Genomic DNA, 55,893 nt, shown 5'->3' with positions numbered 1-55,893 from the left:
CGCTTTTCCACATCTCCATATCGCGATCACCGGCAGGCGACTGCCGGGAGGGGTGCTGCAGCAGGCGGGCTCCGACAGTTCGAAGTGCCTCATTCTATCGACCCTTGGGCTTCGTGAAGGACAAGATCACGTGACGACACGGCCTTCTCCGTTCGGACATCCGTTTCTTCTCGGCTTCGACGAGATCGAGCAGGCCCTCGACCGGGTGTCGAAGGCGGCCAATGACGGGTACCCGCCTTACAACATCGAGCGCGTTCAGCGCTCCGACGACGAACCCGAGCGACTTCGCATCACCCTCGCGGTGGCCGGCTTCACGCGGGACCAACTCGACGTGATGCTGGAAGAAAACCAGCTCGTGGTGCGGGGCCGCCAGGTCGACGACAAATCGCGCCAGTTCCTGCATCGCGGCATCGCTGCCCGCCAGTTCCAGCGCGCCTTCCTCCTCGCCGACGGCATGGAGGTGGTGGGCGCCGACTTGTCGAACGGACTTCTCTCCATCGACCTCACCCGCCCGGAGCCGGAACGGATCGTCCGGAAGATCGCCATCGCATCCCGCGACGACGTCTAGGAGTGCGACCTGTCCACCTGGTGACGGCCCGCGAATGGAGCCGCACTGGACCAAGCTCTGCCTCGAAAGGAGGGCATCATGACCGACTTCAACCCGAACCCGATCACCCCGGCCGATCTCGACCCCGCCGAATTCAACGCGGCCGACCTCGCGGCCCTCGGCGAAGGGCACCTCGCCTATGTCCGGCCGATCCGCTCCGACGAGGTCAAGCGGCTGTTTCCGCAGGCGCCGGACCTGACCCCGGGCATGGACCTCTTCGCCCTGCTCTCGGCCAGCGGCAGCCCGATCCTGCTGGCCGATTCGCGGGACGTGATCGTCGCCAACGCGGTGGCGAACGATCTGCACGCCGTGAGCCTGCACTGAAGGACGACCCCCCTCGCGGCTCAGCCGATCTCCGCCACCGCCGCGAGCATCCGTGCGAGATCCTGCGGCCGTGACAGGCGGTGGTCGCCATCCGCGATGAGGGTGAGGACGGTGCCGGGAGCCGGCAGCCGTTCCACCGTCGCGAGGGCATGGGTGTAGGGGACGTCCGGATCCCGCATGCCCTGCAGGATATGCACCGGGCAGCCCGGATCGATCGTCTCGCCGAGGATGAGATGCCGGCGCCCGTCCTCGATCAGCGCCATGGTGGTGGGCACCGGCTCCGGCCCGTATTCGGTGGGTCGCATCCACACCCCTTCCCGTTGCATCGTCTCGCGGATCTCGGGTGGGAAACGCTCCCACATCAGGGTCTCGGTGAAATCGAGGGCGGGAGCGATCAGTACCATGCCGGCCAGGGGGGCATCGCCCCGGAGCGTCCGGGCGCGCGCCGCAAGGCAGGAGATCCAGCCTCCCATCGATGAGCCGACGAGGATGGCCGGCCCCGTCACGGTGGCGTCGAGGACAGCCATGGCGTCTTCGAGCCAAGTCGAGATCGTCGATTCGGCGAACTCTCCTTCCGACTCGCCGTGGCCGGTATAGTCGAACCTGACGAGAGCGCGGCCATGGTCCCGCGCATAGGCGTCGAGGACCATCGCCTTGGTGGCGCCCATATCGGAGCGGAAGCCCCCGAGCCAGACCAGAGCGGGTCCGTCTCCCGCGCGGGTACGCACCGCGATGCGACGCGCGGCGTCTCCCTTGCCCACGGTGATGAAGGTCGGGGCCTGGGTGAGCGCAGAGTCCATGCGTAGTCCTTTTTATTTGGTAAAACCGACATTTGACTGTCATGCAGTCGCATTTCGTTTACCGAGCCGTAAAGCGTGTCCCCGATGCTGGAGACCATGATCGAGACACGAGACGAGTCCCGTCGCCCCTTCGAAGACCATCTTCCGTCGATCCGGCCGTCTCCGGAAGGATGTACCCGATGAGCGGCGAGGAGAGATTCGGGGCCGGATTCCCCAGCGAGGCGCAACCTCTGGCGGGCGCCACGGTGCTGCAGATCATTCCGGCCCTCGACGCCGGTGGGGCCGAGCGTACCACGGTGGATGTGGCCGCGGCCCTCGCCTCCGCGGGCGCACGGGCGCTCGTGGCGACGGAAGGCGGACGCCTGGTCGGCGAGATGCAGGCCAAGGGCGGTACCTGGCTTCCATTCCCCGCCGCCTCCAAGAACCCCCTCGCTATGGCGCTGAATGTCGGGCGCCTCGCGCGCCTTTGCCGGCGCGAGGGGGTCCAGATCGTCCATGCCCGCTCGCGCGCTCCGGCCTGGGTGGCCCTCGGCGCCGCCCGGCGGCTGAAGATTCCTTATGTGACCACCTATCACGGCAGTTATTCCGGCCGGACCAGCGTGAAGGTATTGTACAATTCGGTGATGGCGCGCGGCGATGTGGTCATCGCCAATTCCCACTACACCGCCGACCTCATCCGGATGCTTCATGCCGATCAGGCCGGCGACCGTGTCCGGGTCGTCCATCGCGGCACAGATCTCGCCCAGTTCTCGCCCAGCGCCGTGGCGCCCGCCCGCGTCGAGGCCCTGCGCCGGTCCTGGGGGGTGGCGCCGCACCAGCGCGTCGTCCTGCTCGCGGCCCGGCTCACCGCCTGGAAGGGTCAGCGCGTGCTGATCGAGGCGGCCGCATTCCTGCGCGACCGGGGCATCGCCGATGTCGTCTTCGTCCTGGCCGGCGATCCGCAGGGCCGCTCCGCTTACGAGCGGGAACTCGACACATTGATCGAGGCGCGCGGGCTTCGCGACATCGTCCTGCGGGTCGGCCATTGCACCGACATGCCGGCCGCCTTCCGGGCGGCTTCGGTGGTCGCCGTCCCGTCCGTGGAGCCCGAGGCCTTCGGGCGTTCGGCGGTGGAAGCTCAGGCTCTCGGAACTCCGGTGGTGGTCTCGGATCTAGGCGCGGTGCCGGAAACGGTGCTCGCCCCGCCGGAAGTGCCCGCGGCCCAGCGCACCGGCTGGCGGGTGCCACCCGGCGACGCCCCGGCTCTGGCCGAGGCTCTGCTCGAAGCGCTCACCCTCGGGGCCAGCGCGCGGGACGCCATGACCCGCCGGGGGCGCGCCCATGTGGAGGCGCATTTCTCTCTCGATGGCATGGTGGGCGCCACCCTCGACATCTATGCGGAACTTCTCGCCCGGCGCCCGCGCTGAGACTGTATGAGCCGGTTCGTGAACCAAACCCGCTCCTGCCTGTTGACACGGGACGCAGTTCGGACATGGTGTCCGTAACCGGATTGCCGGAGCGATTGGTGGCAGGTCTAGCCCTCCGGGCGATGTCCGCAGGCTGCCGTTTCGTCGTTCACTAGGAGATTGAAGCCATTCGTAGACCAATGAGAGCCATGCCGGCCCCGCAGAAGGACGGGCCGCGCGCCAATCGGGACATCCGTGGCGTCCGCGAAGTGCAGCTCATCGATGATACCGGGCAGAACCGCGGTGTCGTCGCCTTCTTCGACGCGCTCGCCCTTGCCGAAGAGGCGGGCCTCGATCTCGTGGAGATCGCGCCGAACTCCGTCCCTCCCGTCTGTAAGCTTCTCGATTACGGCCGCTTCCGCTTCAACGAACAGAAGAAGCAGAACGAGGCCCGCAAGAAGCAGAAGACGGTTGAGGTCAAGGAGATCAAGCTCCGCCCCGGTATCGACAAGCACGATTACGACACCAAGATGAAGGCGGTCATCCGCTTCTTCGAGGAGGGCGACAAGGTGAAGGTCACCCTGCGCTTCCGTGGCCGTGAGATGGCGCACCAGGATATCGGCCTGCGCCTGCTCGAGCGGGTGAAGAACGAGACCCAGGAAATCGCCAAGGTCGAGAGCGAGCCAATGCTAGAAGGCCGCCAGATGATCATGATCCTGGCGCCGCGCTGAGGTCGCTGTCGTCCCACCACGAGACATAGATCATTTAAAAGCCGCTTCCTTGGGGAGGCGGCTTTTTTTATCGCCCTACAGCCGGTCTCGAATGTCGTGTGATTCGAGGCAGCTTCGTGCTTGCCGCGAGGGGAGGGGGCAGCCTGGGAGCCGCCCCCAATTCCCAGTATTTACTTCACCACGGACACCTGAGCATCGCCCACCCGCCTCAGCACGTTCACCGTGACGTCGCTGCCGTAGCGCTGCACCCGCAGGTCGATCCGTGATTCGCCGAGCTTCAGGTTGAAGATCGAGACGCCTTCGAGGAAGTCCGGCAGGGTGGGGTTGCGCAGGCGAATGCGGTTGCGGTCGTGCTGGATCTCCAAACCGATGCAGGCGGAGAGGAAGGCGAACGGAGCCGCCGCCGCCCAGGCCTGGGGCGAGCAGGCCACAGGGTAGGAGACGGGGCCGCGCTGATTGCGGCGCATGAAGCCGCAGAACAGCTCCGGCAGGCGCTTCTGGTCCTGGTACAGGGCGGTGTCGAACATGCCCTGGAAGATACGGGACGCTTCCGGCTTCAGGTCGTAGCGCGCGAGGCCCATGGCCACCAGGGCGTTGTCGTGCGGCCAGATCGAGCCGTTATGATACGACATCGGGTTGTAGCGGGCCTCGCCGCGCGCGATCGTGCGTACGCCCCAGCCGTTGAACCCGTCCTTGGACAGCAGGTTGGCGGCGACGCTCGCGGCGCGCTCCGGCAGGGCGATGCCGGTGAAGAGGGCATGGCCGGCATTGGACGAGCGCACGGCGCATTGCTTCTTCGCCCCGTCCAGGGCCAGCGCGTAGGTGCCGATCTCCTCGCACCAGAAGGCCTTGTCGAAGTTTTCGCGAAGGGCCAACGCCTCCTTGCCGAGACGGGCGGCGAGGTCGCCGTGGCCAAGCAGGGTGGCGAGCTTGGCCATGCCGTTCTTGGCGGCATAGACGTAGCCCTGGACTTCGCACAGGGCGATCGGACCCTTGGCCAATTGCCCATCCGTATGGAAGATCGAATCGTGGCTGTCCTTCCAGCCCTGGTTCTCCAGGCCCTTGTCGGTGTCGCGGGCATATTCGACGAAGCCGTCGCCGTCCCGGTCGCCGTACTCGTTCATCCACGTGAGGGCGAGTTCCAGGGCTGGCCAGATGCGCTTGATCGTCTCGATGTCGCCGGTGACTGCGTAATACTCATAGGCCAGCATGACGAAGAGCGGCGTGCCGTCGATGGTGCCGTAATAGTGGCGGAACGGCACCTCGCCGAGCATCGCCATCTCGCCGCGCCGCGTCTCGTGCAGAACCTTGCCCGGCTGGGCGTCGGCTGCGGGATCCACGGCCTTTGCCTGTGTCGAGGCGAGGTAGCGCAGGACGCCCTTGGCAAAGTTCGGGTCGATCCAGAGCGCCATCATCGCGGTGATGATGCCGTCGCGGCCGAACACGGTGGAGTACCAGGGGATGCCGGCGAAGGGGTAGATGCCCTCGGGCGTGCGGCTCGCCAGCATGTAGAGGTCGGCGGTGGCGCGACAGGCCGCTTCGTTGAATTGATCGTTCGACGAGATGATCGTTGTGATCCCGGCGGTGAGCTGGCGCAGGTCCCGGCGCGCGTCGCGATAGGCGCGGGCGAAGATCACGCCCTCGCCGAGGCCCTTGGGATGGCGTGCGCCGGCGCTGCTTCCCGCCGCATGCGACAGGCCGGCGGCGGCGTCTTCGCCGACCTTCTCTGCAGCCGGAGCGCTGGTGAAGGCGCGGTGCGATTCGAAGACGACGCGGATGAACAGAGACGTCCGGCCGCCCGGAGGAAGCGAGACCTCGAACTCGGCGCGGCCCGGCTCGATATGGTGCGGCTTCGGACCGAAGTGGAGGCTCGTGGTGCGCACCACCTCGTCGAGACCTACATAGCGAAACTGGACTTCCGATTCGTTCGCCACCTGCACGCTGCGCTTGCCGCGGACCGGCCGGTCCATGCCGCGCACCTCGAACAGGTCGCGGTAATCGGCGTCGAAGGTCACGCCGATCTTGAGCTTCCAATGGCGCGAATCATAGTTGCGCAGGCCGATCCGGTCGTAGCAGGCCCCCTTGAATAGGAACTTCGTGCGTTCGATGGCGATCAGCTCGCGCGGGATCGTGGTCTCGTCATGGGCATCGATGCGGATGTCCGGCGTCGTCATGTCGACGCTCAGCGCGCCGTTGTCGTCCTGCATCACCGAGGAGAGCAGTAGGGGGCGCTGGTCCTCGATGGTGAAGCCGAGGCGCGACAGGTAGCGCGTATCCTGGAAATACAGGCCCTCCGGCCCGGGCAGCACGCCGATATCGCCGTAGCTGTCGAGGACGGCGAAGGCCTCGCCATATTTCAGCGATCGTAAGGGGCGCTCCACCAGCGAGGTCTGTGCCTCGATATGGTATTGCGGCAGCACCTCGTCGGCATCCTGGAAACCCTGTCCCAGCCCTTTCGTGCTGCCGGGACCGTCCTGTGTCGTCGCCGTGGAAGTGTTCGCCGCCATGCCTGAACGTCTCCGGGAAGTGGACTGTCGGACCCGCGGTATCGAAACCGGGCCTCTCCGGCCCGATGTCGCAGATCGTCTCGGTCGCGTCGACGGGCTCGATGAAGCGACGTTCGCTCTCTGGCCCGAAGCGCTGATCGTCTATCGCGAATCAAAAGGCCGCCAATCGCGAAAGGGCGATCCAGCGGCCTTCGATAACCGGTATCGGTGGATCTCACGAATGAGGGCCGTCGATTCGGGAAGAGGTTAGCAAGGCTGATGCCGTATGGCACCAGCCTTTCTGCAAGGATTTTCGGGCCGGCAGGATCTTCAGGCAGGCACGATCGTCAGGCCGGCATGGCGGCCGCGGAAAGAGACGGGCGGGCCGAGCCGTTCAGATCGCCGTAATGCGGGGTGAAGGCTCCCGCGCGTGGCATCGTGATGATGGTCTTCTCGTTCTCGATCAGTTGCTCGTAGACCGCCACATACTTCTTCACCATGCACTCCGCGGTGAACTGCGTCTCGAAGTGGCGGCGCACGCCGGCGCGGCTCATGCCCTTGACCTTGTGTACGGCCGCGATGGCATCGTCCATGGTGTCGCACAGGACGCCACTGACGCCGTCGGCGATGACCTCCGGCACGGAGCCGTTGCGGAATGCGATCACCGGCGTGCCGGCCGACATTGCCTCGATCATGACGAGGCCGAAGGGCTCCGGCCAATCGATCGGGAAAGCCAGGGCCAGGGCGTTGCCGAGGAAGTCCTTCTTCTGCTCTTCGTTGATCTCGCCGATGAACTCGACGAGCGGGTGGTGGATCATCGGCTCGATGACCTCGTCCCAGTAATCCTGATCGGCCTTGTCCACCTTGGCGGCGATCTTCAGCTTCACGCCGGACTGAATCGCCATCTGAATCGCGCGGTCGGGGCGCTTCTCGGGGGAGATGCGGCCGAGGAAGGCAAGGTAGCCGCCCTTGGCTTCCGGATAGTACGGGCAGTTCTCGGACGGCAGGCCGTGATGGATTGTCGCCTGCCAGTTCGAGTTCGACGGCATGGGCTCGCGCTGGTTGTCAGAGATCGACACCAGGGGCATACCCGTGAAGGTGCGGTAGACCGGCATGAAATCCGGCACGTCGAGACGGCCGTGCATGGTCGTGACGCACTTGTGGTAGAGATCTTCGAACATCGGATACTGTAGCAGGTCGATGTGGAAGTGCAGTACGTCGAACTCGTGCGCCCGCTTATGGACGGTATGCAGCATCGCCAGATGGCTCGCGGTGTGATCGCGGTATCCAAGGAGGCGAAGGCCCTCGGGCGTGCAGGCGGCGAGCTTGGCGGATGTCTCCGAGTCGCCGCTGGCGAACAGGGTCACATCGTGTCCCTGCCGGACGAGTTCCTCCGTGATCCACGATACGACGCGCTCGGTGCCGCCGTAGAACTTCGGAGGCACAGCCTCCGAGAGCGGAGCAATCTGGGCAATGCGCACGAAACGTCTCCTGTAAGGTCGAATATTGCGACGACCTAACGCCATCCGGCCTGAGTGGGACATGAACGGAACTCACGGCCAAGGTTCTGGTTCCGTGTGCTCCACGAGTGCCGTTCCTCGCTATCTCCCCCGCCCGGATGTCCCCGAAATCCTCGCTTCCATCTCCCCTCCACGGGGCAACAGAGCAGGGGCGGGGCCCTGCACGAAACCGGCCAGATCGGGCCTTGGCGGCGACCGCGGGACGGCCGCTCAGGGGACCTGCGCGGATCGGTCGTGTTGCCGGATACGATCCGCCCCATACTTCCTGAGCATGGCCGGATTTGTGCGACGCACGACGCCCTTGTTTCGCTCAAGGGGGTCGTCTAAGCCTCGCGCCTGCGCAGTCTGGCATTGGAGCAATTCCATACCGTTCGAGCGCTCGCGAGGCGCTTCGCCCGCCACGAACACGAGAGGTGTCGCATGACAAGCCTGCTGGCGGATTACCTGCCCCTCATCGTTTTCATCGGCGTGTCGTTGTTCATCGCTGTGGCGCTGCTCGTCGCACCGTTCCTGGTCGCTTATAACAGCCCGGACCCGGAGAAGCTTTCTGCTTACGAGTGCGGCTTCAATGCTTTCGACGACGCCCGCATGAAGTTCGACGTGCGGTTCTACCTCGTCGCTATCCTGTTCATCATCTTCGACCTCGAAGTCGCGTTCCTGTTCCCCTGGGCGATCACCTTCGGCGAACTCGGTTGGTTCGGCATGTGGTCGATGATGGCCTTCCTCGGCGTGCTCACGGTCGGGTTCGTCTACGAGTGGCGCAAGGGCGCCCTCGAATGGGACTAGCCGTCCCGTCGACCTGACAATCGCATTGCCCGAAGCCGGATCCCGAGAAACCGATGGCCTTCAGTCCCGACATGACCCGGATCCCCGCCGTCGCACCAGCGCCGAAGGGGATCATCGATCCGAATACCGGCCGGCCCATCGGCGCCGACGATCCGACCTTCCTGTCGATCAACAGCGAACTCGCCGACCGCGGCTTCCTCATCACCTCGACGGACGACCTCATCAATTGGGCCCGCACCGGGTCGCTGATGTGGATGACATTCGGCCTCGCCTGTTGCGCGGTCGAGATGATGCAGATGTCGATGCCGCGCTATGATTGCGAGCGCTTCGGCTTCGCGCCGCGTGGCTCGCCGCGCCAATCCGACGTGATGATCGTGGCGGGGACCCTGACCAACAAGATGGCTCCCGCTCTGCGCAAGGTCTACGATCAGATGCCGGAGCCGCGCTACGTCATCTCAATGGGCTCCTGCGCCAATGGCGGCGGCTATTACCACTATTCCTATTCGGTGGTGCGCGGCTGCGATCGGGTGGTGCCCGTGGACATCTACGTGCCCGGCTGCCCGCCCACGGCGGAGGCGCTGCTCTACGGCGTGCTCCTCCTGCAGAAGAAGATCCGCCGCACCGGCACGATCGAGCGCTGAGGGTCCGGCATGAGCAACGGCATCTCGATCCTCGCCCATACCGCGGCCCCGGCCGGCGGCTCGCTCCAGGCGCTCAGCGACCATGTCGGGTCGGCGCTGGGTCCGGCCATCGTCTCGCGGACCATCGCCTTCGGCGAACTCACGTTGAATGTGCAGGCGAGCGACATCGTCTATGCGCTGACCTATCTGCGCGACGACCCCGCTTGCGCCTTCCGCTGCTTCATCGACATCTGCGGCGCGGATTACCCGAACCGCGAAAAGCGCTTCGACGTCGTCTATCACCTGCTCTCCCTGCGCCATAACGCCCGCATCCGGGTGAAGGTACAGACCGACGACCAGACCCCGGTCCCCTCCGTCATCGACGTGTTCCCGGCCGCCAACTGGTTCGAGCGCGAGACCTACGACCTCTACGGCGTCCTCTTCTCCGGACATCCCGATCTCCGCCGCCTTCTGACGGATTACGGGTTCGAGGGGCATCCGCTGCGAAAGGACTTCCCGCTCACCGGCTTCGTCGAGGTCCGCTACGACCAGGACGAAGCCCGCGTGGTCTACGAGCCGGTGAAGCTGGCGCAGGAATTCCGGAACTTCGACTTCCTCTCGCCATGGGAGGGCACGGAATACGTACTCCCGGGCGACGAGAAGAAATCGGCTTGAACGGCGGAGCGAGGCCATGACCGAGCACAACATCCGCAACTTCGCGATCAATTTCGGGCCCCAGCACCCGGCGGCGCACGGCGTGCTGCGCCTCGTGCTGGAACTCGACGGCGAGATCGTCGAGCGGGTCGATCCGCATATCGGCCTCCTGCATCGGGGCACGGAGAAGCTGATCGAGCACAAGACCTACCTGCAGGCGACACCGTATTTCGACCGGCTCGACTACGTCTCGCCGATGAACCAGGAGCATGCCTTCTGTCTCGGCATCGAGAAGCTGCTCGGGCTCCAGGTGCCGCGCCGGGCCCAGCTCATCCGCGTGCTGTTCTGCGAGATCGGCCGCATCCTCTCCCATCTCCTCAACGTCACCACGCAGGCCATGGATGTGGGCGCGCTGACGCCTCCGCTCTGGGGCTTCGAGGAGCGTGAGAAGCTGATGATCTTCTATGAGCGCGCCTCGGGTGCGCGTCTCCACGCCAATTACTTCCGGCCCGGCGGCGTGCACCAGGACCTGCCGCCCGCGCTGATCGACGACATCGAGGCCTTCATCGACCCGTTCCTGCAGGTGGTGGACGACCTCGACAACCTCGTCATGGGCAACCGCATCTTCAAGCAGCGCAACGTCGACATCGGCATCGTCACCGTGGACGAGGCCATGGCCTGGGGCTTCTCCGGGGTAATGGTGCGCGGCTCCGGAATCCCGTGGGATCTGCGCAAGTCGCAGCCCTACGAGTGCTACGAGGAGATGGAGTTCGACGTTCCCGTCGGAAGGAACGGCGACACCTACGATCGTCAGGTCATCCGCATGGAAGAGATGCGCGAATCGGCCAAGATCATGCGGCAATGCTGCGTGAAGCTGCGCGAGCCCGCCGGGCAGGGGCCGATCGCGGCCACCGACGGCAAATTCGCGCCGCCGCCGCGCCGCGAGATGAAGCGCTCGATGGAAGCGCTGATTCATCACTTCAAGCTCTACACCGAAGGCTTCCACGTCCCGGCCGGCGAGGTCTACGCGGCGGTCGAGGCGCCCAAGGGCGAGTTCGGCGTCTATCTCGTCGCCGACGGCACCAACAAGCCCTACCGCTGCAAGATCCGCGCTCCGGGTTTCGCTCATCTCCAGGCCATGGACTGGATGTGCCGCGGCCACATGCTGGCCGACGTGTCCTGCGTGCTCGGCACGCTCGACATCGTGTTCGGCGAGGTGGACCGATGATGTCTCGCTTCGGTCTCAGTCTCGGCGTCGTTGTACTCACACTCTTCGGCGCGCATGGCCCTGCGTTGTCGCAAGGTGTGCTGGATGAGATTAGAGAATGGGACCGCACGGCGCCAACTCGCGACGCAAAACGTGAGTCTCCCGAACATCGCACGCTCGCTGCGCGGGCTCTTTGCTCAGGTGAGCAAGCTCCATGTGAGTCCCAGCTCTTGAAAAAGGGGTGGCGCATTGTCTCGTCAGGCGTCGAGCCACTCGGCGTAGACATGACATTCGAATTTAAGCTTCTGAAATTCAAAAACGTTCATTCGATTTGTACAGCGTTCGTTTCTTATGACGGCTCAACTCACGAGCGGCCGTGCCAGGAAATGGCAGCCCATCTGAATTCGGTGAAAGACTGACTATGGCGAACCGCAGGTTAGCCCCCGCTTCCGAGCAACCGGCCTCCTTCGCCTTCTCGTCCGAGAACGCGGAATGGGCCAAAGGGCAGATCGAGAAATATCCGGAAGGGCGTCAGGCTTCCGCCGTGATCCCGCTTCTGTGGAAGGCGCAGGAGCAGAATGGCGGCTGGCTGCCGCGCGCGGCCATCGAGGCGGTGGCCGCCGAACTCGGCATGCCGCATATCCGCGTGCTCGAAGTGGCGACCTTCTACACGATGTTCGCCCTGGAGCCGGTGGGCCGATTCTGGATCCAGCTCTGCGGTACGGTGCCGTGCGATTCGTGCGGTGCGCGCGAGCTGAAGGACTACCTTCAGGAGCGCCTCGGTGCGCCCGGCCATGTGAGCGCCGACGGCAACTTCTCCTGGCTCGAAGTCGAATGCCTCGGCGCCTGCTGCAATGCGCCGATGGCACAGATCAACCAGGATTACTACGAGGACCTGACCCCGGATCTCCTCGGCACGTTGATGGACGATCTGGCCGCCGGCCGCCCGGTGAAAATCGGCTCGCAGGTGGGACGCACCTCGTCCGAGCCGAAGGGCGGCGCCGACACCCTCACCGACGCGACCCTGTTCGACGGCTCACGCGTCGGCGCCTGGCGCAAGCGCTTCGAGGAGCATGCGGCCGACGACACCACGTCCGAGGGTAAGTCCGAAGCGGCGTCCTCCGAGCAGCGCGCCGCGACCGATCCAAAGCCGGCCAAGCCCGATGCCGGGCGTGCCGCCGCCTCGTCGGCCTCGGACGGCCCCGCCCAGCGCTCGGCCGGAGGCGAAGAGCCGGTCAAGGCCGGCGACACGTCGGATGCCGCGGATTCCAAGGATTCCAAGGCTCAGCCGGGTCATCCCGTGGCGGATGCCGGGGGCACTGTGGCGCGCGCCGAAGCCGCTGGTGCCGAGGCGGGAACGCAATCGGACCTCCCGCGAGACGAGCCGCCGCCGCAACCCCTCGCCTCCGGTGCCAGCGACGATCTGGGGCCGGACGACGCGACGTGGCCCAAGGCCGCCAAGCCGCTGAAGTCGCCCCCCAAGCCGGGCGCTTCGAAGACGGAGGGGAACTGACATGCTCTCCGATCAGGATCGCATCTTCACCAATCTGTACGGCCTGCATTCGCCGGGCTTGGACGAAGCCAAGAAGCGCGGCGCCTGGGACGGCACCAAGTTCCTTCTGGAAATGGGCCGCGACTGGATCATCGACGAGATGAAAGCGTCCGGCCTGCGCGGACGTGGCGGTGCCGGCTTCCCCACCGGCCTGAAATGGTCGTTCATGCCCAAGAAGTCCGATGGGCGTCCGCACTATCTCGTGGTCAATGCCGACGAATCGGAGCCGGGCACCTGCAAGGACCGGGAGATCATGCGGCACGATCCGCATCTCCTGATCGAGGGCTGCATGCTGGCCTCGTTCTCGATGGCGGCCCATGCCTGCTACATCTACATTCGCGGCGAGTACGTCGCCGAGAAGCACGCCCTGCAGAAGGCGGTGGACGAGGCCTATGCGGCCCGCCTCGTCGGTAAGGACAACGTCCACGGCTACCCGTTCGACATCTACGTCCATCACGGCGCCGGCGCTTATATCTGCGGCGAAGAGACCGCTCTTCTGGAGAGCCTCGAAGGCAAGAAGGGCATGCCGCGCCTGAAGCCGCCATTCCCTGCCAATATGGGCCTCTACGGCTGTCCCACCACGGTGAACAACGTCGAGTCCATCGCGGTGGCGGGCACCATCCTGCGCCGGGGCGGCGCGTGGTTCGCCGGGTTGGGTGGCAAGAACAACACCGGCACCAAGCTGTTCTGCGTGTCGGGACACGTCAACAAGCCCTGCAACGTCGAGGAAGAACTCGGCATCACCTTCCGTGAGCTCATCGACAAGCATTGCGGCGGTATGCGCGGCGGCTGGGATAACCTGCTGTGCTCCATCCCCGGCGGTTCCTCGGTGCCCTTGGTGCCGGCCGAGCAGATCATCGATGCCAAGATGGATTTCGACACCCTGCGCGGCCTCGGGTCCGGCCTCGGCACGGCGGCGGTGATCGTCCTCGACCGCTCCACCGACATCGTCTCGGCGATCGCCCGCATCGCCTATTTCTACAAGCACGAGAGCTGCGGCCAGTGCACGCCCTGCCGCGAGGGCACCGGCTGGATGTGGCGCGTGATGCTGCGCATGGCCGAGGGCCGCGCCCAGCGCCGCGAGATCGACATGCTGCTGGACGTGACGAAGCAGATCGAGGGCCACACGATCTGCGCGCTCGGCGATGCGGCGGCTTGGCCGATCCAGGGCCTCATCCGCCACTTCCGTCCCGAGATCGAAAAGCGCATCGACCGCTACAGCGCCAACCCGCACAGCGACCCTGTGCGGATGGCAGCGGAGTGATCGCCATGTCTTTCGGACCGATGTTCGACACCGAGAAGCACGCATGACCAAGCTCATCGTCGACGGCACCGAGGTCGATGTTCCGGCCGAGTACACCCTGCTGCAGGCCTGCGAAGTCGCGGGCGCGGAAATCCCGCGCTTCTGCTTCCACGAGCGGCTGTCCATCGCCGGCAATTGCCGCATGTGCCTCGTCGAGTTGAAGGGCGCGCCAAAACCCGTGGCCTCCTGCGCTTACGCGGTGAAGGATTGCCGCCCCGGCCCCAATGGCGAGCCGCCGGAGATCCTGACCCGGTCGGGAACCACGAAGAAGGCCCGTGAGGGGGTGATGGAGTTCCTCCTCATCAACCACCCGCTCGATTGCCCGATCTGCGACCAGGGCGGCCATTGCGACCTGCAGGATCAGGCGATGGCCTACGGTGTCGATTCGACTCGCTACGGCGAGAACAAGCGGGCGGTCGAGGAGAAGTACATCGGCCCGCTGGTGCGGACCGCCATGAACCGCTGCATCCATTGCACCCGTTGTGTCCGCTTCCTGGCGGAAGTCGCCGGCGTGCCGGATCTCGGCGCCATCGGCCGCGGCGAGGACATGGAGATCACGAGCTATCTCGAGAGCGCCATGGGCTCGGAACTCCAGGGCAACGTCGCCGACCTCTGCCCGGTGGGCGCCCTCGTCCATAAGCCGCAGAGCTACGAGGTGCGGCCCTGGGAGCTGTCGAAGACCGAATCCATCGACGTGATGGATGCCGTCGGCTGCGCCATCCGCGTCGATGCCCGCGGCCGCGAGGTCATGCAGATCGAGCCGCGCGTCAACGAGGACATCAACGAGGAGTGGATCTCCGACAAGACCCGCCACGCGGTGGACGGCCTGCGCGCCCAGCGCCTCGACCGGCCGTATCTGCGCGAGAACGGCCGCTTGCGGCCCGCCTCCTGGGGGGAGGCCTTCGCCGCCATCGCCGCGAAGACGAAAAGCGCCGATCCGAAGCGCGTCGGCGCCATCGTCGGCGATCTCGCCGCCGTGGAGGAGATCTATGCCCTGAAGACCCTGATGGGGTCGCTCGGCGTGACCAATCTCGATTGCCGTCAGGCCGGGGAGGCGATCGACCCCGCCTGGGGCCGGGCCGCCTACACCTTCAATCCCACCATCCCGGGGATCGAGGATGCGGACGCGATTCTCCTGGTCGGAACCAATCCGCGCCTCGAAGCCTCGCTCCTCAACGTGCGCATCCGCAAGCGCTGGCGGATGGCGCCGCTGGCGGTAGGCCTCATCGGTGAGGCCGTGGATCTCACCTATCCCCACACCTATCTCGGCGCCGGCCCCGAGACCCTGGCTGACATCGCCGCCGGCCATCACAGCTTCGCCGAAGTGCTGAAGGGTGCGAGCCGCTCCCTCGTCATCGTCGGCACCGGGGCGCTGTCCCGTCCGGACGGAGCCGCCATCCTCGCGGCGGCGGCCAAGCTCGCCAAGGACGTCGGCGCCGTGAGCCCGGAATGGAACGGTTTCGCCGTGCTCCAGACCGCCGCCGCCCGCGTCGGCGCCCTCGATCTCGGCTTCGTGCCGGGGGAGGGGGGGCTCGACTTCGCCGCGATGGCCGAGCCGGGCGCCCTGGACGTGCTGTTCAACCTCGGCGCCGACGAGATCGAGATCGGTGCCGGCGCCTTCGTGATCTACCAGGGCACCCACGGCGACCGTGGCGCCACCCGCGCCGACGTGATCCTGCCAGGCGCCGCCTATACCGAGAAGAACGCCACCTTCGTGAACCTCGAAGGCCGGGTGCAGATCACAAACCGCGCCGGCTTCCCGCCGGGCGACGCCCGCGAGGATTGGGCGATCCTGCGCGCCCTGTCCGACGTTCTCGGCAAGCGTCTGGCCTTCGATTCCCTCGGCGCCCTGCGGCGTGCGCTCTATGCGGAATATCCGCATTTCGCCGCCCTCGACGCGGTGGCGCCGGGCGACGTCGTCGCCACGGTGGAGACTTTGGCGGGTCTCGGCGGCGAGGCGAACCGCTCGGCTTTCGTGTCCGCGGTGCCGGATTTCTATCTCACCAACGCCATCGCCCGCGCCTCGCGGGTTCTGGCCGAATGTTCGAGCCTCGCGCGGACGCGCGGCCTCGAAGCGGCGGAATAGGGGCTGCCGACCATGCTGGAAATCGTCGGCACCGTCCTGCTTCTGGTGCTCAAGAGCTTTGTGCTCCTGGCGCTGCTTCTCGTCTTCATCGCCTACGCGCTGCTGGCCGATCGCAAGATCTGGGCGGCGGTGCAGCTGCGGCGCGGCCCCAACGTGGTCGGTCCCTGGGGCCTGCTGCAATCCTTCGCCGATCTTCTGAAGTTCGTACTGAAGGAGCCGGTGATCCCGGCCGGTGCCAACAAGGCGCTGTTCCTGCTGGCGCCCCTGGTCTTCGCCACCCTGGCCCTGGCGGGCTGGGCGGTGATCCCGCTGGCGGAAGGCTGGGCCATCGCCGATCTCAATGTCGGCATTACGTACATTTTTGCGATCTCCAGCTTGGGCGTCTACGGCGTGCTGATGGGCGGCTGGGCGTCGAACTCGAAATACGCGTTCCTCGGCGCCCTGCGCTCCGCCGCGCAGATGATCTCCTACGAAGTGTCCCTCGGCTTCGTCATCATCTGCGTCCTGCTCTGCGCCGGCTCGCTCAACCTCTCGCGCATCGTCATGGCGCAGGACACCGCGCTGGGCATCCTCGGCTGGTACTGGCTATGGCTGTTCCCGATGTTCGTGGTGTTCTTCATCTCGGCGCTCGCCGAGACCAACCGGCCCCCCTTCGATCTGCCGGAGGCCGAATCGGAGCTCGTGGCGGGCTACATGGTCGAGTATTCCTCGACGCCGTACCTGCTCTTCATGCTCGGCGAGTACGTGGCGATCATGACCATGTGTGCGCTCGGAACGGTGCTGTTCCTCGGCGGCTGGCTCTCGCCGATCCCGTTCGCGCCCTTCACCTGGGTGCCGGGGCTGATCTGGTTCGCCCTGAAGGCGAGCTTCCTGTTCTTCATGATCGCCATGGTGAAGGCCATGGTGCCGCGCTACCGCTACGACCAGCTCATGCGCCTCGGCTGGAAGGTGTTCCTTCCGCTCTCGCTCGTCTCGGTCGTCGTCGTCGCCTTCGTCCTCAAGCTCACTGGCCTCGCGCCGGGGGCATGATGCAACGCATAAGGGAGATCGCGCCATGAAGCTCGATCAGGTCGCCAAGGGTCTGCTGCTGAAGGAGTTCGTGTCGGGGTTCGCCCTCGCCATGCGCTACTTCTTCAAACCCAAGGCCACGATCAACTACCCTTTCGAGATGGGGCATCGCGGTCCGCGATTCCGCGGCGAGCACGCGCTACGCCGCTATCCCAACGGGGAAGAGCGGTGCATCGCCTGCAAGCTGTGCGAGGCGATCTGCCCGGCGCAGGCCATCACCATCGAGGCCGGCCCGCGCCGCAACGACGGCACGCGGCGCACCACGCGTTACGACATCGACATGGTGAAGTGCATCTATTGCGGCATGTGCCAGGAGGCCTGCCCGGTGGATGCCATCGTCGAGGGGCCGAATCTCGAATTCTCCGTGGAGACCCGCGAGGAGCTTCTCTACGACAAGGACAAGCTGCTCCTGAACGGCGACCGCTGGGAGCGCGAGATCGCGCGCAACATCGCGGTGGACGCGCCATACCGGTGATGACGGGAGCACCGGCGGTTGTGCGCCGCAGGGGTGGGTTCTATAGACGGGCGGCCTGCACGGGCTGGTTTGAATTTCGGCAGAAGGGGCCGTCCTCGGGACGGCTGATCTCCATAGTCGCATGAGTGCAGCCGCAGCCTTCTTCTACCTGTTCGCCGGCATCGCGATCGCGTCCGCGTTCATGGTGATCACCTCGCGCAATCCAGTCGCGTCGGTGCTCTTCCTCATCCTGACCTTCGTCAACGCGGCGGGCCTGTTCGTCCTGATGGGCGCCGAGTTCCTCGCAATGATCCTCGTGGTGGTCTATGTCGGCGCGGTCGCCGTTCTGTTCCTCTTCGTCGTGATGATGCTCGACGTGGATTTCGCGCAGCTGCGCCAGGGCTTCCAGCAATACCTCCCCGTGGGGGCGCTGATCGGGGCCGTCTTCCTGATCGAGCTCCTGCTCGTGGTGGGCTCCTGGACGATCGATCCTGGCCTGATGCAGGCGCCGCTGGGTCCGCTCGCCAGTGTCGAGGGCGTCACCAACACCCAGATGCTCGGGCGCGTGCTCTACACGGATTACGTCTTCTACTTTCAGCTGGCCGGGCTCATCCTGCTGGTGGCGATGATCGGTGCCATCGTGCTCACCCTGCGCGACAGGCCGGGCGTGAAGCGCCAGAACATCTCCGTGCAGAACGCGCGGACGCAGGAGATGGCGGTGGAGACCCGCAAGGTGCCCTCGCGCCAGGGTGTCGAGGTCTGATGTCGGCTCTGCAGAAGGATCAGCGCTCATGATCGGCTTGAGCCATTATCTCACGGTGGCGGCGATCCTGTTCACGCTCGGCGTGCTCGGCATCTTCGTGAACCGCAAGAACATCATCGTCATCCTGATGTCGGTGGAGCTCATCCTGCTCGCGGTGAACATCAACCTCGTGGCGTTCTCCACCCATCTCAACGACATCACCGGCCAGGTCTTCGCCCTGTTCGTGCTCACGGTAGCGGCGGCGGAGGCGGCCATCGGGCTCGCCATCCTCGTCGTCTTCTTCCGAAACCGCGGCTCCATCGCGGTGGAGGACGTGAACATGATGAAGGGCTGATCTTCCCCAAGCCGAGCCGCGCGGCACCCCGCGCGATCCCATTGACGAGAATGGAGCGAGGCCGGTCATCCGGCACGCTTCCGGAGGCCGGGCCAGCCAGCGATGTATCACGCGATCGTCTTCTTCCCGCTCATCGGTGCCCTGCTCGCCGGCCTGTTCGGCCGCCAGCTCGGCCCTCGCGTGTGCGAGTACATCACCACCGGCTTCCTCGCCTTCTCCGCCCTCCTGTCCTGGGGCGCCTTCTTCGAGGTACCGGGCTCGGACCACGCCACCCGCGTGCAGGTGGCGACATGGTTCACCGCCGGCGACCTCGTGGTCGACTGGGCGTTCCGGATCGACACACTCACCGTGGTGATGCTGGTGGTCGTGACGACGGTCTCGACCCTCGTCCACCTCTACTCCGTGGGCTACATGGCGGAGGATCCGCACCGGCCCCGCTTCTTCGCCTACCTGTCGCTGTTCACCTTCGCCATGCTGATGCTGGTGACGGCCGATAACCTCGTGCAGATGTTCTTCGGCTGGGAAGGCGTCGGCCTCGCCTCCTACCTGCTGATCGGGTTCTGGTACGAGAAGCCTTCGGCCAATGCGGCGGCGATGAAGGCATTCATCGTCAACCGCGTCGGCGATTTTGGCTTCTCGCTCGGCATCTTCCTCGTCTTCGTCCTGTTCGGTTCGGTGGCCTTCGACGGCATCCTGCCGCGCGCCGCCGAGTTCAAGGACGCCACCTTCCACTTCCTCGGCTACGACTGGAACGCCATGACCCTGGCGTGCCTGCTCCTGTTCATGGGCGCCATGGGCAAGTCGGCGCAGTTCCTGCTCCACACATGGCTCCCCGACGCCATGGAGGGGCCGACCCCGGTCTCCGCCCTGATCCATGCCGCGACCATGGTCACCGCAGGCGTCTTCATGGTGGCGCGCCTGTCGCCCCTGTTCGAGGTGGCGCCCAACGCCCTCATCGTCGTCACGATCATCGGCGGTATCACAGCCTTCTTCGCGGCCACGATCGGCATGGTGCAGAACGACATCAAGCGGGTCATCGCCTACTCGACCTGTTCGCAGCTCGGCTACATGTTCGTGGCGCTGGGCGTCGGCGCCTACTCGGCGGCCGTGTTCCACCTCTTCACCCATGCCTTCTTCAAGGCGCTGCTGTTCCTCGGCGCCGGCTCGGTCATCCACGCGATGCACCACGAGCAAGACATGCGGAACATGGGCGCTTTGCGCCGCTACATTCCCTTCACCTCGGCGATGATGACCATCGGCACCCTCGCGCTGATCGGCTTCCCCTTCACTGCTGGCTACTACTCGAAGGATGCGATCATCGAGGCGGCCTACGCCTCGACGCGGCCGGGCCACACGCTGGCCTTCCTGGCCACCGTCATCGCCGCCCTGATGACCTCGTTCTATTCCTGGCGGCTGTTCTTCATGACCTTCGAAGGGCCGGCGCGCTGGGCCGGTCACGGCTCCGATCATCATGACGACCATCACGCGGCGGTCCAGGCGGACGGCGCGCCGGGCCACCACGAAGGCGTCGCCCATGACGACAAGGGCCACGACGTGGAGCCGGCCTCGCACAGCGCCATCGAGCACCACGATCATGCGCACACGCCGCATGAGAGCCCGCTGGTGATGACGATCCCGCTGGCGATCCTCGCCTTCGGCGCCCTGTTCGCCGGTCTGATCTTCAAGAACCGCTTCATCGGCGAGGGCATGGAGTCGTTCTGGGGACATGCCCTCGGCCATGGCCCCGACAACCACATCATGCACGACATCCATTCGGTGCCGGCGCTGGTCGCTTACTCGCCCTTCATCATGCTGGTGATCGGCTTCCTGCTGGCCTTCTGGATGTATATCCGCCGGCCGGAACTGCCCGGCCAGCTCGCCGCGCAGCAGCCGAGCCTGTACCAATTCCTGCTCAACAAGTGGTATTTCGACGAACTCTACGAGCGCATCTTCGTCCGGCCGGCCAAGAACTTCGGCAAGTTCCTCTGGAAGGAGGGCGACGGGCGCGTCATCGATGGGCTCGGCCCCGACGGGATAGCCACCCGCGTGCTCGATGTCACCCGCGGCGTGGTCCGGCTCCAGACCGGCTACGTTTACCACTACGCCTTCGTCATGCTCATCGGCGTCGCCGCGATCATCAGCTGGTACATGCTGACCGGCCTGCCGAAGGTCGGACACTGATGTCTCACGCAATGACGGTCGCCAACTCGTATCGGAGTGCCCGCTAGATGTTCGGCCTCGGCATTCTCTCAGGCTTGCTGATCGTACCGCTCTGCGGCGCGGCCTTCATCCTGTCCCTCGGCGATGAATCCGAGAGCGTGAAGCGCAACGCCCGCTGGGCAGCACTCGCGACCACCATCGTCACCTTCCTCCTCAGCCTCGTGGCATGGGGCCGGTTTGATCCGTCGACGTCGAGCTTCCAGCTCGTGGAGACCCACGGCTGGCTCGCCGAGACGATCAAGTTCAAGCTCGGCGTCGACGGGTTCTCGATGCCCCTGATCCTGCTGACCACGTTCCTGATGCCGTTCTGCATCGGCGCGTCGTGGCTCTCGGTGAACACGCGGGTGAAGGAGTATTTCGTCGCCTTCCTCGTCCTCGAGACGACGATGATCGGCGTGTTCCAGGCCCTCGACCTCGTGCTGTTCTATCTGTTCTTCGAGGCCGGCCTGATCCCGATGTTCCTCATCATCGGGATCTGGGGCGGAAAACGCCGGATCTACGCGAGCTTCAAGTTCTTCCTCTACACCCTGCTCGGCTCGGTGCTGATGCTCCTCGCCATCATGGCGATGTATTGGCACGCCGGCACCACCGACATCCCGACCCTGCTGCACACCCGCTTCCCCGTCGGCATGCAATACTGGCTGTGGCTCGCCTTCTTCGCCTCCTTCGCGGTGAAGATGCCGATGTGGCCGGTCCATACCTGGCTGCCCGACGCCCACGTGGAGGCGCCCACCGCCGGTTCGGTGATCCTCGCCGGCATCCTGCTCAAGATGGGCGGCTACGGCTTCATCCGGATCTCGCTGCCGATGTTCCCGGATGCCAGCTCCTATTTCGCACCGATGGTCTTCGCCCTCTCGGTCATCGCGATCATCTTCACGTCGCTGATCGCGCTGATGCAGACCGACATCAAGAAGCTCATCGCCTATTCGTCGGTGGCGCATATGGGTTTCGTGACCCTGGGCCTGTTCACCCTCAACGAGCAGGGCATCCAGGGCGCCCTGTTCCTGATGATCTCGCACGGCATTGTCTCGGGCGCGCTCTTCGTCTGCGTCGGCGTGGTCTACGACCGGATGCACACCCGCGAGATCGCGGCCTATGGCGGCCTCGTGAAGCGCATGCCGCTCTATGCTGCGGCCATGATGGTGTTCACCATGGCCAATGTCGGCCTTCCCGGCACGTCGGGCTTCGTCGGTGAGTTCCTGGCCATGATGGGGGCCTTCAAGGCCAACCCCACCGTCGCCTTATTCTCCGTGTTCGGTATCATCCTCTCGGCCGGATACGCCCTGTGGCTCTATGCCCGGGTGATCTACGGCAAGCTCGAGAAGCCCAACCTCCAGGGTATCCTTGATCTCGACCTGCGGGAGAAGATCATCATCGCGCCGCTCGTCGCCCTGACGATCTATTACGGCGTGCATCCCGCGCCCATCCTCGACACCTTCGCCCCCTCCACGGAGGCGCTGATGCAGAGCATGAAGACCGCGCTCTCGAACACGCAGACCGCGGCGGTTCTTCCGCCCGTCGCGCGCTGAAGGTCTACGTCAGATGACCGCTATCCAGGCCGTCCTGCCCTCGCTTTCGCCGGTGATGCCGGAGCTGATCCTCGCGATCGGCGTGCTGGGGCTGATCCTCTACGGCGCCTTCCGGGGCGAGCGCTCTGTCGAGACCGTCAATGTCGGCGCGCTCATCCTGTTGATTCTCGCCTTCTTCGTGGTCGTGTCGCAGTCGGGCGCGAAGGTCACGACCCTCAACGGGTCGTTCATCGTCGACAATTTCTCGAAGGTGATGAAGGCGCTGATCCTGATCGGCTCGGCGGCCACGATCCTGCTGTCGCGCGACTATTTCCAGCGCGAGCGCATCGACCGGTTCGAGTTCCCGATCCTGATCGTGCTCTGCACCATCGGCATGATGGTGATGGCCTCGGCCAACGACCTGATCGCCCTTTATCTCGGCCTCGAATTGCAGTCGCTGGCGGCCTATGTCATCGCCGCCTTCCACCGCGACAACCTGAAATCGACGGAAGCCGGGCTGAAATACTTCGTTCTCGGCGCCTTGTCTTCAGGCATGCTGCTCTACGGCTCGTCGCTGGTCTACGGCTTCACCGGAACGGTCTCCTTCCCCGGAATCGTCTCAGCGCTCAACGACAATGCCGGCATCGGCATCGTGCTCGGCATTGTGTTCGTGGCCGCCGGAGTCGCCTTCAAGATGTCCGCCGTGCCGTTCCACATGTGGACGCCGGACGTCTACGAGGGTTCGCCGACACCGGTGACGGCGTTCTTCGCCTCGGCGCCGAAAATGGCTGCCGTCGCCATGACCGTGCGGGTCTTCATCGGAGCCTTCCCGGACGTGACGTCGATCTGGCAGCAGATCATCGTCTTCGTCGCCATCGCGTCGATGACGCTCGGTTCCTTCGCCGCCATCGGCCAGCGCTCGATCAAGCGACTGATGGCGTATTCCTCCATCGGCAATATCGGCTACGCGCTGATCGGCCTCGCCGCCGCCTCGGAGGATGGGATTCGCGGCGTGGTGATCTACATGATCATCTATCTCGCCATGACGCTCGGCGCCTTCGCCGTGCTCCTGTCCCTGCGACGCGGCGGGCAGATGTACGAGACGGTGGACGACCTCTCCGGCCTCTCGCGCACGCATCCGGTCCTGGCCTTCTGCCTTGCAGCGATGATGTTCTCGCTTGCCGGCATTCCGCCGCTGGCCGGGTTCTTCGGCAAGTTTTACGTCTTCGCCGCCGCCATAAAGGCCGATCTCGTCGGTCTCGCGGTCGTCGGTGTCGTCACCTCCGTGGTCGGCGCGTTCTATTACCTGCGCCTCGTCAAGGTGATGTATTTCGACGAGCCCCAGGCCCCCTACGAGACCATGGCGCCGGGACTGCGCATCGTGCTCGGCCTGTCGAGTGCGGTGGTGGTGCTGTTCTTCCTCGTGCCGTCTCCTCTGGTCAGCGCGGCGGGGGCCGCGGCCAAGTCGCTGTTCTAGGATTGTGTCGGGATATCGCCTCGGCCCGGCGGCCAAGGCCGCCGGGCATCGTCTTCACGTTCACGAGAGCCTAGGCTCCACCAACACCCAGGCAATGGAGCTCGCGCGCCAGGGCGAGAGGGGGCCGCTCTGGGTCGTCGCGCTCCGGCAGGAGGCGGGGCGCGGCCGCAGGGGAAGCGCCTGGGCCTCCCTGCCCGGCAACCTCACCGCCAGCCTGCTCTGGCCGGTTTCGGACGTGGATCCAGTCCAGGTGCCGAGCTTGGGTTTCGTCGCAGGCGTCGCGCTGATCGCGGCTCTGAAGCGAACGATCAGACCATCTCACCCTGAACGACTAATCAAATCACCTCAGGATGAGGTCGGCGGTGGGGAAGTTGGTGGTGCGAGCCCCTTCCGGCTGAAATGGCCCAACGACGTTCTGGTCTCCAGCGCGAAGCTCGCGGGTCTGCTTCTGGAAGCGGAGACTCATCCCGGCGGGCGCAGATCGGCGGTGATCGGCTTTGGCGTCAACGTAGCCGCGTCACCGCAGGACTTGCCTTATCCCGCGACAAGCCTCAGTCAGAGTTCGTACGAAACGCGCGCCGAGGATCTGTTCGATTACCTGTCGGACGAGATCGTCGTTGCAGCGCGACTCTGGAGCCGGGGCGGCGGATTCTCATCGATCCGCCGGCTTTGGCTCGACGACGCCGCCGGAATCGGCGCACCGGTCTCGGTGCGGATCGGCGGCGAGATCGTGCATGGAATTTTCGAGACGATCGACGAGGCGGGGCGGCTCGTCGTCCGATCGGATGATGGGACGCGACGGACCGTGACGGCGGGCGAGGTGCATTTGGGTTCGGCCGCGACGGCGGCTTGAGGTTTGACAGTGATGACGACAGGGCAAGACGAACTCGTCTTCGTGCCGCTCGGCGGCGTGGGCGAGATCGGCATGAATGCGGCGCTCTACGGCTTCGGGCCGGAGAAGCGCCGGAAATGGATCATGGTCGATTGCGGGATGGGCTTTGCCGGGGAAGAGGGCTTCCCGGGCATCGACCTGATGTTCCCCGATCTGAGCTTCATCGAAGAGCGCAAGGACGACCTCCTCGCCATCTTCATTACCCACGCGCACGAGGACCATATCGGCGCGATCGGTGAATTGTGGCCCAAGCTTAAGGCTCCGGTCTACGCCACGCGCTTTGCCAAGAACCTGCTCGAGGCGCGCCGTCTCAGCGAGCCGGGCGCGCCGAAGGTGATCCTGCGCGAGATCGCGGCCCACAAGCCGGTGACCGTCGGTCCGTTCGAGATTGAATACGTCCCCGTCTCGCACTCGATCCCGGAATCGAACGCCGTCGCCATCCGCACGGCGCACGGCCTCGTCCTGCATACGGGCGATTGGAAGCTCGACGCCACGCCGATCCTCGGCGACGTCACCTCGGAAGCCTCGTTCCGCAAGCTGGGCGACGAGGGCATCCTCGCCATGATCAGCGATTCGACCAACGTCGTGCGCGAGGGCCGCAGCCCGAGTGAGGCCGAGGTCGCCGCCACCTTGCGTGAATTGATCGCCGAAGCACCGCACCGGGTCGCCGTCACCACCTTCGCCTCCAACGTCGCCCGTATGCGGGCGGTGGCCGAAGCGGCACGCGATTGCGGCCGCGAGGTTATCGCCGTCGGGCGGGCCATGGACCGGGTCATCGGCGTCGCCCGCGAATGCGGCTTCCTCGACGGCCTTCCCGATTTCCGCTCCGCCGATAGCTACGGCTACCTGCCCCGCGACAAGGTGGTCTGCCTGCTCACCGGCTCGCAGGGCGAGGAGCGCGCGGCGCTGGCCCGGGTCTCCCGCGACGATCATCCCGACGTGACGCTGGCCGCCGGCGACCGTGTGATCTTCTCGTCTCGCGCCATTCCCGGCAACGAGCGGGCGGTGGGCGCGATCATCAACGACCTGATCAATGCCGGCATCGAGGTGGTCACCGACCGAACGAAGCTCGTCCACGTCTCGGGCCATCCCCGCCGCGACGAGATGGCCGAGATGTATGCCTGGACCCGGCCGAGGACCGCGATTCCCGTCCACGGCGAGGCGCTGCATCTCGACGAGCACGCCCGTTTCGCCCTAGCCCAGGGCGTCGGCAACGTGGTCAAGGCCCGCAACGGCAGCGTCGTGCGCCTCGCCCCCGGCATGCCGGAGATCGTCGAGCACGTGAAGGCCGGGCGCCTGTTCAAGGATGGCAACATCCTCATCGACGCCAAGGACCGCGCCATCCCCGAGCGGCGCAAGCTGTCGCAATCTGGCGTCGTGTCGGTGGCCATCGCCATCGACGTCCAGGGCGAGGTTCTCGGCGAGCCTGCCATCGACATCATGGGCTTGCCCAACCGCGGCAAGAACGGTCAGCCGATGCTCGACGTCGCCGTCGAGGCGGTGACACGTACGCTCAGCGGCCTGTCGAAGCAGAAGCGCAAGGATGCCGAAGCCGTTGAGAAGGCGGTCGACCGGGCGATCCGCTCGGCCGTGAACGAGGCCTGGGGCAAGAAGCCCGCCTGCCACGTGCAGGTCGTGGAGGTGTGAGTGCGCTTTGACCCTCCCCCTTTTGCGGGGGAGGGTGGTCGCGGAGCGACCGGGAGAGGGGACGACCTCTCCGGATAGGGGGCCCCTCTCCCGACCCGCATTCGCGGGCCACCCTCTCCCGCAGAGGGGAGAGGGATCTTTCGCGTGGCGGGTCATTAAAAAGAGGGAGCAAACCATGATTGGACGCCTGAACCACGTGGCCATCGCCGTGCGCGACCTCGACGCGGCCTGTGCCATCTATCGTGACACCCTCGGCGCCACGGTCACCGAGCCCCTGCCGCAGCCGGAGCACGGCGTCACGGTGGTCTTCGTGAACCTGCCCAACAGCAAGGTCGAGCTGATGTCGCCGCTGGGCGAGGGCTCGCCCATCGAGAGCTTCGTGGACCGCAACCCGAACGGCGGCGTGCACCATGTCTGCTACGAGGTGGACGACATCATCGCAGCCCGCGACAAGCTGAAGGCCCAGGGCGCCCGCGTCCTCGGCACCGGCGAGCCGAAAATCGGCGCCCACGGTAAGCCGGTGCTGTTTCTCCACCCCAAGGACTTCCTCGGCACCCTCGTCGAGCTGGAGCAGGTGTGAGCGGCGTGAGCGCCCTCGTTCAGACCGTCTCGGCGACGGTCTGGCGCACGCTGACCACCATGGTCGTCATCGTCTCGGCCGTGGCGGCTTTGGCGGTGGTATTGTTCAAGCTGACGGTGTTCGGGGCCTTCGCCCTGTATTTCGTGGTGTGGTGGACGCTGCTCTTCGTCATCCTGCCGCTCCGCAATCAGGTCGAGACCGATCCGTCGCGGATTGTGCCGGGGCAGGATCCGGGGGCGCCCGCGGCGCCGCGTCTGCTCGAGAAGGCGATCTGGACGACGTTGCTCGCCAGCCTCGTGTTTCTCGTGGTGATCCCGATCTTCGAGTTGTCGGGGCTGTAGCGCCGCGATCGGGTGGCGGACCGGTTCGGCCTGCCCCCATATCCGCGAGTCCGCTTCGGCCATAAAAAAAGCAAGGCGCGAGCCTTGCTTTTGAGACGACAGATGACGTGTCAGCCTATTTTATCTCACGCATTTCTGACGGCGTGGCGGCTGAAATTTCCTCCCGAGACTCGGACCTCGCGCTGCCTCTCCGGGCGTCGCGACCATCACGGGGGCGCTTATAGGAACTGGATTGCGCATTGTCACGCCTTCGGAGATGATTCCTGGCGTTTTTTTGCAAGAGTTGGCGGGTTTGCGCTCCATTTTCGCCTGCGACCTACTTCCGTGACCATGCGGGGCTTTCGCTAAGCCGCGCAGCGCTTGTCTTTTCTCGATGCAATGTGTTGTGTGCCCCGCAACGATGCGCGGTACGATCGCGCTCCAAAACGATCCAGGGTTCCCGATGCGTCTCTCCCGCTATTTCCTGCCGACCCTACGCGAGACGCCCAAGGAGGCGGAGATCGTTTCCCACCGCCTGATGCTGCGGGCCGGCCTGATCCGTCAGGAAGCTGCGGGCATCTATGCCTGGCTGCCCCTGGGCCTGCGCGTGCTCAACAGGGTCTGCGCGGTGGTCCGCGAGGAGCAGGATCGGTCCGGCGCCATCGAACTGCTGATGCCGTCGATCCAGTCGGCGGAGTTGTGGAAGGAATCCGGCCGCTACGAGGCCTACGGCAAGGAGATGCTGCGCATTTCCGACCGGCACGACCGCGAGATGCTGTTCGGCCCCACCGCCGAGGAAGTGATCACCGAGATCTTCCGCGGCAGCGTACGCTCCTACAAGGACCTGCCGAAGAACCTCTACCAGATCTCATGGAAGTTCCGTGACGAAGTGCGGCCGCGCTTCGGCACCATGCGCTCGCGCGAATTCCTGATGAAGGACGCCTACTCGTTCGATATCGATCAGGCGGCGGCCCGGCACGCCTACAACAAGATGTTTGTTGCCTACCTACGCACCTTCGCCGGCCTTGGCCTCAAAGCGATCCCCATGCGCGCCGATACCGGCCCGATCGGCGGCGATCTCAGCCACGAATTCATCATCCTGGCCCAGACCGGCGAGAGCGAGGTGTTCTGCGACAAGCAGTATCTTGATTTCGACGTCCCGCCGGTGACCACCGATTTCGACGACGTCGCCGGCCTCCAGGGCACCGTGGACCGTTGGACCTCGCTCTACGCCGCCACCTCAGAGATGCACGAGCCCGCCGCCTTCGCCGAAGTCGGCGAGGACAAGCAGATGGCCGCGCGTGGCATCGAGGTCGGGCACATCTTCTACTTCGGCACCAAGTATTCCGAGGCCATGGGTGCCAAGGTCACCGGGCCGGACGGCGTCGACCGCCCCGTGCATATGGGTTCCTACGGCATCGGCCCGAGCCGGCTGGTTGCGGCGATCATCGAGGCCTCGCACGACGAGGCCGGCATCATCTGGCCGGATTCCGTGGCGCCCTTCGACGTCGCCCTCATCAACCTCAAGACCGGCGACGCGGCCACCGACGCGGCTTGTGCCGAGATCCAGGCCAACCTCGAGGCCAGCGGCCTGACGGTGCTCTACGACGACCGTGACGAGCGTCCCGGCGCCAAATTCGCCACCGCCGACCTCATCGGCCTGCCCTGGCAGGTCGTGGTGGGTCCGCGCGGCCTCGCCGAGGGCAAGGTCGAGATCAAGCGGCGCTCCGGCGGCGAGCGCGAGAGCGTGGCTCCCATCGACCTGATCTCGCGCCTGAAGCGGAGCTGAGGCCGGTATGGCTCTGGCAGAGACGGTGAAGGAACGGCTGGCGGGTCTCTCCGGCCTGTTCAAGCGCGGCAGCACGCCGCCCTTCGCGGCCTTCGAGTGGATCATCGCCGGGCGCTATCTCCGCGCCCGGCGGCGCGGCGGCGGCGTCTCCGTCGTCGCCTTCTTCTCCGTCCTTGGCATCACCCTGGGGGTCGCCACCCTCATCATCGTGCTCTCGGTGATGAACGGGTTCCGTACCGAACTGCTCTCGAAGATCGTCGGTATCAACGGCCACGTCTTCGTCACGCCCATCGACAAGCTGTTCACCGATTACGTCGATCTCTCCGACCGCCTCTCCAAGGTCGCCGGCGTCCGCTCGGCGATTCCCCTCGTGGAAGGTCAGGCCTTCGCTTCGTCGCCCTATGGCGGCAGCGGCGTGCTGGTGCGCGGCATCAGGGGCGAGGACATCGATTCCATCGGGTCCATCGCCAAGACCATCCGGGGCGGCACGCTCGACGGGTTCGACGACGGCACCGGGGTCGCCATCGGCCGGAGGCTCGCCGAATCGCTGGGCCTGCAGGCCGGCGACCAGATCACCCTGTCCACGCCTAAGGGCGCGACGACACCGTTCGGCACCGCGCCGCGCACCAAGGCCTATACGGTCAAGGCGATCTTCGAGATCGGCATGACCGAGTTCGACGCCACCTTCGTGTTCATGCCGCTCGCCGAATCCCAGGCCTTCTTCAACCGAGACAGCGACGTCAGCCTGATCGAGGTCTATCTCGACAATGCCGATGCCGTGGCGCAGCTGCGCCCGGATCTCGAGATGGCGGCAGAGCGTCCCGTTCTTCTCACCGACTGGCGCCAGCGCAACCGAACCTTCTTCGGGGCGCTGGAGGTCGAGCGGAACGTGATGTTCCTCATCCTCAGCCTGATCGTCGTGGTGGCGACCCTCAACATCGTCTCCGGCCTGATCCTGCTGGTGCGCGACAAGTCGAGCGATATCGCGATCCTGCGGACGATGGGCGCCACGCCCGGCACGGTGATGCGGGTCTTCCTCATCAACGGGGCGCTCATCGGCGTGGTCGGGACGCTGGGCGGGCTGGCTCTCGGAACGCTCATCACCCTCAACATCAAGCCGATCCAGCGGGTGCTGTTCCCCTCCGCCTGGGACCCGACCGTGCGGTTCCTCGCCGAGATCCCCGCCGAAATGAATTCCGGTGAGATCACCGTGGTGGTCCTCACCTCCATCGCCCTGTCGCTCGTGGCGACGCTCTATCCCTCCTGGCGCGCCGCCCGGCTCGATCCGGTGCAGGCCCTGCGTTACGGCTGAGGGGAGATTCAACCATCATGACCACCTCTGCCGACGAGGCCGGCGCGCCGCCGGTCCCGGCCCTATTCTTCGCCAAAGTCGAACGCCGCTACACGCAAGGGACGGGAGCCCTCGACATCCTGCGGGGGGCCGATCTCGCGATCTGGCCCGGCGAACTCGTGGCGCTCGTGGCACCCTCGGGGGCCGGAAAATCGACGCTTCTGCATCTCGCTGGCCTGCTGGAGCGACCCGATGGGGGCGAGGTTTATATCGGCGGCCAGCCCACCGCGGCGATGCCCGATGCCGAGCGCACGCGTTTCCGCCGCGAGGAGATGGGCTTCATCTATCAGTTCCACCATCTCCTGCCGGAATTCTCGGCCCTGGAGAACGTGGTGATGCCCCAGCTCATCCGTGGCCTCGGGGCAAAGGAGGCCAAGGCGCGCGCCACCGAGCTTCTGAGCTTCCTCGGCCTGAAGGAGCGTCTGGTCCACCGCCCGGCCGAATTGTCGGGCGGCGAGCAGCAGCGCGTCGCCATCGCGCGGGCCGTCGCCAACGGCCCGCGCCTGCTGTTGGCCGACGAGCCCACCGGCAACCTCGACCCGCACACGGCGGCGCATGTCTTCGGCATCCTCGTCTCGCTGGTCCGCGCCTCGGGCCTCGCCGCGCTCGTGGCCACCCACAACATGGAGCTTGCCGCCCGCATGGACCGGCGCGTCACCATCCGGGACGGATTGATCGAGCAGCTGGCCTAAGGCCGGACGGCCCTGCCTCCGTCACGCCGGCGGGGCGCCATCTGCTCGATCGCGTCGCAGGCGGCGGCGACTCCGTCTAGCCCGTCGAGGCGCAGCCTGAGATCTCCGCAGGCTCGCGCCACCTCGGCCGAGGCCAGCAGGCGGCGAAGCCGGCGCGCGCCGCGCGCGGGCGTGAAACGGCGCCGGCTCAGGCTCATCCCGGCGCCGAGGCGCTTCACGCGCGCCGCCTCGTCGAAATGGTCGAACGCCACCGGAACGATCATCTGCGGCGTGCCGGCGGCCAAAGCCTGCGCCACGGTGCCGATCCCGCCATGGTGGATCAACGCCGCCGACCGGGGCAGCAGGACGCTGAGCGGCGCGTAGGGGACATGGATCAGGGTCTCCGGCAGGGACTCGGGAACCTGACCATGCTCCGGAGCGAGCAGCACGCCCCGCCGCCCCAGACGCTCGCAGATGGCGAGGGCGGTTCGGAAGAAGCCCGATGCCTGGCGCATGGCCGACCCATAGGTGAAGACCAGAGGGGCATCCCCGCCCTTCAGGAATCGCGTGAGACGGGGCGCGAGGCGGTCCGTGTCGCCGAAGCGATCAGCAATGGGAAAGCCCACATGCATGGCCTGCTGGGGCCAATCCGGCTGCGAGGCCGCGAACCAGTCGGGAAAAAGCAGCAGGACACGGGACGGGCTGTTCCACCAGTAGCGCAGCCGACGCACGGGTTTGAGGCCGAGTTCCTGCCGAAACGCATTGATGGTCGGCAGGGCGGCCGGGCCGATCACGTATTTGTCGGCGCCCCGGCCGACCCAGTGGCGAACCCGGGACGGAGTCCAGGCGGGCAGCGGCACGCCCGGCAGGATCGGGGAGGCATAACGGCTCTCCATCAGCAGAGGCATCGCATGGATCGTGATGACGGGAAGGCGCAGCTTCTCCTGTGCCACGCGTGCGCCGAAGGCAAGCGTCGAGGCGACCACGATCGATTGGCCCTTGCGCGCGTTCGCGGCGATCCAGCGATAGGTCTGCTCGGTGGCGGCGGCCATGTTTCCGAACAGGGCGGCGGCCCCCCGGCGTGGATGCCAGAGTTCGGGGTCGGCGGTGATGCGGCGGTAGTCGCAATCGTCCCCGAGGGAATGGAAGGGCAGGCCGATCCGCGCGGCGTGATCCGCGAACGGGGCGGGTGCGGCCAGGATCACATCATATCCGCGACAGAGAAATTCCGCGCCAATGGCTAGAAACGGAAGGATGTCGCCATGAGAACCGATGGCGACGAGATGTATTCGCATTCGACCGTTCACATAAGATAGCGAAACTGGCCGAGAATGGAGTGTTATTCGCGGTTCTTCGCCCTGATTGTCCTTTCAAGTGCTTGAGAGTCGAACGGGTTGCGCGGGAAGGACTATTTGTCCGCTTTCACACGAAGTCCGATGGGCGATCGCGAGGATCCCTCGCCCGGTGTGAGGTGAGCGTTTCGGGAGGCGGAGTAGACCGTAGAGGCCAGGCGCATGGGGTTGGGCACCGCGCCCCGTCCGCATGTTAAACCAAGTCTCACTGACCTTGACCCATAGGTCAGGGTCAGTGAGGTCCGGCGGACGACCGCCGCCGCGCTGTCCCGCGGAGAGGCCTCGATGAGTCAGACTTGTCGATATCCGGTATTAACCGCGTGCTAACCACATTGTGGGACGAGCGGAATACCCGCTTTACATGGAACAAAACAAGAACAAAGATCGTCGCGTCAACGAGAGGCGATCACAATGCTCAAGCGGATGATCCTGACCGGCGCGGTGGAATTCATGGCCTTCGGGTTGCTCTCCGGCGCCTTCGTCGTCTGGGCGGTGGCTCTGGCCCCTCTGCGGTAGGGGGCCCGCCTTAACGTTCGGTGAGCTTCAGCTCGATGCGGCGGTTGCGGGCGTAGACGTCGTCGCTGGTGCCGGCCTCGATGGGCTGGAATTCACCGAAAGCGGCGGCGAGCAGGCGCTGGGGCGGTATGCCCCTGCCCGCCATGTACTGGACCACGGCGATGGCGCGGGCCGCCGAAAGCGACCAATTCGACGGGAATTGCGAACTGGCGATGGGGCGGGAATCGGTATGCCCGTCGACACGCAGGACCCAGGGAATGTCCGCCGGGATCTGCTTCGACAGATCGAGAATGGCCGTGGCGATCCGGTCGAGCTCGGGCGCCGCCTCGGGCTTCAGGCTCGCCGAGCCCGCCGGAAACAGCACCTCCGATTGCAGGACGAACCGGTCGCCGACCACGCGGATGTCGCTGCGGGCGCCGAGAATCTGGCGCAGGCGGCCGAAAAAGTCGGAGCGGTAGCGCGCCAGTTCCTGCACCTTCTGGGCGAGGGCCACGTTGAGGCGGCTGCCGAGATCGGCGATGCGAGCCTGACTTTCACGGTCGCGGCTCTCGCTCGCGGCCAGCGCATCCTCCAGGGCGGCGAGCTGGCGGCGCATGGCACCGATCTGATCGTTGAGGAGATCGATCTGCGACGCGGCGCGGGCATTGGTGGCGCGCTCGGCCACCAGCTGCTTGTCGAGCTCGCCCTGGCGGTTGTCGCCGCTCGCGGCGGCGCCGACCTGTTCCTTCAGCTTGTCGCGCTCGGCCTCGGTGCCCAGCAGCGTGGTGCGCAGGTTCGAGGCCTTCTCCTCCTGCGCCCGGCGCGTGGAGCGTTCCAGCGCCAGGAGGTCTGTGAGGTCGGCGATCTGGCGATTGAGCCGGTTCAGCACCGAATCGCGGCCGGTGATCTCCTGGGACAGGAAGAACTGCCCGACGACGAAGATCGTCAGCAGAAAGACGACGGCGAGCAGCAGCGTCGCCAGGGCGTCCACATAGCCCGGCCAGACGTTGAGGCTCCGGTCTCGGCGCGTGCGCAGCGAGGCCATCAGGTCTTCTCGCGGCCGAGCCGGTCGAGCACCTGCTTGAGTTCACGCTCTCGCGTCGCCTGCGCCTCGACCCAGTCGCGGATCATCTGCTGCTCGGCCCGCATGTGCTGGACGAGACCCTGGATACCCTCGGCGAGGTTGGTCATCGCCTGGGTCGCCACCCGGCCATTGGCGCCTTCCGAGACGATGGCCGAGAGCCGGTCCACCGCCTCCGTGAGTTCGCGGGCCGAGGCCGGCTCCTGTGCCGCGACGGGGCGCGTGGCTGCGGCCTGCTCCTCGCCGGAGACCAGCCAATCTTCCAGTTCGTTGTGGAAGCGAGCATGGGCCTGGCCCGCCTGGAGGTCGAGGAACCCGGTGACGAGGGAGCTCGACAAGCCGAACAGCGAGGCCGAAAAGGCGAGCCCGATGCCTGAGAGCGGCTTGGCGAGCCCGTTCTTCAACTCGTCGAACATCGCGCTGGCTTCGCCGCCGCCGCGCATGCTCTGGATCACGCTGCCCACCGCGCTCAGCGTGTCGATGAGGCCCCAGAAGGTGCCGAGCAGGCCGAGCAGGATCAGCAGCCCGGCGATGTAGCGCAGGATCTCGCGGCCCTCGTCGAGGCGGGCAGCCACGGTGTCGAGATAGGAGCGGATGCCGGCCTGCGTCGTTCCCTCGCGGCGCGCCAGGATCGCGGGGGAGAGGGGCGCCAAGAGCGAGGGCGGCTTCGCCGACCCCTCACCGGCCGCGACCGCGTTGACATAGGCGACCTCGCGGAAGAGGCGGATCACCTGCCCGAAGGCGAGCAGGATCGCGATGAGGAGGACGCCGAGGATCAGCCCGTTCAACCCGGCATTGGCGAGGAAGGCCGGCGTGATCTGCCGGAACAGGACGAAGGCGAGAAACCCGACCAGGGTCAGGAAGACCAGCATCCGGATCAGGTAAATGCCCGGGCGGCTCAGGGGGGCAGTCGCGGAGCGGGTCGCCATGGGTTGTCGGGGACTCTGAAGACGTTGGTCTCAGACCATGCGTCTAGCTGTGGAAACGAAGAGCGCCGTGCGTGCGCTCAAGCTGAGGTGCGCTCACATTCGACGCATAGCCGTCCGCGATCAAGCGGCACGACTTCATGGCACAGATCGAATCGTGTCTATGCACGGAATAGGGCGTGCGGCACATGGGATCGACTCCGGCGGTTCGGGTCGATAATCCCACGGTCTATCCCGAACAGAGATCGGGTCGCTAGGCACACCGAATCGGCACCTCGATAATACGGCTCGGAGTCGATTCCCAGGGACGCTTCTGGACGAGGCGGACGGTCGTATCACCGGGCTGCTCCAGGCGAACGCGAAAGACCTTTTCTCGCGTCGCCCCGACGCCTTCCCCCGCCGGCCCCAAGGCCTCGCTCACGATCGTCGCCGCCTGCTGCGATACCTCGGCATGCCAGAGAAAGCCCCCGATTCCCTCACCGGGGGCGGACACCTCGATCGTGTCGCCAGAACACGCCTTGATCGGGCCGCGCCGCTCAAGCTCCATTGCGGTTCCCTCCAGTGCGATTCCTTATCGCGTACCGGCTTGCCCGCAGACAAGTCCCTCGTTCGAGCCGGAGACCTATCCCTCTGTCTTCATGCGGAGACTTTCGAGCGGCGCCGCGGAGGTGTCGATGCCGCGATGTCGGGCCTGAGAAGAGCGATCTCCGGATCATAGAACAGAACGTCGGAATCGATGCCGCATTCACCAAAACCGATGCGGAAGAATCCCTGCTCGCCCCAGCCCGTTCCCCAGCTGTTCTTCGCGATCCAGCATTGGTGAGTATCATCGTATCCGATGATACAGACCGCATGCCAGCCGAGAACGTCGCCGGTGACATGGGTATAGATGCCACTGCGGTAGGTGTAGAAATCTTGGTAGACGCGGAACCCTCCGATGACCGGTCCCTTTTGGAGCGCTTGCTTGCGGGCGATCTGAGATGCTGCTGTCTGATAGCGCGGGACGGTCACCACGGGTCGGATGTTGCGGCACGGCTGGTTGCCCGCCACGTAGGGAAAATCGACCTCCAGACCGATCCCCGGCTTCTTCGCGAAGGCCAGGGCCTTGGTATAGAACCAACCCACATCACAAGAATTCGGCGCGCCGCAATAGAACAGGTGCGCTTCGGACAGATCGATGGATCCGTCGGGACGACCGGTGCCGATCAGCATGCGGCTCTCAATGGAGGCGCATGTCGCGAAGGCGACGCAGGAGCCGCAATGCGACTGGTCCTTGATCGGCGTGACGTAGTTTTTCCCGCTCACGTTTCGCCAGTCGAGATGCGACGGGGGAGGAGCGACGACTTTGAACAGTGCCGATTCAGCGTTTCGTGCTTCGAGGACCGCGCGCTTCGCGCGTTCCGGATCAAAGGACAAGCCGAACCGCTCGGTCGCCGGTCCACTCGCGTCGTAGAACTCGCTGAGTGTTGTGGGTCCCGAATCCCACTGGGCGCCTGCGCGGCGGATGGCTGCATTGATGCGGGAGAAATCGGGCCCGGCCAAGTTTGCAACCTCCAGGAGAGATTTTGCTAGTCTCTTCTTTAAGTTGTGTTCTAGGGCGGGCTACTCGTCAAGGTTGCCTTTCGGGCGCAGAAGCCATCAGTAGCGCCGATTCGAGTTTCGCCCGCGCCCTGCCTAATCCCAGGAGCGGGGCCAGGTTTCTTCGAGATGCGGGCCGAGGCGGACCGCCGAGACCATGGTGGCGAGTCCCGTCGCATTGTCGGTCTCGACGGCGATCCCGCACAACGTGCCCTTGCCCTGGGCCGCTTCCAGGCGCGCGCCGGGGGTCTTCTGCAGGAAGCGCCGCAGGGGCTCGTCCTTCTGCATGCCGAGGATCGAATCGTAATCGCCGCACATGCCGGCATCCGACAGGTAGGCGGTGCCGCCGGGGAGGATGCGGTGGTCGGCAGTGGGGGTGTGGGTATGAGTGCCGACGACGAGGCTGGCGCGGCCGTCGAGGAAGTGGCCGAAGGCCTGCTTCTCGCTGGTCGCCTCGGCATGGACGTCGACGATGACGGCGTCCGCCACCTCGCCAAGGGGGCAGGCGGAGAGTTCGCGCTCGGCGGAGGCGAAGGGATCGTCCAGCGCATCCATGTAGATACGGCCCATGACGTTGAGGACGAGGACGCGGGCGCCGCCCCGCGTCTCCACCACGGTGGCGCCGCGACCCGGAGTACCGGGCGGGTAGTTCGCCGGGCGGACGAGGCGCGTCTGCCGCTGGATGAAGACGAGGGCTTCGCGCTGGTCGAAGGAATGGTTGCCCAGCGTCACCGCATCGGCGCCCGCCTGGAGGAGTTCGTCGCAGATCGCCTCGGTGATGCCGAAGCCGCCGGCCGCGTTCTCGCCGTTGATGACCACGCAATCGAGGCGCCAGCGCTCGCGCAGCTTCGGCAGCCGGTCCATCACCACGTTGCGGCCGGGGCGGCCCACCACATCGCCGAGGAAGAGAAGTCGCATGTGTCGGTGTCAGTCCCGGACGAGCGGGACCGGTCCCGCTTCGGTGATGAGATGGTCGAGGGGCTGGTCGTGCGCCTCGGACGGCACGGTCTCCACTTCCTGGACGGAGAACGCGATACCGATCGTCAGCACCGGGCCGTTGCGGGAGAGCCGCTCGATGGCCTGATCGTAATAGCCGCGACCGTAGCCGATACGATGCCCGCGCCGGTCGAAGGCGGCGAGCGGCACGATGAGGGCGGTGGGATCGAGGGGCGGAAGGTCGTCGCGCGGCTCGCTGAGGCCGAAGGAACCCGGCACCAGCGCCTCACCCGCCCGCCATTCGCGGAACACCAGGCCGTCCGGCGTCACCTTGGGGAGGGCGACCCGTTGTCCGCGCGCGAACAGCATCTCGATGAGGGGAAGCGGATCGACCTCGCTGCGGATCGCCCAGAAGGCACCGACGACGGCCGCATCGGCCAGGGCCTCGACCCGCATGACGCTCTGCGCGATCCGCAGGCCGCCGGCCCGGCGGGTTTCGGGATCGAGTCCGTCACGCTGGGCGAGGGCCTGCTTGCGAAGCTCGGCTTTCAGGGCGGGGAAATCAGAGTGCGGAGCCACGTGAGCCGTTGGAGTTGCGATCCCGGGAAACCTACAGTGTAGGTGGGCGCCGTGTTGGCCAAGTCCAGGGACAGGGCCAGGGACAGCTCCCTGGGGAGTCGATAAGGCCCCGGGGAAAAGTACTCCTGACGAACCCCGCAGCACCGCTCGACTCATGTAGCGTCGGCGGGCGTTTCGCGCCAGGGGGTGGGGCGGGCAATCGTGCGCGGGACGCTCATCCCGCCGCCAGCGCATGCGCCAGCCGCTCGATCCTGTCCGCCGCCCGGCCGAGCCCTTCGGCGATACGGGCCTCTTCGTTGGCGCGGAGGGAGTCCGCAGTCTCGACGCGCTCCCGAAGCGTGACCGTTTCGGCCTCGAGATCCGCCAGGCGACGCTTGAGCTCTGCGAGTTCGTCCGCCTGGGTGAGGGCAGCCATCACATGCAGACGCATGTCGCCGATCTCGCCGAAGGATTTCCTCATGTCGGTGACGCGGGTGTCGAGTTCCGCGGCCAGAGCCGAGAGATGCGCCTCCTCGCCTTCGGCGCAGGCCATCCGGTAGCTCTTGCCGTCGATGGTGACGCTGATCTGGGGCATGTCCGACAGGGCTGGTGTGAGAAGCGGCAGACTAGCGTGCGACGCGGGGGCGGGCCAGCACGCCCTCCACCGCTTCGATCGCCCGCCCCAGGCGGTGGCCGACATCGCTCGTGGTCGCCTCCACCGTGGCGAGGCGCGCGCTGGCGGCGTCGAGTTCCGCCGCGAGGCGCGCGCGATCCTCCGCCATGATCGCGAGCTCCGTTTCCAGGTCGCCCGGTTCGCGCTCGGCCTCAAGGCGATGGGCCACCGAGGCCTCGAGGCGGGTCAGTACCGTATCGAGCCGAGCAAGGGCATGGTCCACGTTCGGCCGGTCTGGCGTCTGGCTCATCGTTCTACCTTCCGCCGGATCATGAAGGAGCTGGCGTATCTGTTTCGGAAACGCGGATTTGTAGCCAAACCTCTGTCGATCCGCGCGCGAAATCGACGCTTTGCCATCATATGCGGGGAAGGAAAACGAATCGATCGGGCAAAACCTTTGCCAGCGGTTTCCCCCATGTTAGAGACCGCGCGCCCCTCGAGCCGACCGCCAGATTGGGAATTTTGAGCCCGTGACCCGTTCGGCCATCGATCCCGCATCGGTCCTTTCGTGGACGCATGAGGGTCCGAGGATGGGCCAACCGGTTCATCTGACGTTCAACGGTATACATGACACAGCGACGCCGAATGGCGGCTCCGCCCCTCCGGCCCGCTGTCTCGCTCTTGCTGCTTACGGGTTCCGCCAGGTCGGCGCCCGGTACATAGAAGGATTCACGCCGTGTCGGTGAAGGTTGCCATCAACGGGTTCGGACGCATCGGCCGCAACATCCTGCGCGCCATCCACGAGGCCGGCCGCAAGGATATCGAGGTCGTGGCGATCAACGATCTCGGCCCCGTCGAGACTAATGCCCACCTCCTGCGCTTCGACTCGATCCACGGCCGCTTCAACGCCAAGGTCGAGGTGGACGGCGAGTTCATCGTCGTCGACGGTCAGCGCATCAAGGTCACCGCCGTGCGCAACCCGGCCGAGCTTCCGCACCGCGAGCTCGGTGTCGACATCGCCCTGGAATGCACCGGCATCTTCACCTCGAAGGACAAGGCCAAGGCCCATCTCGACGCCGGCGCCAAGCGCGTCATCGTCTCGGCCCCCGCCGACGGCGCCGACCTCACTGTGGTCTACGGCGTCAACCACGATCAGCTGACCGCCGACCACCTCGTCATCTCGAACGCCTCCTGCACCACCAACTGTCTCGTGCCGGTGGCCAAGGTGCTCAACGATCTCGTCGGGATCGAGCGCGGCTTCATGACGACGATCCATTCCTACACCAACGACCAGCCGTCCCTCGACCAGATGCACAAGGACCTCTACCGGTCCCGCGCCGCCGCCCTGTCGATGATTCCGACCTCCACGGGCGCGGCCAAGGCCGTCGGCCTCGTCCTTCCGGAACTGAAGGGTAAGCTCGACGGAACCTCGATCCGCGTGCCGACCCCCAATGTCTCGGCCGTCGACCTCGTGTTCACCGCCAAGCGCCAGACCTCCGTCGAGGAGATCAACAACGCAATCCGCGCCGCGGCCGACGGTCCGCTGAAGGGCGTGCTGGCCTATACCGACCAGCCCAACGTCTCCATCGACTTCAACCACGATCCTCATTCGTCCACCTTCCACCTCGACCAGACCAAGGTGATGGACGGCACGTTCGTGCGCATTCTCTCCTGGTACGACAACGAATGGGGCTTCTCGAACCGCATGGCGGACACCGCCGTGGCGATGGGCAAGCTGCTCTGAGAGTGGCGCTCCGGGGCGGCCTTCGGGCCGCCCGACAAGCCTCGCCAACGATATCCTGTGATCGACCAGCAACGGTGCGTCTGAAATGACCGAGCCTTCGCCGACCCCGTCCACCGGAAACACCTTCATTCCGGGCGCCAAGCCGCCCGAGAACAAGCCACTTGAGAATAATTCGCCCCCGTCGACGGGTGTCGTGCCCGAGACCCAGGCCATCGCCAACCAGAAGGCGACGCCGCCTGCCGTCGTCGGCAAGGCCGAGCCTGTGTCCTCCTCGCCCGGCAGCGATCAGCTCGCGCGGATCGAGGACAAGTGCGCGCGGATCGAGGACAAGTACGCCCGCTCGGAGGCCCTGCTCTCCCGTGTGGAGGAGAAGATCGAAGGTGCGACCACCCGTATGAGCGAGGCGGCGCGCCAATCCGATCTCGCCGCCCTGCGCAGCGAAGTCCGTGCCGTCGCCGATCGTACCCGTCGGCTCCCCGGTTCCGGCGCGCTCGTGCTGACCGCGATCATCACGGCCGTGCTCACCGTGGCGCTGACCATCGCCGCACAGCGCTTCCATCTCGACGGGCTTCTCCCTCCGCGCTGATAGTTTCCTCAACGACATTGAAGGCCAGGATGACCGCTTTCCGCACCCTCGACGATGCCGGCTCCCTTCAGGGCAAGCGCGTACTGCTCCGCGTCGACCTGAACGTGCCGATGGAGGGGGAGCGCGTCACCGACGCTACCCGCATCGAAAGGATCGTCCCGACGATCCGGGAGATCGCCGATGGCGGCGGGCGCGTGGTGCTCCTGGCGCATTTCGGTCGCCCCAAGGGCAAGCCGGTGGCGGCCGATTCGCTGAAACAGGTGGTCTCCGCCTTGTCCGACCGTCTCGGCCGCCCGGTCGCCTTCGCCGAGGATTGCATCGGTGAGGCCGCGTCCTCGGCCGTCTCGGCGTTGAAGGACGGTGACGTTCTCCTTCTGGAGAACACCCGCTTCCACGCTGGCGAGGAGACAAACGAGGCCGGTTTCGTGGCGGCCCTCGCCGCCAACGGCGATGTCTTCGTCAACGAGGCGTTCTCGGCCGCCCATCGCGCCCATGCCTCGACCGAGGGCCTCGCCCATGTACTGCCGGCCTATGCCGGCCGACTGATGCAGGCGGAGCTCGACGCCCTGACCAAGGGGCTCGAGTCGCCGACACGGCCGGTCATCGCTCTGGTCGGCGGCGCCAAGGTGTCGTCGAAGATCGATCTCCTGCAGAACCTCGTCGCCAAGGTGGACATGCTCGTCATCGGCGGCGGCATGGCCAACACCTTCCTGCACGCCCAAGGGAAAGCCGTCGGCAAGTCCTTGTGCGAGAAGGATCTCGCCGAGACGGCGCTCCGCATCCTCGACGCCGCTGCAGCCGCCAAGTGTCGCATCATCCTGCCGGTCGACGCGGTGGTCGCCGCCGAGTTCAAAGCCAACGCGGCGCATGAGACCGTCGGCGTCGACGCCGTGTCGGAGACCGGCATGATCCTCGATGCCGGCCCGGCCTCGGTGGCCGAGATCGATGCCGCCATCGACGAGGCCGCCACCCTGGTCTGGAACGGTCCGCTCGGTGCCTTCGAGCTGACCCCCTTCGACGCCGCTACGGTGGCGGCGGCGCGCCACGCGGCCGAGCGTACCAAGGCCGGCAAGCTCGTGTCGGTGGCGGGCGGCGGCGACACGGTGGCCGCCCTCAATCATGCCGGCGTCGCCGACGATTTCTCCTACGTATCCACCGCCGGGGGCGCGTTCCTCGAATGGCTGGAGGGCAAGGTCCTGCCCGGTGTCGAGGCCCTACGTATCAAGGGTTAATCGGTCGGAGCCGTCCTGACACTCAACCTCATCCTGAAGGCGCTCGCGTCGGCGGGCCTCGGAGGAGGGCTCCTTCGAGGCCTTCCCTCCGCTTCGGCACCTCAGGATGAGGAAGCAGATGGGACAGGGTGGGGAACCACGAGTTAGGCCCTCCTATTTCGAGTTGCGACGAACCCGCTAAGGTCCGACAAGACAGACGAATTTCAGAGGATGGCGCCCCGACAGGGCGAACCCATCGTTTTCGGAGACACCAATGGCACGTATCACCCTGAGGCAGCTCCTGGATCACGCCGCCGAATACGAATACGGCGTTCCGGCCTTCAACCTGAATAACATGGAACAGGGCCTTGCCATCATGGCGGCGGCGGATGCCACAGATTCGCCGGTGATCCTGCAGGCGAGCAAGGGCGCGCGCGCCTATGCCAACGACGTGGTGCTGGCCAAGCTCATCGACGGGCTCGTGGAGATCTACCCCCACATCCCCGTCTGCATGCATCTCGACCACGGCAACAACGAAGCCACCTGCGCCACGGCGATCCAGTACGGCTTCACCTCGGTGATGATGGACGGCTCCCTGAAGGCCGACGGGAAGACCCCGGCGGACTACGCCTATAATGTCGAGATCACCGGCAACGTCACTCGCATGGCGCATTGGGCCGGCGTCTCGGTGGAAGGCGAGCTCGGCGTGCTCGGCTCGCTGGAGAGTGGCCAGGGCGAGGCCGAGGACGGCCACGGCGCCGAGGGCGTTCTGAGCCACGACCAGCTCCTCACCGACCCGGAAGAGGCGGTGAAGTTCGTCACCGCCACCAAGGTCGACGCGCTCGCCGTCGCCATGGGCACCAGCCATGGCGCCTACAAGTTCACCCGCCAGCCCGACGGCGACGTGCTGGCCATGAGCGTGATCGAGGAGATCCACCGCCGCCTGCCGACGACCCACCTCGTCATGCACGGCTCTTCCTCGGTGCCGCAGGATCTGCAGGACATCATCAATTCCTACGGCGGGCAGATGAAGCCCACCTGGGGCGTGCCGGTGGCCGAGATCCAGCGCGGCATCAAGCACGGCGTGCGCAAGATCAACATCGACACCGACAACCGCATGGCCATGACTGGCCAGATCCGGAAGGTTCTCACCGAGAACCCGGCCGAGTTCGATCCGCGCAAGTACCTGAAGCCCGCCATGGATGCGATGACGAAGCTCTGCCGCCAGCGTTTCGAGGAATTCGGCACCGCCGGTCAGGGCTCGAAGATCCGCCCGATCTCAGTCTCCGAGATGGCCAAGCGCTATGCCAACGGCTCGCTCGACCCGAAGATCGGCGCCGCCTGAGACCCTGTTCCGTGGTACCGGATCGCATCCGGAACCATGCCGTGACGCGGTGATCTCGCATCGCCTGTCCCCGAGACGCGGAGCCCGCGCCTCGGGATGATGCCGTTAGGACGACAAGAATGGCCGAACCCCGCACCCGCCTCGCACTCCTGTCCCCCCATCGGGTGGATTCCGACCGGGCCGATGCCCTCGCCGAAGCGCTGACCGCCGCCTGTGCGGCGGGGGACGTAGCGGCCGTGGTCCTGCGGCTCGCCCCGGCCGACGAGCGCAGCCTCGTGAACCTCGTCAAGCGCCTCTCTCCGGCGGCGCAGTCGACCGGCGCCGCCCTGGTCATCACGGTCTCCGACTTCGCCGGCGATGTTGTCAGCGTGGCTGCGCGTGGCGGGGCGGACGGGGTTCATCTCGACAAGGCGCGGGACGGTGCCCTGCAGGATCTGCGCGAGCGCCTCAGCGACGGTCGTATCCTCGGAGCCGGCGGGCATGAGCAGAAGCACGCGGCGATGGAGGCCGGCGAGGCCGGTGTCGATTACGTGATGTTCGGGGGGATCTACTCGGACGGGATCGCGCCCGATGCCGATACCGTGCGCGAGCGCGCGGAGTGGTGGGTCGAGATCTTCGAGACACCGTGCATCGCCGTTGCCCATGACCTCGCACAGGTGGAGGGGCTCCTGGCGACGGGCGCCGAGTTCCTCGGGCTGGAAAGCCACCTGTGGATGGGAGAAGGGGCGGATATTGCCGCCATCCAGGCATTGGTCGCGGCGTCGGAGGCCGATACGTGAGGCGGATCCGCCTGGCCGTCCTCGCCCTCGCTTTGGCGGAGGGCCTGGCGTTCGCTGCCCGCGCCGAAGCGCCGAAGGTGATGCCGACCGACCCGGCCGGACCCCAATCGCTGACGCCTCGGCCCAAGGAGACGCTGAAGGGGCAGCTGCGGGAACTCCCGACGCCGTATTCCATCGGCGCGACCGGCGCGGTGCCGCCCCGTTCGAAGACCGAGCCGGACATCGCCTTCGGTGCCTACCAGCGCGGCCAATATACCACCGCCTTCCGCGAGGCGACGAAGCGGATCGCCGCCGACAACAAGGACGCCGCGGCGATGACGCTGCTCGGCGAGCTCTACAACCAGGGCCTCGGGGTCAAGCAGGACCCGGTGAAGGCGGCCGAATGGTATCGTCTGGCCGCCAACCAGGGCGACACCCACGCCATGGCCTCCCTCGGCCTGATGTCGATCGATGGCCGTGGCGGCACGAAAGACCCGAAGGCCGGGCGCCGCTGGCTCGAACAGGCCTCGGCAAAGGGCGACACCACGGCCGCTTACAACCTTGCCCTGATCCTGATCGGCACGGGAACCGAGCCGGACGAGGCCAAGGCCGCCGAGCTATTCCGCAAGGCGGCCGAGGGCGAGATCGGCCCCGCCCAGCACGATCTCGGTGTGCTCTACCTCCAGGGGAGGGGGGTGCCGAAGGATCCCAAACAGGCGGCCGAGTGGTTCCGGCGCGCCGCCGATAACGGCGATCTCGCCGGTGAGGTCGAGTTCGCGATCCTGCTGTTCAACGGCATCGGCGTCGAAAAGGACGAGGCCCGCGCGGCCCGCTACTTCCTCCACGCCGCGTCGCGCGGCAACGCCATCGCGCAGAATCGCGTGGCCATCCTCTATGCCCTGGGACGGGGTATCCAGAAGAACCCTGTCGAGGCGGCGGCCTGGAACCTCGCCGCTGCCGCCCAGGGGCGCTCCGATCCGAAGCTCGACGAGACCCTCGCCGGCCTCACCGCCGAGGAACGCGGCCGGGCCGAGCGACTGGCTGAGGCGCGGATGAAGGTGGAGTGATACCAGTCGACGATGGGGATACCTCATCGTCGACTGCCCGCGCGCGGCTTGCCGCGGACGATGCGGCATCCATGGGCGCCTGCGCGCGTTTCTCCTCTGCCCCGCATCGGCGAGGGGTGAGGCGGGCGGCAAACATGCTATGGCCGCGCGAGACCGTTCTTTGAATCGACCCGGACCTTTGCATCGATGATCAGCTCACCCCTCATGACCGTCATGGTCGACGCCGTCCGCAAGGCCGCCCGCGGCCTCAAGCGCGACTATGGCGAGATCGAGAACCTCCAGGTTTCGCGTAAAGGCCCCGGCAACTTCGTCTCCGCCGCCGACCGCAAGGCCGAGGAGGTGCTGCGCGACGCCCTGATGAAGGCGCGTCCCGGCTACGGCCTGATTCTCGAGGAGTCTGGGAACATCGAAGGGCAGGACAAGAGCCATACCTGGCATGTCGACCCCCTCGACGGCACCACCAACTTCCTCCACGGCATCCCGCATTTCGCGATCTCGGTGGGCCTCGAGCGCGAGGGCCAGATCGTCGCCGGCGTCATCTACGATCCGGCCAAGGACGAGCTCTTCGTGGCCGAGCGTGGCAAGGGCGCCTATCTCAACAACCGCCGCCTGCGCGTCTCCGGCCGGACAGACCTCGCCGACGCCCTCGTCGCCTACGGCTCGCCCTATCTCGGGCGCGGCGACCACCCGAAGCTCCTGCGCGAGGTGGCGGCGGTGATGGCGGTGACCGGCGGCGCCCGCCGCTTCGGCTCGGCCGCCCTCGACCTCGCCTATGTCGCCTGCGGCCGTTCGGACCTCTACTGGGAGCGTGACCTGCAGACCTGGGACATCGCGGCCGGCATCATCCTGGTCCGCGAGGCCGGCGGCTTCGTCACCAGCGCCGATGGCGGCGCGGAGCCCCTGGCCGCCCGCTCGGTGGCGGCCGGCAACGAGAGCCTGCACGGCGATCTCGTGAAGCTTCTGCGCCGCGCCAACGCCTGAAGCTCGAGGCCCCGGCTTTCTAGCCGGGGCGCGGCATATCCTAACCCGCTCCGATCCCGACATCTCCTCGCGAAAGCCACCCGAATGGAAGCCCGCCGCCACTCCGCGCTGAAGGATTCGATCCGCTCGATCCCGGATTACCCGAAGCCCGGTATCGTCTTTCGCGACATCACCACGCTCCTGAGCGATCCGCGCGCGTTCCGCCGGGCCGTGGATTCGCTCGTCCACCCTTTCGCGGGCGGGCGAATCGATCAGGTGGCGGGAATCGAGGCGCGGGGCTTCATCCTCGGCGGCGCGGTGGCGCATCAGCTCTCATCTGGCTTCGTGCCGATCCGTAAGAAGGGCAAGCTGCCTCACAAGACCGTCTCCATCGCCTACGCGCTGGAATACGGCACCGACGAGATGGAAATCCACGTGGATGCCATCAAGCCGGGCGACAAAGTGCTGCTGGTCGACGACCTCATCGCCACCGGCGGCACGGCCTGCGCGGCCGTCAACCTGCTGCGCCAGATCGGCGCCGAGGTGGTGGCGGCCTGCTTCGTCATCGACCTGCCCGAGATCGGTGGGGCGCAGAAGCTGCGCGACCTCGACGTGCCGGTGCGGACGCTGATGGAATTCGACGGGCATTGAAGGCGCGACGCTTCCTTCTCTCCTCTACGGGAGAAGGTGGCCAGCGCCAGCGGGTCGGATGAGGGGAGCGACATCATCCAGAGAGGTTCTCCCCTCTCCCGCCTGCTGCATCGGCCTCCTCTCCCGCGAGGCTACTGGATTCACCCAGCTTCTCTACGGGTGTTTCTTCTGTCCGAAAGAGTTCGACTGAGGCGCAGCGGAACTCCCTCTCCTTTCAGGAGAGGGGACTCGTGCTGCCCGCGAGACGTGTGAATGCCGTAGCCCGCAAAGGTGAGAGGGGTCTTTACACGTTACGCCGCGAGGCTTTCGAACAATCCGCGCCCGTCGACCCCGCCGATTAGACCTTCGACGAAGTTCTCCGGGTGCGGCATCATCCCGAGCACGTTGAGGTTTTCGCTGTAGATGCCGGCGATGGAGTTCAGCGAGCCGTTCCGGTTGGCATCCACGGTCAGGTCGCCGGAGGCGTCGGAATAGCGGAAGGCCACGCGGCCGTCGCCTTCGAGGCGCGCCACCGTATCGGCATCGGCGAAGTAGTTGCCCTCGCCATGCGCCACGCAGACGTCGATCACCTGTCCCTTAGCATAGGACGAGGTGAAGCGCGTATCGGCACGCTCCACCCGGAGCAACTGCCGGTGGCAGATGAAGCGCCGGTCGACGTTGCGCATCAGCACGCCCGGCAGAAGACCGGATTCGCACAGGATCTGGAAGCCGTTGCAGATGCCGAGCACCAGACCGCCGCGGGCGGCGTGGTCGCGGACGGCATCCATGGCGGCGGCGCGTCCGGCGATGGCCCCGCAGCGGAGATAGTCACCGTAGGAGAAGCCGCCCGGAAGCACCGCGAGGTCGGTGCCCGCCGGCAGCGCCGTCTCGGTGTGCCAGACCTTGACCACCTCCGCGCCGGCGAGGCGCAGGGCGCGGGCGACGTCGCCGTCGCGGTTGGAGCCGGGGAAGACGACGATCGCGGCGCGCATCAGACGATCTCGATCTCGTAGTTCTCGACCACGGTGTTCGCGAGCAGCTTCTCGCAGGCGCTTTTCAGCGTCGCTTCTGCGCTGGCCCGGTCCGTGTCGGCGATCTCGACGTCGAACACCTTGCCCTGGCGGACACCCTCGATGCCGGCGATGCCGAAGGACGAGAGAGCGGATTCGATCGCCTTGCCCTGGGGGTCGAGCACACCGGTCTTCAAGGTGACGATGATGCGGGCTTTCATGGTCTCGGACTCGGTGCTGTGGCTCGGCCCGTCAGGCGATAGTCGGGAAATGGCGACCATGCAACGCGGCTGCTCCCTCGCGGAGGGGATGTTTCCCCGACCGTGCCGCCTCCGTCAGCCGCAAGAGCGATTCGGGATTATGTCGTGAATCAGCGACGGGCGGCCGGCGCGGCGGCGCGAATCGGCTCGATGCTCACCGCCCGGCGCCAGAGCTGGAGCATGATCCAGGCGGCGATCGCACTGAACAGGACCATGAGGACGTGGCCCACGGTATCACCGAGATCGAACAGGCCGGCGATTGCCCAGCCTGCGGCGATGGCGACGGCGAAGACTTCTGTGCCCACCAGCACCATCATGCTGACGATCGTAATCAGGTTGCGCGTATTCACGGGGATGCATCTCCGTCGACCCCGGAGCAGCGATTGCGGCGGGCGGCCGGAGCTTTACAGCGCCGGTCCGGTCCCACGCAACATCGCGCCACCGGGGTCGTCGTCAGGGGCGGGTCAGCGCGGCGCGCGCTTGGCGAGGATACGCTGGAGCGTGCGCCGATGCATGTTGAGGCGGCGTGCCGTCTCCGAAACGTTGCGGCTGCACAATTCGTACACCCGCTGGATATGCTCCCAGCGCACGCGATCGGCCGACATCGGATTTTCCGGCGGGTCGGCCCGCTCGCCCGGCTGCGCCATCAGCGTGCCGTGGATCTCATCCGCATCGGCGGGCTTGGCGAGGTAATCGAAGGCGCCGAGCTTCACCGCCGTCACGGCGGTGGCGATGTTGCCGTAGCCGGTGAGGATGACGCCCCGGGCCTCGGGCCGCTTCTCCTTCAGCCGCGCGATCACGTCGAGGCCGTTGCCGTCGCCGAGGCGCATGTCGATGACTGCGAAGGCCGGCGCACGGCTCTCCACCAGGGACACGCCCTCGGCCACACTCTCGGCCACCTGAACCTCGTAGCCGCGGGCTTCCATCGCCCGCGCCAGGCGGGTTGAGAACGGCCTGTCGTCGTCCACGATCAGCAAAGTGCGGTCGGCATAGGCCGCTAGCGGATCGGATTCCGACGTCTGCAGCGCATCGGCAGCAAGCCCCGGACTTACACTCTGCGTCAGCATCCGACGCTCCTCCATTTTCCAAAACCGAATTGTTGACAACTTATATAGGGGCCGGACTGCGTTCGGGCAGGGGCACCTCTGCGTTGAATTCCGTGCCGCGCCGGGGAAGCGTGTCGCGCTCGAAGATGTGGCGCGCCCAGGATACGCGGACCACCGCTCCGGTTGCTTGGTGGCCCGAGACGTTGGAGAGCGTAAGCTGTGCGCCGGAGCGTTCGATCAGGGTCTTTGCGATGAACAGGCCGAGGCCGAGGCCGGCGCCGACGCTGTTCCCGCCGCGCGTTTTGTCGGGGCTTCGAGTGGTGACATAGGGCTCGCCCGCCCGCAGCAGGATCTCGCTAGAGAAGCCCGGACCGTCGTCGCTGATCTCAAGGGAGACCCGCTCGGCAGTCCAGCGCGCCTCGATGACGACGCGGCTGATGGCGAAGTCCACGGCGTTGTCGACGATGTTGGCGAGGCCGAACAGCACCCCCGGATTGCGTCGGCACGCCGGCTCGATGCCGTCGCCCCGGGTGGTGACATCGAGCGCGATACCCATGGCACGCTGGGGCGCCACCAGTTCCTCCACGAGGTGGCTCAGGGTCACGGTCTGGAGGATGCCGGCTTCGTCCCCGTCGAGGGAGGTCAGTTTCGACAGGATGCCGCGACAGCGGTCGACCTGGTCGCGCAGGAGGTCGAGGTCGTCCTTCACGGCGGGTGAGGCCGTGGGGGCGAGCTGGCGCGTGAGTTCCTTGGTGACGAGCATGATCGTGCCGAGGGGCGTGCCAAGCTCATGCGCCGCCGCCGCCGCCAGCCCGTCGAGCTGCGAGAGGTGCTGCTCGCGCGCCAGCACGAGTTCCGTGGCCGCGAGGGCCTGGGCGAGCTGCCTGGTCTCGTCGGAGACCTTCCAGGCATAGACGCCGGTGAAGGCCGTGCCGAGGAGGATCGCCGTCCACACCCCCGAGACGTAGAGGAACGGGAGTTCGAGCCGCCCGTCCGCGAACCACGGCAGCGGCCGGTGGATCAGCGCCAGCATGGTCGCGAGCCCCACCGCCAGGAGCCCCAGCGCCAGGGTCCGCTCCGGCGGCAGGGCCGTGGCCGAGATCAGCACGGGGGCGAGGAAGAGCAGCGAGAACGGGTTCTGCAGGCCGCCGGTGAGGAAGAGAAGGGCGGCGAGCTGGATGATGTCGAAGGCGAGGAGCAGGGCCGCCGAATCGTCGCTCAGGCGGTAGCTGGCTGGAAACCGGATCCGCAGGGCGAGGTTCAGCCAGGAGGACGCCGCGATGACGAGGAAGCACCAGCCGAAGGGCAGGGGTAGGCCGAGGCCGAACTGCGCGCCGACAACAGCCGCGCTCTGCCCGGTGATCGCGAGCCAGCGCAGGCGCACGAAGGTGTCGAGCCGAAGGTGCCGGGCATCGCGGACGAAGCCATTGGTGCTCATGTCGATCATGTCCGCTCAACGATAGTGCTCGTCCGGTCGGAATCCATGGCTCGCCCGCCGATTGCGCCCGTCCTTGCGCACTCCGCACTTGTACGAATGTTCCGAGCCGAACGTTTCACGAGGCGCGGCGTTCTCTACCGCGCCCGGTCGCGCGGGAAGTCGAGTCGCGCGACGGCGAGGGAGAGGCGGATATGAGCTTGGCCTACACCTGGTATGAGTTCGGTCGCATGATGACGGCCCCGGCGCGCCTGGCGGCCGACATGGTCAAGCACAGCCTGGAGAATCCCGCCAACCCGCTCGCCTACTCGCCCTATGCGAAGTCCATGGCCGCGGCCTGCGAGATGTTCGAGCGTGGAACCCGGCGCTATGCCAAGCCGGCCTTCGGGCTCACCGGAACCTGGATCGACGGGGCGAGCGTGCCCGTGAGCGAGCGGGTGGTGTGGGAGAAGCCGTTCTGCCGGGTCGTGACCTTCGACCGCTCCTTCGCGCGCGGCCCCTCCGAGCCACAGCCCAAGCTCCTGATTGTGGCACCGATGTCGGGGCACTACGCCACGCTCCTGCGCGGCACCGTGGAGGCGATGCTCCCCAATCATCAGGTCTTCATCACCGACTGGACCGATGCGCGCCTCGTGCCGATCACGGAGGGACGGTTCGATCTCGACACCTATATCGACTACCTGAAGGAGATCTTCTTCGCGCTCGGTCCGGACCTTCACGTCATGGCCGTGTGCCAGCCGGCGGTGCCGGTGCTGGCCTCCGTGGCGTTGATGGAGGCGCAAGGCACGATGCCGGTGCCGCGTTCGATGACCCTGATGGGCGGCCCCATCGACACCCGCCGCTCGCCCACCGCCGTCAATTGCCTGGCGCAGGAGCGCGGCACCGCATGGTTCGAGCGGAACTGCATCACCATCGTCCCGCTGGCGTATCCCGGTGCCCTGCGCAGCGTCTATCCGGGCTTCTTCCAGCTCGGCGGGTTCATGGCGATGAACCTCGATCGCCACGTCAACGCCCATACCGAGATGTTCGACCATCTCGTCACCGGCGACGGCGATTCCGCCGAGAAGCACCGCGAATTCTACGACGAGTACCTCGCGGTGATGGATCTCACGGCGGAATTCTACCTGCAGACGATCAAGACCGTCTTCGTCGACCACGCCCTGCCGAAGGGCGAGATGCTCCATCGCGGCGAGCGGGTGGACCTTGCGGCGATCCGGACCTGCGCGATCCTCGCCATCGAGGGCGAGAACGACGACATTTCCGGCGTCGGACAGACCAGGGCTTCCCTCGACCTCACCCCGAACCTGCCGCCCGAGAGCAAGGCCTATCACCTGCAGGAGCGCGTCGGCCATTACGGGGTGTTCAACGGCTCGCGCTATCGCACGGTCATCGCTCCGAGGATCGCGTCGTTCATCCGCGAGATGCAGGCTCTGCCGGCCATCGAGCAGCGCCCGGCGGCGTGATGCGGGGGGGGGACCCCGCGAAAGTTCTGGACGTGACCTCTGCGCCGATGGCGGTGGCGGGAGGCTGCGGCTAAGCTGACGTGATGAGAGTCGCCCTGCTGCGCGGGTCCGATCCCGACCATATCGACATCCTCCACGAGGGCGCGAAGCTCCGCGTCGCGCTGCGCCGCCGCCCGGCGGCCCGCAGGCTGACCCTGCGCGTGTCGAGCGCCACCGGCGAGGTGGTGATGACCCTGCCCGCCCGGACGTCCCTAGCCGTGGCCCGCACCTTCGCGGTGAGCCATGGCGGCTGGATCGCCATGCGACTCGCGAAGGTTCCGGATCGTGTGGCGTTCGAGGCGGGGGCCGAACTCCCCCTTCGCGGTGTCGGCCATCGCATCGTTCACCGCAGCGAGCGCGGCGGCGTGACCCTGGTGACGGAGGAGGAAGGCGGTCCGGTCCTCTCCGTGGCGTGCGAGGCGCCCCACCTGCCGCGCCGGGTCAGGGATTTCCTGGAGCGGGAGGTCCGCAAGGATCTGGCCCAGGCGGTGTCGATCTATACTGGTAAGCTCGGGCAAGGGCCGACACGGATCACCATCCGCGACACCCGCTCGCGCTGGGGCTCCTGCACCGCGCGCGGCGAACTGAACTTCTCCTGGCGCCTGATCCTGGCGCCGCCCCTGGTGCTCGATTACCTCGCGGCCCACGAGATGGCCCATTTGCGCGAGATGAACCATTCCCAGCGGTTCTGGTCGCTGTTGGGATCCCTGTGCCCGCATGTGGACGAGGCCGAACGCTGGCTCAAGCGCAACGGCGCCAGCCTCCACCGCTACGGCTGAGGTAGGGGCGGGGCGAGGGCACGAGCCGGGCCCGATCGTGATCTACCCGCGTGCGCGCAGGACCCGGCGCCGCTCGACCTGCTCGACCGGCCAGGTCGGACGGGCGTCCACGTCCCCTGGCCGCAACGTGCGGGGGGCGACGCTGTCGCAGACTTCGCGCTGGCGCAGGATCGTCGGGTTGCCGAACTCGTCCAGGCGACGGACATACCCGCCATCGCGGCAGAAGCCGGCGATCTCGGCCGAATTGGAATTGATCCGGCCCCCCGGCATGCGCCGGATCGGCCGGTGCTCGACCACGAGCGGCCCGTCGCGGTTGAGCGACCGCTCCACATAGGTGGTCTCGTCGACGGGCAGGGACTGGGCGGAGGCGGGAGCGATCCCGGCGATGATCAGGAACGCGGCGGTGGCAGGAAATCGCATGGGCTCGGTCCGTTGGCGCAGGAAGCTTTGCCCTCTGAACTAGGGCGTCATTCCGGGTAACGATAGTCCGTGAGGGTAAACTAGTGGTCACGCTTGACACAGAATAGCCGCGCATGGTCGGAACACCGCGGGTTTCATCGGGTGCCCCCCAGCCATGTGGGGTGAGGCGAGAGGGATCGGCGCGTGGGTTTTCGAGCAATGCTGGGGCGTGCGAGGCGGGTCGCCGAGGATCGGGCGACCTCTCTCGGGCGTCCGGCGCGGATCGGTCTGATCTGCATGGCCGCACTCGCCGGCATGGGGCTGGCCGGGGGCGGCCGTGCCGAGGCGCAGGGCATGGTGCGCAACACCTTCGGGGACTGGCAGCTGCGCTGCGAGACGCCGGCGGGGGCGAAGGCCGAGCAATGCGCCCTGGTCCAGTACCTCGCCGCTGAGGACCGGCCCAACCTCACCCTCGTCGTCATCGTCCTCAAGACGGCGGACAATCGCGGCTACCTGCTGCGCGTGGTGGCGCCGCTGGGCGTGCTGCTGCCCTCCGGCCTCGGCCTGAAGATCGACAAGACCGATGTGGGACGGGCCGGGTTCGTGCGCTGCCTCACCACGGGCTGCGTTGCCGAGGTGGTCATGGACGACAACCTCATCAAGCAGTTCAGCGCCGGGGTGCAGGCCACGTTCATTGTGTTCCAGACCCCGGAGGAGGGGGTCGGCATTCCCCTGTCGATGAAGGGCTTCGGCGACGGGTTCGCCAGCTTGAAATAGGCCTGTTCCGGCGCCCCGCGCCGGCGATTCAGCGGGATCTGAGGATGCGGACACGCGCGAAAACGGTCGGGATTGCCCTGATTGCGGGATTCCTGCCCTTGGCGGCCACGATGCCCGGGGCGGCCCTGGCCGAGGACGGAAACTGGTTCAGTAACATGCTCAAATACGGCGGGACCACGGTTCCGCCGTCTCAGCCCGCAGACCTCGGCGAGGTCTACTGCCCCACGGTCGACGTCGCGGAGAACGGCGCGGCCCTGCGCAGCTATGGCGGCCGGGCCGACGACAATGCCAGCCTGCGCAGCCAGATCACCCTCGGTCGTCTCGCCCGCGAATGTGTGCGCCTGGCCGATGGCTCGGTGAGCGTGAAGGTCGGCGTCGAGGGGCAGGTTCTGCTGGGGCCCCAGGGACGACCCGGACGGTTCGAGGCCCCGGTCTATTTCACGATCAAGGCCGGTGACCAGACCATCGTTGCGCGGGCGCGCAAGGTGGCGGTGTCGATCGGACCGGGCGAAGCGCAGGGCCTGTTTACGGTGATCGAGGAGAACCTCGTTGTGCCACGCCCCTTAAGCGAGAGCTATGAGATCAGCGTCTCGTTGCACGGAGCGCCCGGCAAGTCGGCGGTGAAGCGCAAGCGTAAGCCCGCTCCGGCAAGTGCCGCGGCCCCCGCCGAGGCGGCCCCCGAGACGTCGCAATAGCGGTCCGCCACGCACTCTTCCGTGGATACGCATGACAAAGGGGCCTCCGCTCGCGCAGGGCCCCTTTGTCATGTCGTCTCGGTGACGTCGACTACTGGACGAGGCGCGGGCCGCCGGACTGGACCTTCTCGTTCTCGGACATGATGCCGAGACGCTTGGCCACTTCCGTATAGGCCTCGATCAGGCCGCCGAGATCCTTGCGGAAGCGGTCCTTGTCGAGCTTGTCCTGGCTCTTGATGTCCCACAGGCGGCAGGAATCCGGGGAGATCTCGTCGGCGACGACGATCCGCATCAGGTCGCCTTCCCAGAGGCGGCCGGTCTCGATCTTGAAGTCCACGAGACGGATACCGACGCCGAGGAAGAGGCCCGAGAGGAAATCGTTGACGCGGATGGCCAGCGCCATGATGTCGTCGATCTCCTGGGGCGTCGCCCAGCCGAAGGCGGTGATGTGCTCTTCCGACACCATCGGGTCGTTGAGCGCGTCGTTCTTGTAATAGAACTCGATGATCGAGCGCGGCAGCTGCGTGCCTTCCTCGAGGCCGAGGCGGGTGGCGAGCGAGCCGGCGGCGACGTTGCGCACCACCACCTCGAGGGGGATGATCTCGACTTCGCGGATCAGCTGCTCGCGCATGTTGAGGCGGCGGATGAAGTGGGTCGGCACGCCGATATCGTTGAGGTGCTGGAACACGAACTCTGAGATCCGGTTGTTCAGCACACCCTTGCCGTCGATGACCTCGTGCTTCTGCGCGTTGAAGGCGGTGGCATCATCCTTGAAGTGCTGGATGAGCGTTCCCGGCTCGGGTCCCTCGTACAGGACCTTCGCCTTGCCCTCGTAGATGCGACGGCGGCGGTTCATAGGCGTATACCGTGGTTTGAGGAAGTCCATGGGCCGTGACTCCTTCGGACAGTCGATGTGCGGAATCCGCGGCGTGGCGGCCTCGATGAGACCGGGCCGCGAGAACACATCGTTTGTCGAAAGCCTCGACGACCGTGGCGCAAACTACCCGAAGCGGGT

56 protein-coding genes and 1 other RNA gene are annotated in these 55,893 nt (G+C 66.3%); 38 read left to right on the top strand and 19 right to left on the bottom strand.

Annotated features, from left to right (window positions below; all coding sequences use genetic code 11):
- Positions 1-130: 130 nt before the first annotated feature.
- Together ASF26_RS00340 and ASF26_RS00335 are read left to right on the top strand one after the other, a co-directional pair.
- A complete protein-coding gene (locus tag ASF26_RS00340) occupies positions 131-568 on the top strand; it encodes an Hsp20 family protein (protein WP_056147326.1) in 438 nt (145 codons plus the stop codon).
- Positions 569-646: 78 nt separating this feature from the next.
- On the top strand, positions 647-931 hold the full coding sequence (locus ASF26_RS00335) for a DUF1150 domain-containing protein (RefSeq protein ID WP_056247917.1): 285 nt from the start codon (positions 647-649) through the stop codon (positions 929-931).
- Between the two features lie 20 nt (positions 932-951).
- Here ASF26_RS00335 and ASF26_RS00330 read toward each other — a convergent pair whose 3' ends face one another.
- Complete coding sequence (locus tag ASF26_RS00330) at positions 952-1,731, bottom strand: alpha/beta hydrolase (protein ID WP_056247915.1); 780 nt, start codon at positions 1,729-1,731, stop codon at positions 952-954.
- A gap of 179 nt (positions 1,732-1,910) precedes the next feature.
- Here ASF26_RS00330 and ASF26_RS00325 point away from each other — a divergent pair, with 179 nt between their 5' ends.
- A complete protein-coding gene (locus tag ASF26_RS00325; RefSeq protein ID WP_056249658.1) occupies positions 1,911-3,137 on the top strand; it encodes a glycosyltransferase family 4 protein in 1,227 nt (408 codons plus the stop codon).
- A 188-nt stretch (positions 3,138-3,325) separates the two neighbouring features.
- A complete protein-coding gene (gene infC, locus ASF26_RS00320) occupies positions 3,326-3,847 on the top strand; it encodes a translation initiation factor IF-3 (protein WP_018042013.1) in 522 nt (173 codons plus the stop codon).
- A gap of 170 nt (positions 3,848-4,017) precedes the next feature.
- Here infC and ASF26_RS00315 read toward each other — a convergent pair whose 3' ends face one another.
- Both ASF26_RS00315 and ASF26_RS00310 read right to left on the bottom strand, forming a co-directional pair.
- Positions 4,018-6,354 (bottom strand): amylo-alpha-1,6-glucosidase, encoded by a 2,337-nt coding sequence (locus tag ASF26_RS00315; RefSeq protein WP_200925865.1) that lies wholly within the window; start codon positions 6,352-6,354, stop codon positions 4,018-4,020.
- Positions 6,355-6,680: 326 nt separating this feature from the next.
- A complete protein-coding gene (locus tag ASF26_RS00310; protein WP_056247912.1) occupies positions 6,681-7,814 on the bottom strand; it encodes a glycosyltransferase family 4 protein in 1,134 nt (377 codons plus the stop codon).
- A 459-nt stretch (positions 7,815-8,273) separates the two neighbouring features.
- Between ASF26_RS00310 and ASF26_RS00305 the strand changes: the two genes are divergently transcribed.
- The 22 genes from ASF26_RS00305 to ASF26_RS00205 all read left to right on the top strand — a co-directional run bounded on the left by ASF26_RS00305 (position 8,274) and on the right by ASF26_RS00205 (position 31,156).
- Positions 8,274-8,639, top strand: a complete 366-nt coding sequence (locus ASF26_RS00305) for an NADH-quinone oxidoreductase subunit A (protein ID WP_018042016.1) — start codon at positions 8,274-8,276, stop codon at positions 8,637-8,639.
- Positions 8,640-8,692: 53 nt separating this feature from the next.
- Positions 8,693-9,280 carry an NADH-quinone oxidoreductase subunit B gene (locus tag ASF26_RS00300; protein ID WP_018042017.1) on the top strand — a complete coding sequence of 196 codons (588 nt, stop codon included), beginning with the start codon at positions 8,693-8,695 and terminating at the stop codon, positions 9,278-9,280.
- A 9-nt stretch (positions 9,281-9,289) separates the two neighbouring features.
- Positions 9,290-9,934, top strand: a complete 645-nt coding sequence (locus ASF26_RS00295) for an NADH-quinone oxidoreductase subunit C (protein WP_056247910.1) — start codon at positions 9,290-9,292, stop codon at positions 9,932-9,934.
- Positions 9,935-9,950: 16 nt separating this feature from the next.
- On the top strand, positions 9,951-11,141 hold the full coding sequence (locus tag ASF26_RS00290) for an NADH-quinone oxidoreductase subunit D (RefSeq protein WP_018042019.1): 1,191 nt from the start codon (positions 9,951-9,953) through the stop codon (positions 11,139-11,141).
- Complete coding sequence (locus ASF26_RS22385; protein WP_156462810.1) at positions 11,138-11,539, top strand: hypothetical protein; 402 nt, start codon at positions 11,138-11,140, stop codon at positions 11,537-11,539. The genes ASF26_RS00290 and ASF26_RS22385 overlap by 4 nt, the downstream gene beginning before the upstream one ends.
- A 2-nt stretch (positions 11,540-11,541) precedes the next feature.
- Positions 11,542-12,633, top strand: coding sequence for an NADH-quinone oxidoreductase subunit NuoE (nuoE, locus tag ASF26_RS00285; protein WP_056247907.1), 1,092 nt, complete (start codon positions 11,542-11,544; stop codon positions 12,631-12,633).
- Between the two features lies 1 nt (position 12,634).
- A complete protein-coding gene (nuoF, locus tag ASF26_RS00280) occupies positions 12,635-13,936 on the top strand; it encodes an NADH-quinone oxidoreductase subunit NuoF (RefSeq protein WP_056247904.1) in 1,302 nt (433 codons plus the stop codon).
- A gap of 43 nt (positions 13,937-13,979) precedes the next feature.
- Entirely contained in the window at positions 13,980-16,061 is a 2,082-nt protein-coding gene (nuoG, locus tag ASF26_RS00275; RefSeq protein WP_056247900.1) for an NADH-quinone oxidoreductase subunit NuoG, read from the top strand.
- A gap of 12 nt (positions 16,062-16,073) precedes the next feature.
- Positions 16,074-17,090, top strand: a complete 1,017-nt coding sequence (nuoH, locus tag ASF26_RS00270; RefSeq protein ID WP_056247897.1) for an NADH-quinone oxidoreductase subunit NuoH — start codon at positions 16,074-16,076, stop codon at positions 17,088-17,090.
- Positions 17,091-17,115: 25 nt separating this feature from the next.
- The gene (gene nuoI / locus ASF26_RS00265) at positions 17,116-17,604 is read left to right on the top strand and encodes an NADH-quinone oxidoreductase subunit NuoI (protein ID WP_018042024.1); all 489 of its coding nucleotides are present in this window, start codon (positions 17,116-17,118) and stop codon (positions 17,602-17,604) included.
- A 121-nt stretch (positions 17,605-17,725) separates the two neighbouring features.
- Positions 17,726-18,346 carry an NADH-quinone oxidoreductase subunit J gene (locus ASF26_RS00260; protein WP_056247895.1) on the top strand — a complete coding sequence of 207 codons (621 nt, stop codon included), beginning with the start codon at positions 17,726-17,728 and terminating at the stop codon, positions 18,344-18,346.
- A 28-nt stretch (positions 18,347-18,374) separates the two neighbouring features.
- Positions 18,375-18,680, top strand: coding sequence for an NADH-quinone oxidoreductase subunit NuoK (gene nuoK, locus ASF26_RS00255; RefSeq protein WP_018042026.1), 306 nt, complete (start codon positions 18,375-18,377; stop codon positions 18,678-18,680).
- A 102-nt stretch (positions 18,681-18,782) separates the two neighbouring features.
- Positions 18,783-20,861 carry an NADH-quinone oxidoreductase subunit L gene (gene nuoL / locus ASF26_RS00250; RefSeq protein ID WP_056247892.1) on the top strand — a complete coding sequence of 693 codons (2,079 nt, stop codon included), beginning with the start codon at positions 18,783-18,785 and terminating at the stop codon, positions 20,859-20,861.
- A 47-nt stretch (positions 20,862-20,908) separates the two neighbouring features.
- Positions 20,909-22,429 carry an NADH-quinone oxidoreductase subunit M gene (locus ASF26_RS00245; protein WP_056247891.1) on the top strand — a complete coding sequence of 507 codons (1,521 nt, stop codon included), beginning with the start codon at positions 20,909-20,911 and terminating at the stop codon, positions 22,427-22,429.
- A gap of 13 nt (positions 22,430-22,442) precedes the next feature.
- Positions 22,443-23,885, top strand: a complete 1,443-nt coding sequence (nuoN, locus tag ASF26_RS00240) for an NADH-quinone oxidoreductase subunit NuoN (RefSeq protein ID WP_056247887.1) — start codon at positions 22,443-22,445, stop codon at positions 23,883-23,885.
- A gap of 4 nt (positions 23,886-23,889) precedes the next feature.
- Entirely contained in the window at positions 23,890-24,738 is an 849-nt protein-coding gene (locus ASF26_RS00235) for a biotin--[acetyl-CoA-carboxylase] ligase (protein WP_056247884.1), read from the top strand.
- Between the two features lie 12 nt (positions 24,739-24,750).
- Positions 24,751-26,424: a ribonuclease J gene (locus tag ASF26_RS00230; RefSeq protein WP_056247875.1), complete on the top strand. Its 1,674-nt coding sequence runs from the start codon at positions 24,751-24,753 to the stop codon at positions 26,422-26,424.
- A 175-nt stretch (positions 26,425-26,599) separates the two neighbouring features.
- Positions 26,600-27,004, top strand: a complete 405-nt coding sequence (mce, locus tag ASF26_RS00225; protein ID WP_056247874.1) for a methylmalonyl-CoA epimerase — start codon at positions 26,600-26,602, stop codon at positions 27,002-27,004.
- Positions 27,001-27,345 carry a DUF1467 family protein gene (locus ASF26_RS00220; protein ID WP_056247872.1) on the top strand — a complete coding sequence of 115 codons (345 nt, stop codon included), beginning with the start codon at positions 27,001-27,003 and terminating at the stop codon, positions 27,343-27,345. The genes mce and ASF26_RS00220 overlap by 4 nt, the downstream gene beginning before the upstream one ends.
- A 442-nt stretch (positions 27,346-27,787) precedes the next feature.
- Positions 27,788-29,113: a proline--tRNA ligase gene (gene proS, locus ASF26_RS00215; protein WP_018042034.1), complete on the top strand. Its 1,326-nt coding sequence runs from the start codon at positions 27,788-27,790 to the stop codon at positions 29,111-29,113.
- A 7-nt stretch (positions 29,114-29,120) separates the two neighbouring features.
- On the top strand, positions 29,121-30,425 hold the full coding sequence (locus ASF26_RS00210) for a lipoprotein-releasing ABC transporter permease subunit (RefSeq protein WP_018042035.1): 1,305 nt from the start codon (positions 29,121-29,123) through the stop codon (positions 30,423-30,425).
- 17 nt (positions 30,426-30,442) lie between these two features.
- Complete coding sequence (locus ASF26_RS00205) at positions 30,443-31,156, top strand: ABC transporter ATP-binding protein (protein ID WP_056247861.1); 714 nt, start codon at positions 30,443-30,445, stop codon at positions 31,154-31,156.
- On the opposite strand, the gene ASF26_RS00200 is transcribed toward ASF26_RS00205, so the two are convergent.
- The 9 genes from ASF26_RS00200 to ASF26_RS00160 form a co-directional block, all read right to left on the bottom strand.
- Positions 31,153-32,430: a glycosyltransferase gene (locus ASF26_RS00200; protein ID WP_056247856.1), complete on the bottom strand. Its 1,278-nt coding sequence runs from the start codon at positions 32,428-32,430 to the stop codon at positions 31,153-31,155. The two genes, ASF26_RS00205 and ASF26_RS00200, sit on opposite strands and share 4 nt — an antisense overlap.
- Before the next feature lie 583 nt (positions 32,431-33,013).
- Positions 33,014-34,027, bottom strand: a complete 1,014-nt coding sequence (locus ASF26_RS00195; RefSeq protein WP_056247853.1) for a peptidoglycan -binding protein — start codon at positions 34,025-34,027, stop codon at positions 33,014-33,016.
- Positions 34,027-34,992: a MotA/TolQ/ExbB proton channel family protein gene (locus tag ASF26_RS00190; RefSeq protein WP_056247849.1), complete on the bottom strand. Its 966-nt coding sequence runs from the start codon at positions 34,990-34,992 to the stop codon at positions 34,027-34,029. Before ASF26_RS00190 ends, ASF26_RS00195 begins: the two co-directional genes overlap by 1 nt.
- A gap of 633 nt (positions 34,993-35,625) precedes the next feature.
- Positions 35,626-36,531: a C1 family peptidase gene (locus ASF26_RS00180; RefSeq protein WP_056247845.1), complete on the bottom strand. Its 906-nt coding sequence runs from the start codon at positions 36,529-36,531 to the stop codon at positions 35,626-35,628.
- A gap of 132 nt (positions 36,532-36,663) precedes the next feature.
- A complete protein-coding gene (locus tag ASF26_RS00175) occupies positions 36,664-37,485 on the bottom strand; it encodes a TIGR00282 family metallophosphoesterase (protein WP_056247842.1) in 822 nt (273 codons plus the stop codon).
- A gap of 9 nt (positions 37,486-37,494) precedes the next feature.
- Complete coding sequence (locus ASF26_RS00170) at positions 37,495-38,082, bottom strand: 5-formyltetrahydrofolate cyclo-ligase (RefSeq protein ID WP_056247837.1); 588 nt, start codon at positions 38,080-38,082, stop codon at positions 37,495-37,497.
- Positions 38,072-38,229, bottom strand: a non-coding RNA gene (gene ssrS, locus ASF26_RS21715) — 6S RNA. The genes ASF26_RS00170 and ssrS overlap by 11 nt, the downstream gene beginning before the upstream one ends.
- A gap of 67 nt (positions 38,230-38,296) precedes the next feature.
- A complete protein-coding gene (locus tag ASF26_RS00165; RefSeq protein WP_056147244.1) occupies positions 38,297-38,656 on the bottom strand; it encodes a cell division protein ZapA in 360 nt (119 codons plus the stop codon).
- A 31-nt stretch (positions 38,657-38,687) separates the two neighbouring features.
- Entirely contained in the window at positions 38,688-38,984 is a 297-nt protein-coding gene (locus tag ASF26_RS00160; RefSeq protein WP_018042045.1) for a DUF4164 domain-containing protein, read from the bottom strand.
- Between the two features lie 426 nt (positions 38,985-39,410).
- Between ASF26_RS00160 and gap the strand changes: the two genes are divergently transcribed.
- The 8 genes from gap (at position 39,411) to ASF26_RS00120 (ending at position 46,996) form a co-directional block, all read left to right on the top strand.
- Entirely contained in the window at positions 39,411-40,418 is a 1,008-nt protein-coding gene (gap, locus tag ASF26_RS00155; RefSeq protein ID WP_056247834.1) for a type I glyceraldehyde-3-phosphate dehydrogenase, read from the top strand.
- 85 nt (positions 40,419-40,503) lie between these two features.
- Positions 40,504-41,004: a hypothetical protein gene (locus ASF26_RS00150; protein WP_056247831.1), complete on the top strand. Its 501-nt coding sequence runs from the start codon at positions 40,504-40,506 to the stop codon at positions 41,002-41,004.
- 29 nt (positions 41,005-41,033) lie between these two features.
- Positions 41,034-42,236 carry a phosphoglycerate kinase gene (locus ASF26_RS00145; RefSeq protein ID WP_056247827.1) on the top strand — a complete coding sequence of 401 codons (1,203 nt, stop codon included), beginning with the start codon at positions 41,034-41,036 and terminating at the stop codon, positions 42,234-42,236.
- A gap of 253 nt (positions 42,237-42,489) precedes the next feature.
- Positions 42,490-43,560 carry a class II fructose-bisphosphate aldolase gene (fba, locus tag ASF26_RS00140; protein WP_056247823.1) on the top strand — a complete coding sequence of 357 codons (1,071 nt, stop codon included), beginning with the start codon at positions 42,490-42,492 and terminating at the stop codon, positions 43,558-43,560.
- 119 nt (positions 43,561-43,679) lie between these two features.
- On the top strand, positions 43,680-44,339 hold the full coding sequence (locus ASF26_RS00135; protein WP_056247820.1) for a thiamine phosphate synthase: 660 nt from the start codon (positions 43,680-43,682) through the stop codon (positions 44,337-44,339).
- Positions 44,336-45,385 (top strand): tetratricopeptide repeat protein, encoded by a 1,050-nt coding sequence (locus ASF26_RS00130; protein ID WP_056247816.1) that lies wholly within the window; start codon positions 44,336-44,338, stop codon positions 45,383-45,385. The genes ASF26_RS00135 and ASF26_RS00130 overlap by 4 nt, the downstream gene beginning before the upstream one ends.
- A gap of 186 nt (positions 45,386-45,571) precedes the next feature.
- Positions 45,572-46,366, top strand: a complete 795-nt coding sequence (locus ASF26_RS00125; RefSeq protein ID WP_026175625.1) for an inositol monophosphatase family protein — start codon at positions 45,572-45,574, stop codon at positions 46,364-46,366.
- Between the two features lie 84 nt (positions 46,367-46,450).
- Entirely contained in the window at positions 46,451-46,996 is a 546-nt protein-coding gene (locus ASF26_RS00120; protein ID WP_027170828.1) for an adenine phosphoribosyltransferase, read from the top strand.
- 290 nt (positions 46,997-47,286) lie between these two features.
- On the opposite strand, the gene purQ is transcribed toward ASF26_RS00120, so the two are convergent.
- The 5 genes from purQ to ASF26_RS00095 form a co-directional block, all read right to left on the bottom strand.
- Positions 47,287-47,967, bottom strand: coding sequence for a phosphoribosylformylglycinamidine synthase subunit PurQ (purQ, locus tag ASF26_RS00115; RefSeq protein ID WP_018042054.1), 681 nt, complete (start codon positions 47,965-47,967; stop codon positions 47,287-47,289).
- Complete coding sequence (gene purS, locus ASF26_RS00110; RefSeq protein WP_056247813.1) at positions 47,967-48,206, bottom strand: phosphoribosylformylglycinamidine synthase subunit PurS; 240 nt, start codon at positions 48,204-48,206, stop codon at positions 47,967-47,969. Before purS ends, purQ begins: the two co-directional genes overlap by 1 nt.
- A gap of 149 nt (positions 48,207-48,355) precedes the next feature.
- Positions 48,356-48,595, bottom strand: a complete 240-nt coding sequence (locus tag ASF26_RS00105; protein WP_056247809.1) for a hypothetical protein — start codon at positions 48,593-48,595, stop codon at positions 48,356-48,358.
- Between the two features lie 114 nt (positions 48,596-48,709).
- A complete protein-coding gene (locus ASF26_RS00100) occupies positions 48,710-49,312 on the bottom strand; it encodes an ActR/PrrA/RegA family redox response regulator transcription factor (RefSeq protein ID WP_056147213.1) in 603 nt (200 codons plus the stop codon).
- Between the two features lie 40 nt (positions 49,313-49,352).
- Positions 49,353-50,738: an ActS/PrrB/RegB family redox-sensitive histidine kinase gene (locus ASF26_RS00095; protein ID WP_056247807.1), complete on the bottom strand. Its 1,386-nt coding sequence runs from the start codon at positions 50,736-50,738 to the stop codon at positions 49,353-49,355.
- A 182-nt stretch (positions 50,739-50,920) separates the two neighbouring features.
- Between ASF26_RS00095 and phaZ the strand changes: the two genes are divergently transcribed.
- Both phaZ and ASF26_RS00085 read left to right on the top strand, forming a co-directional pair.
- A complete protein-coding gene (gene phaZ, locus ASF26_RS00090; protein ID WP_056247800.1) occupies positions 50,921-52,189 on the top strand; it encodes a polyhydroxyalkanoate depolymerase in 1,269 nt (422 codons plus the stop codon).
- Positions 52,190-52,272: 83 nt separating this feature from the next.
- The gene (locus tag ASF26_RS00085; RefSeq protein WP_056247797.1) at positions 52,273-53,007 is read left to right on the top strand and encodes a SprT family zinc-dependent metalloprotease; all 735 of its coding nucleotides are present in this window, start codon (positions 52,273-52,275) and stop codon (positions 53,005-53,007) included.
- Positions 53,008-53,049: 42 nt separating this feature from the next.
- Here ASF26_RS00085 and ASF26_RS00080 read toward each other — a convergent pair whose 3' ends face one another.
- Entirely contained in the window at positions 53,050-53,427 is a 378-nt protein-coding gene (locus ASF26_RS00080; RefSeq protein WP_056247793.1) for a hypothetical protein, read from the bottom strand.
- Between the two features lie 276 nt (positions 53,428-53,703).
- Here ASF26_RS00080 and ASF26_RS00075 point away from each other — a divergent pair, with 276 nt between their 5' ends.
- Entirely contained in the window at positions 53,704-54,183 is a 480-nt protein-coding gene (locus ASF26_RS00075) for an invasion associated locus B family protein (RefSeq protein ID WP_043764423.1), read from the top strand.
- Between the two features lie 44 nt (positions 54,184-54,227).
- Positions 54,228-54,878, top strand: coding sequence for a hypothetical protein (locus tag ASF26_RS00070; protein ID WP_056247790.1), 651 nt, complete (start codon positions 54,228-54,230; stop codon positions 54,876-54,878).
- A gap of 91 nt (positions 54,879-54,969) precedes the next feature.
- On the opposite strand, the gene purC is transcribed toward ASF26_RS00070, so the two are convergent.
- Positions 54,970-55,764 (bottom strand): phosphoribosylaminoimidazolesuccinocarboxamide synthase, encoded by a 795-nt coding sequence (gene purC / locus ASF26_RS00065; RefSeq protein ID WP_026175628.1) that lies wholly within the window; start codon positions 55,762-55,764, stop codon positions 54,970-54,972.
- Positions 55,765-55,893: the final 129 nt, after the last annotated feature.

The organism is Methylobacterium sp. Leaf93 (assembly GCF_001422345.1).
Lineage (GTDB): Bacteria > Pseudomonadota > Alphaproteobacteria > Rhizobiales > Beijerinckiaceae > Methylobacterium > Methylobacterium bullatum.
This window is presented reverse-complemented; position numbering and strand designations above follow the sequence as displayed.

Excerpts from the sequence above, each read along its gene's own strand:
- ASF26_RS00335 (WP_056247917.1), top strand. The coding sequence starts at position 647 with ATGACCGACTTCAACCCGAACCCGATCACCCCGGCCGATCTCGACCCC.
- ASF26_RS00330 (WP_056247915.1), bottom strand. The coding sequence starts at position 1,731 with ATGGACTCTGCGCTCACCCAGGCCCCGACCTTCATCACCGTGGGCAAG.
- ASF26_RS00325 (WP_056249658.1), top strand. The coding sequence starts at position 1,911 with ATGAGCGGCGAGGAGAGATTCGGGGCCGGATTCCCCAGCGAGGCGCAA.
- infC (WP_018042013.1), top strand. The coding sequence starts at position 3,326 with ATGCCGGCCCCGCAGAAGGACGGGCCGCGCGCCAATCGGGACATCCGT.
- ASF26_RS00315 (WP_200925865.1), bottom strand. The coding sequence starts at position 6,354 with ATGGCGGCGAACACTTCCACGGCGACGACACAGGACGGTCCCGGCAGC.
- ASF26_RS00305 (WP_018042016.1), top strand. The coding sequence starts at position 8,274 with ATGACAAGCCTGCTGGCGGATTACCTGCCCCTCATCGTTTTCATCGGC.
- ASF26_RS00300 (WP_018042017.1), top strand. The coding sequence starts at position 8,693 with ATGGCCTTCAGTCCCGACATGACCCGGATCCCCGCCGTCGCACCAGCG.
- ASF26_RS00295 (WP_056247910.1), top strand. The coding sequence starts at position 9,290 with ATGAGCAACGGCATCTCGATCCTCGCCCATACCGCGGCCCCGGCCGGC.
- ASF26_RS00290 (WP_018042019.1), top strand. The coding sequence starts at position 9,951 with ATGACCGAGCACAACATCCGCAACTTCGCGATCAATTTCGGGCCCCAG.
- ASF26_RS22385 (WP_156462810.1), top strand. The coding sequence starts at position 11,138 with ATGATGTCTCGCTTCGGTCTCAGTCTCGGCGTCGTTGTACTCACACTC.
- nuoE (WP_056247907.1), top strand. The coding sequence starts at position 11,542 with ATGGCGAACCGCAGGTTAGCCCCCGCTTCCGAGCAACCGGCCTCCTTC.
- nuoF (WP_056247904.1), top strand. The coding sequence starts at position 12,635 with ATGCTCTCCGATCAGGATCGCATCTTCACCAATCTGTACGGCCTGCAT.
- nuoG (WP_056247900.1), top strand. The coding sequence starts at position 13,980 with ATGACCAAGCTCATCGTCGACGGCACCGAGGTCGATGTTCCGGCCGAG.
- nuoH (WP_056247897.1), top strand. The coding sequence starts at position 16,074 with ATGCTGGAAATCGTCGGCACCGTCCTGCTTCTGGTGCTCAAGAGCTTT.
- nuoI (WP_018042024.1), top strand. The coding sequence starts at position 17,116 with ATGAAGCTCGATCAGGTCGCCAAGGGTCTGCTGCTGAAGGAGTTCGTG.
- ASF26_RS00260 (WP_056247895.1), top strand. The coding sequence starts at position 17,726 with ATGAGTGCAGCCGCAGCCTTCTTCTACCTGTTCGCCGGCATCGCGATC.
- nuoK (WP_018042026.1), top strand. The coding sequence starts at position 18,375 with ATGATCGGCTTGAGCCATTATCTCACGGTGGCGGCGATCCTGTTCACG.
- nuoL (WP_056247892.1), top strand. The coding sequence starts at position 18,783 with ATGTATCACGCGATCGTCTTCTTCCCGCTCATCGGTGCCCTGCTCGCC.
- ASF26_RS00245 (WP_056247891.1), top strand. The coding sequence starts at position 20,909 with ATGTTCGGCCTCGGCATTCTCTCAGGCTTGCTGATCGTACCGCTCTGC.
- nuoN (WP_056247887.1), top strand. The coding sequence starts at position 22,443 with ATGACCGCTATCCAGGCCGTCCTGCCCTCGCTTTCGCCGGTGATGCCG.
- ASF26_RS00230 (WP_056247875.1), top strand. The coding sequence starts at position 24,751 with ATGACGACAGGGCAAGACGAACTCGTCTTCGTGCCGCTCGGCGGCGTG.
- mce (WP_056247874.1), top strand. The coding sequence starts at position 26,600 with ATGATTGGACGCCTGAACCACGTGGCCATCGCCGTGCGCGACCTCGAC.
- proS (WP_018042034.1), top strand. The coding sequence starts at position 27,788 with ATGCGTCTCTCCCGCTATTTCCTGCCGACCCTACGCGAGACGCCCAAG.
- ASF26_RS00210 (WP_018042035.1), top strand. The coding sequence starts at position 29,121 with ATGGCTCTGGCAGAGACGGTGAAGGAACGGCTGGCGGGTCTCTCCGGC.
- ASF26_RS00205 (WP_056247861.1), top strand. The coding sequence starts at position 30,443 with ATGACCACCTCTGCCGACGAGGCCGGCGCGCCGCCGGTCCCGGCCCTA.
- ASF26_RS00200 (WP_056247856.1), bottom strand. The coding sequence starts at position 32,430 with ATGCGAATACATCTCGTCGCCATCGGTTCTCATGGCGACATCCTTCCG.
- ASF26_RS00195 (WP_056247853.1), bottom strand. The coding sequence starts at position 34,027 with ATGGCCTCGCTGCGCACGCGCCGAGACCGGAGCCTCAACGTCTGGCCG.
- ASF26_RS00190 (WP_056247849.1), bottom strand. The coding sequence starts at position 34,992 with ATGGCGACCCGCTCCGCGACTGCCCCCCTGAGCCGCCCGGGCATTTAC.
- ASF26_RS00175 (WP_056247842.1), bottom strand. The coding sequence starts at position 37,485 with ATGCGACTTCTCTTCCTCGGCGATGTGGTGGGCCGCCCCGGCCGCAAC.
- ASF26_RS00165 (WP_056147244.1), bottom strand. The coding sequence starts at position 38,656 with ATGCCCCAGATCAGCGTCACCATCGACGGCAAGAGCTACCGGATGGCC.
- ASF26_RS00160 (WP_018042045.1), bottom strand. The coding sequence starts at position 38,984 with ATGAGCCAGACGCCAGACCGGCCGAACGTGGACCATGCCCTTGCTCGG.
- ASF26_RS00150 (WP_056247831.1), top strand. The coding sequence starts at position 40,504 with ATGACCGAGCCTTCGCCGACCCCGTCCACCGGAAACACCTTCATTCCG.
- ASF26_RS00145 (WP_056247827.1), top strand. The coding sequence starts at position 41,034 with ATGACCGCTTTCCGCACCCTCGACGATGCCGGCTCCCTTCAGGGCAAG.
- fba (WP_056247823.1), top strand. The coding sequence starts at position 42,490 with ATGGCACGTATCACCCTGAGGCAGCTCCTGGATCACGCCGCCGAATAC.
- ASF26_RS00135 (WP_056247820.1), top strand. The coding sequence starts at position 43,680 with ATGGCCGAACCCCGCACCCGCCTCGCACTCCTGTCCCCCCATCGGGTG.
- ASF26_RS00125 (WP_026175625.1), top strand. The coding sequence starts at position 45,572 with ATGATCAGCTCACCCCTCATGACCGTCATGGTCGACGCCGTCCGCAAG.
- ASF26_RS00120 (WP_027170828.1), top strand. The coding sequence starts at position 46,451 with ATGGAAGCCCGCCGCCACTCCGCGCTGAAGGATTCGATCCGCTCGATC.
- purQ (WP_018042054.1), bottom strand. The coding sequence starts at position 47,967 with ATGCGCGCCGCGATCGTCGTCTTCCCCGGCTCCAACCGCGACGGCGAC.
- purS (WP_056247813.1), bottom strand. The coding sequence starts at position 48,206 with ATGAAAGCCCGCATCATCGTCACCTTGAAGACCGGTGTGCTCGACCCC.
- ASF26_RS00100 (WP_056147213.1), bottom strand. The coding sequence starts at position 49,312 with ATGCTGACGCAGAGTGTAAGTCCGGGGCTTGCTGCCGATGCGCTGCAG.
- ASF26_RS00095 (WP_056247807.1), bottom strand. The coding sequence starts at position 50,738 with ATGATCGACATGAGCACCAATGGCTTCGTCCGCGATGCCCGGCACCTT.
- phaZ (WP_056247800.1), top strand. The coding sequence starts at position 50,921 with ATGAGCTTGGCCTACACCTGGTATGAGTTCGGTCGCATGATGACGGCC.
- ASF26_RS00085 (WP_056247797.1), top strand. The coding sequence starts at position 52,273 with ATGAGAGTCGCCCTGCTGCGCGGGTCCGATCCCGACCATATCGACATC.
- ASF26_RS00080 (WP_056247793.1), bottom strand. The coding sequence starts at position 53,427 with ATGCGATTTCCTGCCACCGCCGCGTTCCTGATCATCGCCGGGATCGCT.
- ASF26_RS00075 (WP_043764423.1), top strand. The coding sequence starts at position 53,704 with ATGGCCGCACTCGCCGGCATGGGGCTGGCCGGGGGCGGCCGTGCCGAG.
- ASF26_RS00070 (WP_056247790.1), top strand. The coding sequence starts at position 54,228 with ATGCGGACACGCGCGAAAACGGTCGGGATTGCCCTGATTGCGGGATTC.
- purC (WP_026175628.1), bottom strand. The coding sequence starts at position 55,764 with ATGGACTTCCTCAAACCACGGTATACGCCTATGAACCGCCGCCGTCGC.